The 57,671-nt window shown below is 49.6% G+C and carries 57 protein-coding genes (1 of these 57 running past the window's edge); 24 read left to right on the top strand and 33 right to left on the bottom strand.

Features of this window, described 5'->3' with window-relative positions; translation table 11 throughout:
* From nusB to JW984_11755, 3 genes are all read left to right on the top strand, one after another.
* Positions 1 to 283, top strand: the 3' portion of a protein-coding gene (gene nusB, locus JW984_11765) for a transcription antitermination factor NusB (GenBank protein MBN1573864.1). Its footprint begins 77 nt before the window's first position; 283 of the gene's 360 nt are visible here — the last part of the coding sequence; the start codon falls outside the window, past its left edge; the stop codon is at positions 281 to 283.
* Between the two features lie 119 nt (positions 284 to 402).
* Positions 403 to 1,170 (top strand): alpha/beta hydrolase, encoded by a 768-nt coding sequence (locus JW984_11760; protein ID MBN1573863.1) that lies wholly within the window; start codon positions 403 to 405, stop codon positions 1,168 to 1,170.
* 34 nt (positions 1,171 to 1,204) lie between these two features.
* On the top strand, positions 1,205 to 2,140 hold the full coding sequence (locus JW984_11755) for an alpha/beta fold hydrolase (GenBank protein ID MBN1573862.1): 936 nt from the start codon (positions 1,205 to 1,207) through the stop codon (positions 2,138 to 2,140).
* Positions 2,141 to 2,828: 688 nt separating this feature from the next.
* Here the strand turns inward: JW984_11755 and JW984_11750 are convergent.
* From JW984_11750 to JW984_11735, 4 genes are all read right to left on the bottom strand, one after another.
* Positions 2,829 to 3,068, bottom strand: a complete 240-nt coding sequence (locus JW984_11750; GenBank protein MBN1573861.1) for a hypothetical protein — start codon at positions 3,066 to 3,068, stop codon at positions 2,829 to 2,831.
* A 12-nt stretch (positions 3,069 to 3,080) separates the two neighbouring features.
* Entirely contained in the window at positions 3,081 to 3,581 is a 501-nt protein-coding gene (locus JW984_11745) for a flavin reductase (GenBank protein MBN1573860.1), read from the bottom strand.
* A gap of 158 nt (positions 3,582 to 3,739) precedes the next feature.
* Positions 3,740 to 4,516: a septal ring lytic transglycosylase RlpA family protein gene (locus tag JW984_11740; protein ID MBN1573859.1), complete on the bottom strand. Its 777-nt coding sequence runs from the start codon at positions 4,514 to 4,516 to the stop codon at positions 3,740 to 3,742.
* Positions 4,517 to 4,560: 44 nt separating this feature from the next.
* Positions 4,561 to 7,227 (bottom strand): 1-acyl-sn-glycerol-3-phosphate acyltransferase, encoded by a 2,667-nt coding sequence (locus tag JW984_11735; protein MBN1573858.1) that lies wholly within the window; start codon positions 7,225 to 7,227, stop codon positions 4,561 to 4,563.
* Between the two features lie 320 nt (positions 7,228 to 7,547).
* Here JW984_11735 and ilvD point away from each other — a divergent pair, with 320 nt between their 5' ends.
* Both ilvD and JW984_11725 read left to right on the top strand, forming a co-directional pair.
* Positions 7,548 to 9,209, top strand: a complete 1,662-nt coding sequence (ilvD, locus tag JW984_11730) for a dihydroxy-acid dehydratase (protein MBN1573857.1) — start codon at positions 7,548 to 7,550, stop codon at positions 9,207 to 9,209.
* 295 nt (positions 9,210 to 9,504) lie between these two features.
* On the top strand, positions 9,505 to 11,010 hold the full coding sequence (locus JW984_11725) for a hypothetical protein (protein MBN1573856.1): 1,506 nt from the start codon (positions 9,505 to 9,507) through the stop codon (positions 11,008 to 11,010).
* 313 nt (positions 11,011 to 11,323) lie between these two features.
* Here JW984_11725 and JW984_11720 read toward each other — a convergent pair whose 3' ends face one another.
* Both JW984_11720 and JW984_11715 read right to left on the bottom strand, forming a co-directional pair.
* The gene (locus JW984_11720; protein MBN1573855.1) at positions 11,324 to 12,991 is read right to left on the bottom strand and encodes an amidohydrolase family protein; all 1,668 of its coding nucleotides are present in this window, start codon (positions 12,989 to 12,991) and stop codon (positions 11,324 to 11,326) included.
* Positions 12,992 to 13,132: 141 nt separating this feature from the next.
* Entirely contained in the window at positions 13,133 to 14,806 is a 1,674-nt protein-coding gene (locus tag JW984_11715) for a M48 family metalloprotease (GenBank protein ID MBN1573854.1), read from the bottom strand.
* A 217-nt stretch (positions 14,807 to 15,023) separates the two neighbouring features.
* Here JW984_11715 and JW984_11710 point away from each other — a divergent pair, with 217 nt between their 5' ends.
* The 5 genes from JW984_11710 (at position 15,024) to JW984_11690 (ending at position 18,044) form a co-directional block, all read left to right on the top strand.
* Positions 15,024 to 15,542 (top strand): ribonuclease H-like domain-containing protein, encoded by a 519-nt coding sequence (locus JW984_11710; protein MBN1573853.1) that lies wholly within the window; start codon positions 15,024 to 15,026, stop codon positions 15,540 to 15,542.
* Positions 15,539 to 16,135, top strand: a complete 597-nt coding sequence (locus JW984_11705; GenBank protein MBN1573852.1) for a nitroreductase family protein — start codon at positions 15,539 to 15,541, stop codon at positions 16,133 to 16,135. Before JW984_11710 ends, JW984_11705 begins: the two co-directional genes overlap by 4 nt.
* A gap of 25 nt (positions 16,136 to 16,160) precedes the next feature.
* Positions 16,161 to 16,661: a nitroreductase family protein gene (locus tag JW984_11700; GenBank protein ID MBN1573851.1), complete on the top strand. Its 501-nt coding sequence runs from the start codon at positions 16,161 to 16,163 to the stop codon at positions 16,659 to 16,661.
* A 54-nt stretch (positions 16,662 to 16,715) separates the two neighbouring features.
* Complete coding sequence (locus JW984_11695) at positions 16,716 to 17,519, top strand: SAM-dependent chlorinase/fluorinase (GenBank protein ID MBN1573850.1); 804 nt, start codon at positions 16,716 to 16,718, stop codon at positions 17,517 to 17,519.
* 159 nt (positions 17,520 to 17,678) lie between these two features.
* Complete coding sequence (locus tag JW984_11690; protein ID MBN1573849.1) at positions 17,679 to 18,044, top strand: polymer-forming cytoskeletal protein; 366 nt, start codon at positions 17,679 to 17,681, stop codon at positions 18,042 to 18,044.
* Between the two features lie 266 nt (positions 18,045 to 18,310).
* On the opposite strand, the gene JW984_11685 is transcribed toward JW984_11690, so the two are convergent.
* Entirely contained in the window at positions 18,311 to 18,469 is a 159-nt protein-coding gene (locus tag JW984_11685; protein MBN1573848.1) for a hypothetical protein, read from the bottom strand.
* Between the two features lie 81 nt (positions 18,470 to 18,550).
* Here JW984_11685 and JW984_11680 point away from each other — a divergent pair, with 81 nt between their 5' ends.
* The 11 genes from JW984_11680 to JW984_11630 all read left to right on the top strand — a co-directional run bounded on the left by JW984_11680 (position 18,551) and on the right by JW984_11630 (position 29,419).
* The gene (locus JW984_11680) at positions 18,551 to 18,898 is read left to right on the top strand and encodes a hypothetical protein (protein MBN1573847.1); all 348 of its coding nucleotides are present in this window, start codon (positions 18,551 to 18,553) and stop codon (positions 18,896 to 18,898) included.
* 19 nt (positions 18,899 to 18,917) lie between these two features.
* Entirely contained in the window at positions 18,918 to 20,711 is a 1,794-nt protein-coding gene (iorA, locus tag JW984_11675; protein MBN1573846.1) for an indolepyruvate ferredoxin oxidoreductase subunit alpha, read from the top strand.
* Positions 20,712 to 20,979: 268 nt separating this feature from the next.
* Positions 20,980 to 21,570 (top strand): indolepyruvate oxidoreductase subunit beta, encoded by a 591-nt coding sequence (locus tag JW984_11670; protein ID MBN1573845.1) that lies wholly within the window; start codon positions 20,980 to 20,982, stop codon positions 21,568 to 21,570.
* 15 nt (positions 21,571 to 21,585) lie between these two features.
* Entirely contained in the window at positions 21,586 to 22,887 is a 1,302-nt protein-coding gene (locus JW984_11665) for a phenylacetate--CoA ligase (GenBank protein ID MBN1573844.1), read from the top strand.
* Between the two features lie 10 nt (positions 22,888 to 22,897).
* Positions 22,898 to 23,329, top strand: coding sequence for an ACT domain-containing protein (locus JW984_11660; protein ID MBN1573843.1), 432 nt, complete (start codon positions 22,898 to 22,900; stop codon positions 23,327 to 23,329).
* A gap of 31 nt (positions 23,330 to 23,360) precedes the next feature.
* Entirely contained in the window at positions 23,361 to 24,536 is a 1,176-nt protein-coding gene (locus JW984_11655; protein ID MBN1573842.1) for an ABC transporter substrate-binding protein, read from the top strand.
* Between the two features lie 74 nt (positions 24,537 to 24,610).
* Positions 24,611 to 25,495 (top strand): branched-chain amino acid ABC transporter permease, encoded by an 885-nt coding sequence (locus tag JW984_11650; protein ID MBN1573841.1) that lies wholly within the window; start codon positions 24,611 to 24,613, stop codon positions 25,493 to 25,495.
* A gap of 3 nt (positions 25,496 to 25,498) precedes the next feature.
* The gene (locus JW984_11645) at positions 25,499 to 26,599 is read left to right on the top strand and encodes a branched-chain amino acid ABC transporter permease (protein ID MBN1573840.1); all 1,101 of its coding nucleotides are present in this window, start codon (positions 25,499 to 25,501) and stop codon (positions 26,597 to 26,599) included.
* Positions 26,596 to 27,363, top strand: a complete 768-nt coding sequence (locus JW984_11640; protein ID MBN1573839.1) for an ABC transporter ATP-binding protein — start codon at positions 26,596 to 26,598, stop codon at positions 27,361 to 27,363. Before JW984_11645 ends, JW984_11640 begins: the two co-directional genes overlap by 4 nt.
* Entirely contained in the window at positions 27,347 to 28,090 is a 744-nt protein-coding gene (locus tag JW984_11635; protein ID MBN1573838.1) for an ABC transporter ATP-binding protein, read from the top strand. The genes JW984_11640 and JW984_11635 overlap by 17 nt, the downstream gene beginning before the upstream one ends.
* An 18-nt stretch (positions 28,091 to 28,108) precedes the next feature.
* Positions 28,109 to 29,419: an AMP-binding protein gene (locus JW984_11630; protein MBN1573837.1), complete on the top strand. Its 1,311-nt coding sequence runs from the start codon at positions 28,109 to 28,111 to the stop codon at positions 29,417 to 29,419.
* Between the two features lie 264 nt (positions 29,420 to 29,683).
* Here the strand turns inward: JW984_11630 and JW984_11625 are convergent, their stop codons facing one another.
* The 16 genes from JW984_11625 to JW984_11550 all read right to left on the bottom strand — a co-directional run bounded on the left by JW984_11625 (position 29,684) and on the right by JW984_11550 (position 43,832).
* A complete protein-coding gene (locus JW984_11625) occupies positions 29,684 to 29,965 on the bottom strand; it encodes a DUF3276 family protein (GenBank protein ID MBN1573836.1) in 282 nt (93 codons plus the stop codon).
* A 14-nt stretch (positions 29,966 to 29,979) separates the two neighbouring features.
* The gene (locus tag JW984_11620; protein MBN1573835.1) at positions 29,980 to 30,690 is read right to left on the bottom strand and encodes an ABC transporter ATP-binding protein; all 711 of its coding nucleotides are present in this window, start codon (positions 30,688 to 30,690) and stop codon (positions 29,980 to 29,982) included.
* Positions 30,691 to 30,692: 2 nt separating this feature from the next.
* On the bottom strand, positions 30,693 to 31,484 hold the full coding sequence (locus JW984_11615) for an ABC transporter ATP-binding protein (GenBank protein MBN1573834.1): 792 nt from the start codon (positions 31,482 to 31,484) through the stop codon (positions 30,693 to 30,695).
* Between the two features lie 43 nt (positions 31,485 to 31,527).
* The gene (locus JW984_11610) at positions 31,528 to 32,682 is read right to left on the bottom strand and encodes a branched-chain amino acid ABC transporter permease (protein MBN1573833.1); all 1,155 of its coding nucleotides are present in this window, start codon (positions 32,680 to 32,682) and stop codon (positions 31,528 to 31,530) included.
* A gap of 3 nt (positions 32,683 to 32,685) precedes the next feature.
* Complete coding sequence (locus JW984_11605; protein MBN1573832.1) at positions 32,686 to 33,621, bottom strand: branched-chain amino acid ABC transporter permease; 936 nt, start codon at positions 33,619 to 33,621, stop codon at positions 32,686 to 32,688.
* 83 nt (positions 33,622 to 33,704) lie between these two features.
* On the bottom strand, positions 33,705 to 34,895 hold the full coding sequence (locus JW984_11600) for an ABC transporter substrate-binding protein (GenBank protein ID MBN1573831.1): 1,191 nt from the start codon (positions 34,893 to 34,895) through the stop codon (positions 33,705 to 33,707).
* Between the two features lie 113 nt (positions 34,896 to 35,008).
* Complete coding sequence (der, locus tag JW984_11595) at positions 35,009 to 36,334, bottom strand: ribosome biogenesis GTPase Der (protein MBN1573830.1); 1,326 nt, start codon at positions 36,332 to 36,334, stop codon at positions 35,009 to 35,011.
* Positions 36,335 to 37,279 carry a GTPase Era gene (gene era / locus JW984_11590; GenBank protein ID MBN1573829.1) on the bottom strand — a complete coding sequence of 315 codons (945 nt, stop codon included), beginning with the start codon at positions 37,277 to 37,279 and terminating at the stop codon, positions 36,335 to 36,337.
* Positions 37,269 to 38,291 (bottom strand): radical SAM protein, encoded by a 1,023-nt coding sequence (locus tag JW984_11585; GenBank protein ID MBN1573828.1) that lies wholly within the window; start codon positions 38,289 to 38,291, stop codon positions 37,269 to 37,271. The genes era and JW984_11585 overlap by 11 nt, the downstream gene beginning before the upstream one ends.
* Complete coding sequence (gene rnc, locus JW984_11580) at positions 38,288 to 38,965, bottom strand: ribonuclease III (GenBank protein MBN1573827.1); 678 nt, start codon at positions 38,963 to 38,965, stop codon at positions 38,288 to 38,290. The genes JW984_11585 and rnc overlap by 4 nt, the downstream gene beginning before the upstream one ends.
* A complete protein-coding gene (gene mtaB, locus JW984_11575; protein ID MBN1573826.1) occupies positions 38,949 to 40,256 on the bottom strand; it encodes a tRNA (N(6)-L-threonylcarbamoyladenosine(37)-C(2))-methylthiotransferase MtaB in 1,308 nt (435 codons plus the stop codon). Before mtaB ends, rnc begins: the two co-directional genes overlap by 17 nt.
* Positions 40,253 to 41,320, bottom strand: a complete 1,068-nt coding sequence (mnmA, locus tag JW984_11570) for a tRNA 2-thiouridine(34) synthase MnmA (GenBank protein MBN1573825.1) — start codon at positions 41,318 to 41,320, stop codon at positions 40,253 to 40,255. Before mnmA ends, mtaB begins: the two co-directional genes overlap by 4 nt.
* Positions 41,321 to 41,359: 39 nt before the next feature.
* Positions 41,360 to 41,746: an iron-sulfur cluster assembly scaffold protein gene (locus tag JW984_11565; protein MBN1573824.1), complete on the bottom strand. Its 387-nt coding sequence runs from the start codon at positions 41,744 to 41,746 to the stop codon at positions 41,360 to 41,362.
* A 51-nt stretch (positions 41,747 to 41,797) separates the two neighbouring features.
* Positions 41,798 to 42,970: a cysteine desulfurase NifS gene (gene nifS / locus JW984_11560; protein MBN1573823.1), complete on the bottom strand. Its 1,173-nt coding sequence runs from the start codon at positions 42,968 to 42,970 to the stop codon at positions 41,798 to 41,800.
* On the bottom strand, positions 42,942 to 43,415 hold the full coding sequence (locus tag JW984_11555; GenBank protein ID MBN1573822.1) for an Rrf2 family transcriptional regulator: 474 nt from the start codon (positions 43,413 to 43,415) through the stop codon (positions 42,942 to 42,944). Before JW984_11555 ends, nifS begins: the two co-directional genes overlap by 29 nt.
* 6 nt (positions 43,416 to 43,421) lie before the next feature.
* On the bottom strand, positions 43,422 to 43,832 hold the full coding sequence (locus JW984_11550; GenBank protein MBN1573821.1) for a 4Fe-4S dicluster domain-containing protein: 411 nt from the start codon (positions 43,830 to 43,832) through the stop codon (positions 43,422 to 43,424).
* A gap of 191 nt (positions 43,833 to 44,023) precedes the next feature.
* On the opposite strand from JW984_11550, the gene JW984_11545 reads away from it, so the two are divergent.
* Positions 44,024 to 44,515, top strand: coding sequence for a hypothetical protein (locus tag JW984_11545; GenBank protein ID MBN1573820.1), 492 nt, complete (start codon positions 44,024 to 44,026; stop codon positions 44,513 to 44,515).
* A 115-nt stretch (positions 44,516 to 44,630) separates the two neighbouring features.
* Here the strand turns inward: JW984_11545 and JW984_11540 are convergent, their stop codons facing one another.
* The 9 genes from JW984_11540 to JW984_11500 form a co-directional block, all read right to left on the bottom strand.
* Complete coding sequence (locus JW984_11540) at positions 44,631 to 45,173, bottom strand: gamma carbonic anhydrase family protein (GenBank protein MBN1573819.1); 543 nt, start codon at positions 45,171 to 45,173, stop codon at positions 44,631 to 44,633.
* Entirely contained in the window at positions 45,170 to 46,087 is a 918-nt protein-coding gene (locus JW984_11535; protein ID MBN1573818.1) for a dihydroorotate dehydrogenase, read from the bottom strand. The genes JW984_11540 and JW984_11535 overlap by 4 nt, the downstream gene beginning before the upstream one ends.
* Positions 46,088 to 46,098: 11 nt before the next feature.
* Positions 46,099 to 46,875 (bottom strand): dihydroorotate dehydrogenase electron transfer subunit, encoded by a 777-nt coding sequence (locus JW984_11530; protein ID MBN1573817.1) that lies wholly within the window; start codon positions 46,873 to 46,875, stop codon positions 46,099 to 46,101.
* On the bottom strand, positions 46,850 to 49,108 hold the full coding sequence (locus JW984_11525) for a transglycosylase SLT domain-containing protein (GenBank protein ID MBN1573816.1): 2,259 nt from the start codon (positions 49,106 to 49,108) through the stop codon (positions 46,850 to 46,852). The genes JW984_11530 and JW984_11525 overlap by 26 nt, the downstream gene beginning before the upstream one ends.
* Positions 49,105 to 50,154: an endonuclease V gene (locus JW984_11520; protein MBN1573815.1), complete on the bottom strand. Its 1,050-nt coding sequence runs from the start codon at positions 50,152 to 50,154 to the stop codon at positions 49,105 to 49,107. The genes JW984_11525 and JW984_11520 overlap by 4 nt, the downstream gene beginning before the upstream one ends.
* 561 nt (positions 50,155 to 50,715) lie before the next feature.
* Positions 50,716 to 51,216 (bottom strand): bifunctional nuclease family protein, encoded by a 501-nt coding sequence (locus JW984_11515; GenBank protein ID MBN1573814.1) that lies wholly within the window; start codon positions 51,214 to 51,216, stop codon positions 50,716 to 50,718.
* Between the two features lie 20 nt (positions 51,217 to 51,236).
* Positions 51,237 to 52,601, bottom strand: coding sequence for a tRNA (N6-isopentenyl adenosine(37)-C2)-methylthiotransferase MiaB (gene miaB / locus JW984_11510; GenBank protein ID MBN1573813.1), 1,365 nt, complete (start codon positions 52,599 to 52,601; stop codon positions 51,237 to 51,239).
* A gap of 9 nt (positions 52,602 to 52,610) precedes the next feature.
* Positions 52,611 to 52,970, bottom strand: a complete 360-nt coding sequence (locus tag JW984_11505) for a hypothetical protein (GenBank protein ID MBN1573812.1) — start codon at positions 52,968 to 52,970, stop codon at positions 52,611 to 52,613.
* Positions 52,971 to 53,052: 82 nt separating this feature from the next.
* Positions 53,053 to 55,356: an RND family transporter gene (locus JW984_11500; protein MBN1573811.1), complete on the bottom strand. Its 2,304-nt coding sequence runs from the start codon at positions 55,354 to 55,356 to the stop codon at positions 53,053 to 53,055.
* A 187-nt stretch (positions 55,357 to 55,543) separates the two neighbouring features.
* Between JW984_11500 and JW984_11495 the strand changes: the two genes are divergently transcribed.
* A complete protein-coding gene (locus JW984_11495) occupies positions 55,544 to 56,479 on the top strand; it encodes a response regulator (GenBank protein MBN1573810.1) in 936 nt (311 codons plus the stop codon).
* A 362-nt stretch (positions 56,480 to 56,841) separates the two neighbouring features.
* A complete protein-coding gene (locus tag JW984_11490; protein ID MBN1573809.1) occupies positions 56,842 to 56,991 on the top strand; it encodes a GNAT family N-acetyltransferase in 150 nt (49 codons plus the stop codon).
* 366 nt (positions 56,992 to 57,357) lie between these two features.
* Here JW984_11490 and JW984_11485 read toward each other — a convergent pair whose 3' ends face one another.
* Positions 57,358 to 57,633 (bottom strand): integration host factor subunit beta, encoded by a 276-nt coding sequence (locus JW984_11485; protein MBN1573808.1) that lies wholly within the window; start codon positions 57,631 to 57,633, stop codon positions 57,358 to 57,360.
* Positions 57,634 to 57,671 lie beyond the last annotated feature (38 nt).

The raw sequence follows: 57,671 nt of genomic DNA, 5'->3' as shown, positions 1-57,671 counted from the left end.
AAGGGGCGTTTGCAAACATCGGAAGAGGATAGATAAAATAATCAACGAGACCTCCGAGAACTGGAAGCTCGACAGGATGGGAGTGGTGGACAGAAACATCCTCAGGTTTGCCATCTTCGAGCTGATGTTTGCGGACGACATCCCGTCCAGCGTTTCGATGAACGAGGCAATTGAGATCGCCAAGAGATACGGAACGGCTGACAGCCCTTCCTTCATAAACGGGATACTCGATAAAATCGCCTCTGTCGAGAAAAAGAGAGAAAAGACGGATTCAAAAGAGTGATCGGTTCAAAGCGTTTTATTTTGCCGTATCTGATTTCTGATAAGTTATCCTAAAGCCCATATGGCTATATATACAATGTTTTTAATGAGTACCAATTTTCTGTTAAAAGGATACATATTATGAAAGAGATGATGCCCAAAAAAAAGGTTTTTGAGACGCCGATCCTGTTCGTCCACGGGGCCTGGCACGGCGATTGGTGCTGGCAAAACTTCATGGAATATTTTTCAAAGGCGGGTTTTTCCTGCTATGCCCTCGAACTACCCGGCCACGGGGAGAGGAGGGAGGAGGCGGGGCTGAAGGGAAAGACGATGATGGACTACGTGAGGGAGATCGAGGCGACGAAAGGAAAAATCGGAAACCCAATTATTGTCGGTCACAGCATGGGGGGCTTTGCGACGATGAAGTACCTCGAACGAAACAAGGCCCCGGCGGCGGTGCTGGTTGCCCCGGCCACCTTTAGAAGACTCCCCACAATCACAATGATAAAGATGATCTTCCAGTATCCGATAGAGATGATCAGACTTACCCTCTTGATGCCGGTCAAGGTAAAGTCGGAAAAGATGTACAGGCATTTGTTCCTTTACAATGCCCCGAAAAAAGTATCTGAGGAGGGCTTTAAAAAGAGCGGTCCGGAGTCTTCCCTTGCCTTGTTGGGCCTGACCGTTCCCCTGGTATGGCTCAGGCCGAAGAGGGTCTCGTCTCCCGTTTTACTCCTTGCATCGGGGCACGACTACTTTTTCCCGCCGAGAAACGAGAGGAGGACCGCAAGGGCATATAAAGCCGATTTCAAACTCTACAAGGATATCGGCCACAACCTGATGACGGAAAACGGCTGGGAAGACGTGGCGGGAGATATTTTGGAATGGCTGAAGAAAAAGGTGAAATAGAGAACCGAATTTTTAATATTTTTAGGATAAAAAAATGAAGTTTGTCAAAAAAGCGGCGTTAGTCCTCCTTCTGATTATCGTTTTAGGTTTCGGGTACGCCATATGGTTCTTTTCGGGGGAGATCATAAGATTCGAGACAGCGACGATTGAGGAGAAGATCGCAGAGAAAAAATTTCACGACCTGGCCGACTATGGCGTTAAACCCGAGGAAATAGAGTTTACGACGCTCAAAGATCCGAAGGATGTGGACGGCGAAAAGCTAACGCTCAAGGGGTGGTTCATTCCAGGTAAGAGCAAAGAATCGCCCACATTTATCGTCCTTCACGGCCAGAACGACAACAGGATAGGCTCCCTAAAATATTCAGGGATGCTCGCAAGGGCTGGATACAACGTCCTCGCCTACGACCACAGGTACCACGGTCTCTCAGAGGGAGATTTTTGCACCTTTGGCTATTACGAGAGTCATGACGTCTCATCCGCGGTAGACTACCTTGAGAAGCGCGGCGACTGTAATCTCGAGCAGCTCGGCGTCTTAGGGGAGTCGATGGGGGCGGCGATAGCCATCATGGCCGCCGCAAACGACGACAGGATAAAGCTCCTGATCGAGGATTCGAGCTACCCGTCGCTTCCGATAATAGTTTCGGACTACGCAAAGGCCCTCTACGGCCTACCGAGGTTCCCGATAGTCGACTCCGCCCTCCTTTTGGCGGGAATAAGGGCGCATTTCAAGCCGAGTGAAGTCGCCCCAATCCTGGCGATAAAAGAGGTTGTTGTGCCCACGCTTATACTACACTGCGATGGAGACCTCAACATAAAGCCGGAATACTCGACCGAGATGTACGATGCCGCAGGTGCCGAAGACAAGGAGATATACTTCTTCTCCGGCTGTACCCACACGATGGGCTACGAAGACTACACCGATATGTACGAGGAGCTTGTCCTGTCGTTCATCAAGAAGCGCTGGCCCTAAAAAAACTTCGGCCCCTATTGTTTCTCTGTCATTTAGTCGGATGGGAAGCGGAAGAAACTTGATGAGGAGAGAAGCTTAATCTAAAAGTAAGGGTGATGATCGGGGTAAAAAATAGGGTGTTGGTGATGGTGGAAAATCAGGCGGTGGTCCAAATGGATTACTGAACCAACAGGTGGTGGATCAAATGTTTATAGGGGCCAAAGGGCGGCGGGTTAAACGGATTGCGTGATCAAAAGCTTGTGGACAAAATGGTTGTCGGGGCCAACAGGTTTCGGGCCGAGGGGATGTTTGAGGTTCGGCCGGGGGTGAGAAGGATTGGAAATCGCTGGGGGACAAACGTGGTGATTGAAGTATTTGTGTCTTTTAAATGATGCGGCACTTCTCTCTCTCTCTCTCTCTCTCTGTCGGGGAGCTGACATTGCAGAATTGACGCCGGTATGAGGCGGTGCAGCGTATATACTCAAGATTCATCCGGTGGAGCTGTAAGGCCGCCGGGACAACGGCTGGCTGGATAAGCGGATTGTGTGACCGGAAGCGGGTTTAAATGACGGTCGGCTTATTTTCTTGTGTTCCAACGAGCGGCGGGACGGGGCGATGTTCGGGAGTCTGCTTCGGAAAATGAGCGGTTGGGCCTGGTCAGAAGAATTCGACCAAAGCCGCAGAGTCAGGACGGCCGGATGGGCGGCCATTAATGAAGCCCGTATCGTTCCATTATCGCCCTGTTGAAGCGGGGCCTGTAGATAAGCTCGAAGGTCTCCTCCTTTCCCGGAAAGAGGGCAATCGCCTGATTCTTCACCCCCTCCACGAGCCTCTGGGCCCTCTCGATGGGGAGGTCGCCCTGAAGGATGATGCTTATGGTGAGGTCGACCAAGGTCCTCAGCCTGTTGATCTTCTTCTGCTCCTCCCTTATCTCCTCCTTTGAGATCATGCTTCGTCCTCCCTAAATATCCCCGATGTAGACCTTTTTGTAATCCAAAGTCGATGAGGGAGGCCCATCCCCTGTGATAACGACGTCTTCAACCTCCCCGATGAAGAGGGTGTGGTCACCGGCGTCCAGAGTCTCCACTAACTTCAGCTCGAAGGCACAAAGGTAGTCGTTGAAGAGAGGCGCCCCCGACCTTCCCGCAATCACGTTGTCGCCGGAAAAGAGGCTCTTTTGATCTCCGGCCTTTATTCTCTTGAGGTCTGTCTCCCTCCCCTTCTGAACCACCATCAGGCCGAAGTGCACGTCGCCGTCCTTTTTGGATACTTCGGACAATTCCATGAGGATATTGTGGATGAAGCGCACCTTCTTTATCCCAACCATTATCCTTGGCGGATTGTAGGATACCTGAGAGACCCAGGACGCCACCATTGCGCACTTCGTCTCGCCGTCGTCCACGGTGACGACGTAAAGACCGTAGGTCAGTGAAGACAGTCCCTTTTTTAGCTTTTCGTCCATATTAAACAAAACAGGTTTTTAAAGGCCCCGATCTTGAAATTAAAAGGGTGTTCTATTTATTAAATCCTACTTCAAACCCTACTTCAAGACCGAAAACCACCTTACAAAAGGTCGGCCCCTTTGACACGGCACGAATCAGATGGCAGCCCGCTCTCCCTCTACTTTATCTCGGTGATGAATCCCGAGTGTCCGGCCTCCGAGAGAACCTCGGCGCCCTTCTCCGCGTCTTCCTTGGTGGGGAATTTCCCCGCCCGAACGCGGTAATAGGTCGACTCCGTGGTGACGAACTCCTCGATCCATACGTTTTCGATGTAACCCTTTATCGTCTCCGAAAGCCTCTCGGCATTCTCCCTGCTGGAGAACGAGCCGACCTGAATAGTGAAGTAAACCTTGTACTCGCCGGTGTTGTTGAGTTTGGGCGTATCGTCCGTTGTGGATTCGGGGGCGGTTGCTGTCTCCAATTCCTCGGTGGCCTCCCCGGCAAGCACCTCGACCCTTACCTTGATCGTCCCCGAGTGGATCATGTCGATAACCTTCGCCGAGGCGTATGATAGATCTATGACCCTCTCCTTGGCGAACGGGCCCCGGTCGTTGATCCTCACCGTTACCGACTTGTTGTTTTCAAGATTGGTGACGATGCACTTGGTTCCCATGGGAAGGCTCTTGTGGGCGGCAGTAAGCTCGTACATGTCGAATATCTCGCCGCTGGCGGTCTTTTTCCCGTGGAATTTCGGCCCGTACCAGGAAGCCATCCCCTCGAAGGTATCGACCACCTCCGCTGGTGGGATCTTTTCGGTCGTAATCGACACCTTATCCTCAGACGGAGGTATGTAGGTGTTATGCCTGCTCTTGACCCCCATATTGAAAAGCGAGCAGCCGGAGACGGGAAACAGAAAAATTATCGTCCAGATAAGGAAAGGCTTAAAGTTATTCATGATACTCATTCCTCAGAATAAAATGAAAATAATTCAAAGCCAGTCTATTTTTCAATACGCTCGAGAAATTCATGCAGTTTTTTTGTGTAACCTTTTCGCGCAGACCCCAACGTGTAGAATCTCGTTTGCCTCTTTCCATCCACCTCACTTTTCATGGTAAGGATTTCCTCGTGGGTGAAGAGATTAAGGGCATTCTTGATATTTATGCGAGACAGAGATTCCGGCCTAGTTATCTCGCCTCTGGTGAACATCTTTTCGCCGACCTTGGTTATTCGATTTACAAGGTCTTTTTCGCTCCTCTTTTTTCCCTCCAGATAGTCCGGAAGTGTAACGAGTGTTACAAGGTACGATTCGAGGTAATTCCTTATCAATCCGGTAAAGATGTAGAGCTTTTTCTCCATCCCTTTGTTTATCTTGAATTGGCCGTTCTTTTCTACGATAATATCGCTTTCCTTGAGGTATTCGAGGACCTGATTTACCCTCTCTACGTCCGTAAGCTCCATATCGTATATAAAGTCGTACTTGAAGAGTTTCCTCAGGTATGTGTAGTCTTCGGTGATCTGCTTCTTGGAAGAGCCCGCCTCCTGACGGGAGAGAATGGAGACTGAGATAAAGGCGGGCGGAAGGAGGAAGTGAAGCGTGGAGTTTTTGTAAAACTCGAGGTTGAGACGCTTTTCGTCCGGCACGAAAAAGACCTGCTCATAATCCTCCTCTTCATCATCCTGGTCATGCCTTACTATCTCTATCAACTTCTCTTCTATAAATGTCGAAAGGGTATCTCTTATCGCCGCCCGTGGATTGTTCAGGGCTTTTGTAATCCGGGCGCCGGTAAATCTCAGATAATCCAGCATGAAGTAGACCGTATCAATAAGCTCCTCCCAAAGTAGGGCGCCCTTGATATGAGACATAAAGGCCGCCGAGACAAGCTGGGAAGTCAGCACAATACTGACCTCGTTTATCGAGTGTACTATCTTGTATGCAAGGTTGTACTGCAGTTTTCTGAGATCCGTCTTCGTGATCTCGTCCGGGTTGTATCCCGATGAGATAAAGAAATCCTTCAGCGAGATAGGATCGTTGAAGTTTATAAAGACCGTACCGTAGCGTTTTTTTAAGACGCTTCTGCTCTTTATCATGGTCAAAAGGTTTTCCTTTTCCTTGTTTCCGCCGGACATCTCTTTTATGTAGGATTTTTCCTCCATGACCTTGTCATACCCGATGGAGACTGGAATAAATGAGATGTCATCGATATCCCCGGAGAAGAAGGCGTCTATGATTATAGAAAGCAGGCCGAGCTTTGGCATGACGAGCTTTCCGGTCCTGGACCTTCCCCCCTCTATGAAGTACTCGATACTGTATCCTTCGGATAGGATGGTCTTGACGTATGTGGAAAAGACGATTGGATAGAGGGGATCGCCCTTGAATGTCCTCCTTATGAAAAATGCGCCGGAACGCCTGAAAATATGTCCCATCGGAAAAAAAGTAAGATTTACACCCGCCGCTATATGCGGTGGCGTGAGGTTGTTGTGAAAGAATATCTGAGAGAGTATAAGATAGTCCATGTGGCTTTTATGACAAGGCATTATCACAAGGGAAGATTTCTTTGCGGCCTCGCGAACCTTTTTCAAGCCCTCCATGTCCACCTCTGTTCCGCTGTAGATATTGTTCCAGACCCAGGTGACGACGATGTCGAAGAGATAGATGTAGGTCATGTTGTAATCGGCGGCGATCTCCTCGAGATAAGATATGGCCTTCTTTCTGAACTTCTCTTTGGGAACGCCCGTGACTTCGGAAAGCTCCTCAATCTGTCTTTTGAACCTCTCGTCCCAAAGCACCATCTCAAAAAGCTCCAGACGATCCTTCAGGGCCGGCCCCTTGATTATCCTCTCCTCGTTTTCGATGTTGTCCAACAGCGCTCTTCTTAGATCGAAAGAGAGCTCCCCGCTTATGGCCTCACCCCTTTCTTCCAAGAACTCCTTCAAATTTATCGGGTCGCCTAATTTGATAAAGGCCTTTCTGTAGTACCTGAAAAATACTATTATGCGGCGAAGCAGGCCAGGCTCTTCCTTGGGGCCAAACATAATGTTAGTCAGGGTTCTCTTCATACTCAGAGGTCTTTTGTGAAATATAATGATGTGTGGGACGATGTAAATCGTCTTTTCCATTACCTTTTGAGACCTGAGCAGATATACCACCGGGTCATCTACCTCCTTTAATGCAAATCTCTTCAAAAGCCCGGTGGGGTTGCGCAAGAAAAGGATCGAGGATTTCCCCTCTTCGGTCATTCTGCGGACGTAGTCGGTACGGTAGGGATTTGGCTGTTCCTGACGCTCGATGAATGCATAGAATTTTGAAAGAAGGATACGAAAGACCGATTTCAGGGGCTGGAACCAAATCATGTTGATGAAATTGCCGAAGATTGGGTAGGGCAGGCCCTCTGACTTATAGCGATGGTGGAAAAAGAGAAAATCGAGGGAGGACCTGTTCTTCTGGGCGTAGATTATCGTCCCCTTATTTGAAAGCTCCCTGATGGTTTTCAAGTCCTCATCAAGGATTGATACTTTATTCGCAAAACACTTAAATATTAGAGAAATTAGATAGCTGCTGCTCTCGCCGAAATAGGATGTATAATAATTAAGGCGGTTGCCAAGCAACATCATCATAAAGGAATTGAATTTCTCTCTGATGCTCTCTTTCTTTATTTTCTCTTTCATGACATCCTTAAAGAAAAAATTGGTTGTCTTTTAAGCAAAAAGTAGAAAAGATTGCAACATTACGCTAACACCAAAATGGTTGAAAGTCAAGGCCAATGGATGTTCCTGATTTTTTGAATAATGAGGGGGATTGAATCCTTAACGATTTGTAAAAAAAGCAAATTAAATTTATAATAACATTTAAGTTGAGAGACGGTCTGTATACTCCATGAAATAAATCAATGAAGTTCTTGAATTTTTGAAAAATTATATCAAAATATTTTTTCTTTACAAGACAAAAGAGATATTGTTATAATCTAAAAAATCCAAAGGAGTCAAAAATGAGAAGTGACAAGATGAAAAGGGGGCTGGAGAAGGCGCCTCACCGTTCGTTATTCAAGGCAATGGGTTATACGGACAGCGAGATAGCTCGTCCGATGGTTGGTGTAGTGAATTCCCATAACGAGATTATTCCCGGCCACATTCATCTTGACACGATAGCAGATGCGGTAAAGGCGGGCGTGAGGCTTGCGGGGGGAACACCGATAGAATTTCCCACAATCGGGGTATGCGACGGCATCGCGATGAACCACGAGGGTATGAAGTATTCACTGGCGAGCAGGGAGCTGATAGCCGACTCCATCGAGGTTATGGCTATGGCCCACCCCTTTGACGGGATGGTCATGGTCACAAACTGCGACAAGATAATCCCTGGGATGCTGATGGCGACGCTGAGGTTGAATATTCCAACAATTGTGGTCAGCGGCGGACCTATGATGGCAGGGATTTACAACGGAGTGGAAGTAGACTTGATAACCGTCTTCGAGGGTGTGGGGAGATTAAAGACGGGATCGATGTCTGAAGACGAGCTTGTCGGTCTCGAGAACAGCGCCTGCCCCGGATGCGGATCGTGCGCCGGCATGTTTACGGCAAACTCCATGAACTGCCTGACCGAGGCAATCGGGCTGGGCCTTCCGGGAAACGGCACGACCCCAGCAGTTAATGCCGCGAGGGTGAGGCTCGCAAAAGAGGCGGGAAGGAGCGTCATGAAGCTCATCGAGAAGAAGATTCTCCCAAGGGACATAGTAAACGAGAGATCGTTGATGAACGCCATAGCGGTTGACATGGCCTTGGGGTGCTCTACAAACACGGTTTTGCACCTCCCCGCGGTATCGAGGGAGGCCGGAATCGAGCTCAATCTCGACCTCTTCGACCAGATAAGCAGAAAGACCCCGCACCTCGTCCACCTGTCACCCGGAGGCCCACACCATCTACAGGACCTGTACAGGGCCGGGGGGATTCAGGCCGTGCTCTCCGTGCTTAATAGGGCCGGGATGATAGATGGCGACGTCATTACGGCAAACGGATTTACCGTTTCCCACAACATAGATGGAGTCGAGGTGGCGGATAAGAACGTGATACGGAATGTAAAAAATCCGTACAACAAGGAGGGGGGGATAGCGATCCTGAGGGGAAACCTGGCCCCGGACGGGGCCGTCGTAAAGCAGATCGCCGTGGATAAAAAGATGATGAAAAACACAGGTCCCGCAAGGGTGTTCGACTCAGAAGATGACGCCGCCAAGGCCATCCTGGACAAAAAGATCAAGAAGGGCGACGTAGTGGTCGTCAGATACGAGGGGCCGAAGGGCGGCCCCGGGATGAGGGAGATGCTCACCCCGACGTCGGTCATCGCCGGGATGGGGCTGGACAGGGACGTCGCCCTGATAACGGACGGCAGGTTTTCCGGCGGAACGAGGGGGGCAGCCATAGGGCACATTTCTCCCGAGGCGGCCGAGGGGGGAAACATAGCGCTCCTTCAGGAAGGCGACATCATAGAGATAGATATCCCAAAGAGGAAGTTGAACGTCAGGCTGACCGACGAGGAGCTGAACAAGAGGCGGGAGAAGTGGAAGCCCCCGGCTCCCAAGGTGACGACCGGCTACCTCGCCCGGTACGCCAAGATGGTTACATCGGCCTCGACCGGGGCGGTGTTCAAGGATTGAGGGGTCTGCCGCAAGTAGTGAAAAATTGTCGCCGGTGAACAGGCGGTTTTTATTAGATATTCTGGTGGTGAATTGCGTCATTTAGGAGAGCGGTTTTTGGTTCAGTTTCCTTTTTAATTTGAGCGACGAACGTTCACATTACTATTTTGATCATTCCATCCTACCGATTCAAGCTGGTCTCAATCTGCCCTCGTTCAATTTTGATACTGTTGTCTCGGCTTTAGTCCAATAACAATTTGCTATAACATATTGCCATAACAATTTGCCATAACGTTTTGATATTATGGGGGTTTTAATGAAAAAAGCGCTTCTGAATAAAAAATATTTTTTAATTTGGGCGGCGCTGTTTGTAATCGCCCTTGCCTCTATTCTCATCTTCTCCTGCACGGAGAGAGAGGGGGCCCTGCCCGAACCCCTCGAAACGGAGAGCGCCAACGGCCGGGAGCTCACAGGCGGCGGGGCGGCAGGGGGCGATTACGTAAAAACTACAGGCGATACGTCAAGGCTGGTACAGCCAACAGACATAGAATACCTGGGGGCCTTCAGGCTCCCGGACATCGTCGAGGGGGCCGATCCAGACCTCGCCTGGGAGTACGGCGGCGGCGCACTGACGTACCGGCCCACGGGCGACGCCTCAGGCCCCAAAGACGGCTTTCCAGGCTCGCTTTACGGCGTGGGCTTCGAGCCGTTGAGCCGGGTATCCGAGTTTGCTATCCCGGCCCCGGTAATATCCTCATTGAAAAATCCTGAAGAGCTGAACACGGCCGAGACCCTCCAGGGATTTTCGGACGTAGGCGGCGGCCACTTCGACGCCCTGACCGAGCTTCCCCGTGTGGGGCTTTGCTACCTCTCCATCCCGGAGACGGGGGAGAAGATCCACCTCTGCTGGGGACAGCACTTCCAAGACGAAGAGGGGGAGACGATCATTCCCTCCCACGCCTGGTTTGACCTGAACCTCAAATCCCCGAATACAATGGGCGCCTGGTGGATAGGAAACCAGTCCCTCTACAGCGTAGACAAATACATTTTCGAGATACCTAAGGAGTGGGCGGACAGATACGCCGGGGGGAGATACCTCGCCACCGGAAGATACAGGGACGGGGGCTGGTCCGGGAAGGGACCTTCGCTCTTCGCTTACGGCCCGTGGCTTTCGGGAAATCCCCCGGTAAACGGCGAGAGGCTGAAGGAAATACCGCTGATACTCTACTCCCACACGAGGGCCGACCCGTTTGACACGACGGATTTTCATTTAAACGGCTACCAGCACCCGGACGAGTGGGAGGGAGGCGCCTGGCTTAACACGGGGGACGGCAGGTCGGCGGTAATATTCGTAGGGACGAAGGGAACGGGAGAACGCTACTGGTACGGGTGGATGCACCCGGACGGCCCCGACAAGCCCTGCGTTGAGGACGAGATAACCGACATGGTGCTCTGCTTAAATGCCGACGGGACGCCCTGTCCCCCGGAGATCACCAAGGGGTGCTCCGGGCACAACGCCGACAGGGGTTGGTGGAGCACGGACTACAGCGCCCAGATCATCTTTTACGATCCGTCCGTTTTGGCTGAGGTGGCAGACGGCAAACTGGCACCCTATCAGCCTCAGCCCTACATCGTTTTGGATATTGACAAATATCTCTTCCTCCCCAATCCAACGGCCGATCCCTCGGTCACTGGGAAGGGCGCCCAGAGGAAGTACAGGATAGGCGGGACGGCCTACGACAGGGAGCGAGGCCACATTTACGTTATCGAGAGGTTCGCCGACGGAGTGAAGCCGGTGGTGCATGTCTTCAGAGTGAGGTGAGAGGAGGAGAGGACAAACACGCCCTCTAAGCTTGTAAGCGACCGGGCAATAAAACAGTAGATTGAATATTAAAATGCATCATCAATAGGAAGTTTGTCAATACCGCTTTTTATTGTTGGGAGGGGAAGTAGTTTTTGTTTTATGGGCGGGGATAAGAAATTGCGATGCAAAACGAATTAAATCCTTGCTAATCTCCATACCAAAGATACAAGGCCCACTCATTTAAAGCGGGCCTTTTCACATCACAAATCTCTTTCAAGACTGCCGAAGTCGACTATATTGATTGGCAGACACTGGAAACCGAACAACTTTTTCAGGAACAGCTCAGCGCCCGCCCGGGTGTTACTCCCTTTATATAGTTGCCGTTTTCGACGGTCAACACCCCGTTTGAAAATACCTTGTCGATTCCCAGGGGTTTTGAAGAACTGTTCTTCCGGGTTGTGGTGTCGGCGATCCTATCGGGGTCAAAGATCACAAGATCGGCGAAGTTTCCGGGCTTTATCGTTCCCCTGTCTTTGATCTTGAACCTCTCGGCGGATTTACCGGTCATTTTGTGTACGCATTCGGCCAGCGTCATCACACCCTTGTCCCTTGTGTATCTGCCGAGAAGTTTCGGGAATGCCCCGAAGGACGCCTGGTTTGGAACGCCGGTCGATCTCAGGATCGTGTCCGTTTCAAACATAACGAGTTCGTTGGACATCAGGCTCTCCAACATCTCCTCGTTTTCCTCGTCGCCCGTCAAGGCGTAAACGATCGCGAGGGTCTTTCCTTTGCTTTCTCTTACCAGCATGATAAAGACATCCACGGGGTCCATCCCCTCCATTTCCGCTATCTCCATGATGTTCAATCCGTTGTATTTTTCCCCTCCCTTGAAGGCGGAGTCCATCACCTGAATGTCGGAGTATTTCATGCCCACCAGCTTTATCGTCATGTTGAGCTCGAACCTCAGCTTCTTTATCGCCTTGGGGTCTTTCGAGTTCTTCTCAAAATCCTCGAGGAACCACGGGGGCAGGACGACATTTATGTAGCTGTTTCCTCCGAAAATGGGATACATGTCATACATCACGTCGAGTCCGTTCTTCCTCGCCTTTCTTACGATCTTTACCGCTTTTTTGGCCGTAGGCCAGGTTCTCTTCCCCGCGAAGACGAAATGGGAGATCTGAAGCCTTACACCTACCTTGGATGCTATTTTTATAATATGCTCAATCGCCTTGATGTTGTGGGCCTTCCCCCCCGGTATCAAGGCCGGTAGCAGGGGATATACGCTGGAGTATTTCGAGAGCGACTTTATGTGCACGGTCAAAATGCGATCCGCATCGGCGACGACCCCAGCAAGGGTTGTGAGCTCCTCGTCGGTTGAAAATATCCCCGGATGGTACTGAAGTCCGAACGACATGCCGAATGACCCCTCGTCGAAAGATTTTTTCGCTATCTTCACCATCCCCTTCAAGTCTTCGGGCGAAGGTTTCTTGACCTCGTCTCCGGTTGTCATAAGGTGCAGGGTGCCGTGACCGGTAAGCTGGGCGTTGTTAAAGAGGAGTTTTTTACCCGAGTTCAGGCAGTCGTTGTATTCAGAAATCCCCGTCCACTTGTAATCGATGGGGGTGTCGAGAAAGAACTCGGCGTATCTATTCAATTCGCCTTGGCTCTTTTTGTTGGTGGGGACCGGTGAAAAACCGCAGTTTCCGGTCACAACGGTCGTAACCCCTTGCTCCATCATGCAGTTTGCGAAATCCGTGTGGTTTTTCTGGGTAATTATCCAGTCGAAATGACTGTGGCAGTCGATAATGCCCGGGGATAGTGCCAGCCCCTTTAGATCAAAGGTTTCTTTTGCCTTCTTCTTGAGCAGATCCTTCGAATCGGTCGATGTGTCCGAGACAACTTCAACAATCCTATCTCCTTTTATAAGTATATGACCGGAGTAGGGCTCGGCACCCGTTCCATCCACTATCAGAGCATTCTTAATTAATAGATCAGACATGGTATAATCCTCCCTTTCAAAAGTATTAGAAAACAGCGTGAAGCATCGACGTCAATATTCAAGACAGCATATTTAGAATGTACTTGAAATGACAAGACTCGAGAATTTCCATTCTATCTAACGCACGGATTTCATGATCTGCTACCCCACCAGCGAGAAGACATAGGCAATTGTAATAACAACTGCGGCGATAAATCCGGCGGCTATTAAAATAAGCGGCAGGGCAATCGCCTTGAATCTGGTATAGCTGTTGTACTTGCGCTCATCGGTTAATATCGACTTCAGGTCGACCACCTGACTCACCTTTCTTCTGAACCATCCCAATGATTCCACACGGTGGTTTATTATCTTCTTGGAGGTTGAAATCCCGAAGTAGATATTTCCGAAAAGGGGTATTACCGATTCGTAGTTCAGGACGATAAGCCCCCCAGAGACGTCATGTATCGCGAGGTCTTCGCTGAATATGCTTCCGGCCCTCGCCTTGCCTATGACGATCCCGTTCAATACCACCGGCTTTCCTCTCAGGGGGCTTGCGTATGGATCGCACATGAGGTCAAAGACCGTGGTTTCCTCGGGCTTGGATATGGGTGGATACCTGTAGATCGCCTTCAGGAGCATCCCCATGCCGAATGTGACCAACATAATGGAAAACAGTTCCACCTTGAGGACGGTAAGTATAAGCCCGAAGAAGAGACCCATTATAGGGGCGAAGTATATCAAGACCTCGAGGAAGAACCTCCCGTAAAGCCTTCCCCTGTCCAGCTTGTGGCCCTCGAGGGTAACCTCGTCGAAGTTGAAGAGAGGGCTGATTCTCCTTTCGTCACACAGTTCCATCAGTCCCTTTATCCTCTTTCCGGTGAGGGGGTGGGTGGAGCCGAGCTGAACGATCTTCGACCAGGGGTTGTAGATGTCAAAGAGGAAGACCTTCGACACCCTCCTCGGATCGAATTCCACTATCTTCCTCGATTCGATGTCTTTTACCCCGGCCGCAACGCTCACGGCCGTGCCGACGTTGTCGGCGTTCTTGTAGTCCGTTATCCCCAGCGACCTGGTGCTGGCAAGAAGGCGCTTTGAGTTTAAGGTGTCGGGCTGCGTCGCGATTCCGTATGCGATCTTGACCAGTGCCGTGGCCAGGGTGTTCGGGTCGCCCGTCTCAACACCGGAGAAGTGATCGGCCAGGTACTCGCGTGTCCTTGAGAGGTAGAGGACGAAGTATGAACCTATCCACCAGAAAACAAGGGAGACAAGCCCTATAAGGGGGAAGGGGTTTTTACCCCTCGATCGAACCCTCGTGAATATGACGTAAACCTCATACAAAATCATAAGAAGCGTGTTGGCAATAGTCATCAAGATGAAATCGAGGTTTTTTATATGTCCCAGCTCGTGTCCGTATACGGCCGTTACCTCCTCAGGAGTCAGGTAATGAAAGAGTCCCTCCGACACGACGATCCTCGAGTTGCCGGGATACGAGCCGTAGCAGTACGCCGTGGGGTTGAGGTCGTCCACTATCCTCAACATCGGCACCTTTATCCCGTTTCGCTCGCACGCCTCCCTCAGGAACTTTGCCGTATGGGGACTCCTCATCTCCAGGTCTTCGATCTCGATAAACTTGAACTTGTAGAACCACTTGTGGATTTGATCTATTATCCAAGGGCTGATAAGCCAGGAGATGAAGCTGAAGACGACGGTCAAGAAAATCATTATCGGAGCGCCGATAAGCCCGGTAAAAAAGGTAACCAGAACGATTACAAAAAGAACGAAGGAGAGAAGAATGCCGAATGTGGCAAACGTTGCGAATATCAACCTTCCTTTCATGTAGTTTTCCTTTCTTAGAAATTCATCTAATTATATATTTTTTTACATTTTTGTCAAGAAGCCGCCGCCTATTTTGATTTATACGCTTAAAATTGTTATCCATTGTGAAATACCTTACGAATCTCCCTTATTTGCGCTTGTTTTATAGTCTCCTCTGTTCTATAATTGAAAATGAGATTTCTTATTTATTTGCCTGAAGGATTTAAGATTGAGTTCAATCAACGAAAGGGCGTATCTCGATATAGAAACTTCCTTTTACGGCCAGATTACCGTAATCGGGATTTTTATTGCCCCCGACAATTTCGTTCACTTAGTTGGCGATATGATCGAGGAATACACCATCATGAGGGCCCTCGACACCGCCGATGTGATAGTGACGTACAACGGCAGCCGCTTCGATATCCCGATTATAAAAAAGAGGTTGGGGCTCGATCTGAGGTCGTATTTCAAGTCCCACGACCTCATGTACGACTGTTGGAGACAGGGGCTTCACGGAGGGTTGAAGACGGTGGAGAAGAAGCTCGGCATAGGACGGGAGACGGAAGGTCTGTGCGGCAGGGACGCCCCGGTTCTCTGGGAAAGGTATATTAGAAGCGGTGACGAATCGGCCCTCGATCTCCTCCTGAGATACAACAGGGACGATGTGATGAACCTTCTCGTCCTGGAGGAGAGACTGAGGGGGCAAGAGACTGATGGGGAGACGGTCGGCCTTTTGAACGGGAGAGGCTCTCGATGACCGATAGAGGAGAGAAAACGAAATCCCCTAATGACCTTATGGATGTGATTAAGGTCAGGAGGAGCTATAGAAAATATGCCGGCGATCCGATACCGGGTGATAAGATAGGGTATTTGAAGGAGGTGGTTTTGGAGGGGGCTTCGGCCTTTGGGTTCAAAAGCCCCTTCTTTGTCTTCGTGACGAGGCCGGAAGGAAAAAAGCTCCTCAAAAGGGGGATATTCTCGGGCCTTATGGGGAAGGTGAATCCGTGGATCCTCACGACAAAGGCCTTTGGATTTGTCGTTTGCTGCGGTTATCCTGACAGCGCCGAAGTGTTGGAAGACAAGCATTTCTATCTCGCCGAGTGCTCGATCTTGATGGAGCTTTTGATGCTGGCTGCGGCGGAGGTCGGGGTAGGAACGTGCTGGATCGGCGGATTCGGCGAGGATGGAATAAAGAGGGCGCTCTCCATTCCTGATAACGCAAGGATCGTGGCGGTTACTCCACTGGGCTATCCCCCGGACAAGATAAAGGCTTCCTCCTTGGATTACATGGCGCGAAGTCTCGTCTCAAAGAGGAGAAAGCCCATGGAAAAGATCGTGACGATGATTTGAAGCCATATTATTACCTTAAAATATTATGATAGTGGGTGATCTGGTCAAGAATATCTGCGAGCCTTCGTCGTTTACGGATAAAGGGATAGAGGACGATATTTTAATGAAGGTGTTGGAGGCCGCAAGGCTCGCCCCTTCCGCGAACAACTCCCAGGTATGGCGGTTTTTCGTGGTGAAGGACCGCAGGGTTTTAAAGGCGCTTTTCGGGCTGTCAAAAAAGGCGTCTTTTGATTCGGCTCCGGTCATTATAGCCGCCTTTGCGGAGCCTTGGACGGTGGCAAGGAGGGGGAGAGAGCAACCCTTCTTCATGATAGACGTGCCGATCGACCTCTCCCACATTATACTTATGGCTAAAGAGCTCGGGATTTCCGCTTCAATCGAGTTCGAGTTTGACGAAACGAGGGTTGTCGAGCTGTTGAACCCACCCAAGAATTACCGGGCGGTGGCCCTTGTAGCCCTGGGTTACGCTGCCGATTTTCTCCCGAGGAAAAAGGTAGACCTTGAAGGTATGATCAGAGACGGATGATAAATGGATTACGCCCTCATTTGAAATATGACCGGCCATTTTAAATGGGAAACAATGCCATCGCCCGTTATTACACTGACCACAGACTTTGGATACAAGGATCCCTTTGTGGGGGTCATGAAGGGTGTTATCCTTAACATAAACCGCGATGCGGTGATAGTCGATCTCAATCACGGGGTCGCTCCTCAAGATTTGAGGGGAGGGGCCATCAGCATCCTCACAAGCTATCGCTTCTTTCCGGCGGGTACAATTCACGTCGTCGTTGTCGACCCTGGGGTTGGGACGATGAGACGACCCATTGCCGTGAAAACTGCCGACTATATTTTTGTTGGTCCTGACAACGGCGTCATCTCTTGGGCGATGACGGACAACGCCCCATATATAGTCAGAGAGATAAAGAACAGAGATTTCATGCTCGATGAGATTTCGTCGACGTTTCACGGCAGGGACATATTTTCGCCGACGGCTGCCCGCATAAGCCTGATGGGAGAATCGGGCGATTGGGAGATCATCGGCCCTAATGTGGCGGACCCGATTCTCATCCGATTCCCGGAGCCGAAAACCAAGGCCACCGAGATTATCGGTGAGATCGTTTACATCGACCGATTCGGAAATCTGATTACGAACATCCGCCCAAATATTGAGTCGGAGTATATCGAAGTAGTGATAGGCGATGCATACAGGATAAAAGTGGATGGATTATCCCGATCATATGAGGACGGCGATGGGCAAGGTCTTATACTGTTGGTCGGGAGTTCCGGCTTTCTGGAGATCGCAAAGAGGGGGGGGAGCGCGGAGAGGGTCGTGGGAGCCAAGATGGGTGAAAGGGTGAAGATTCTCTATGGAAGTGTAGGCTGAGGTTAGTCCTTGTTGACGGTCTGTATTTTTTACCTTGAATTGACGGATTGATCGCATGACCTAAAATATCGCGAAAAACATCTTGTTTTTGTTGTTGACAAAGGAAATGGAATTTGCTATATAAATACTTTATTTTTTTATAGAATTTCGGGGTGGAATATGGACAGGAAAGGTTCAGGGACCATAAATGCTCAAGATTTTGACTGCAGGATAGGAGAAGACACGGAGATAACGGGAAATATTACCGGGAACGAAAACATACTTATAAATGGTGAGATAACCGGAGATATTGACGTTAAGGCGTTGGTGTATGTAGGAGAGAACGGAAGGATAAAGGGAACGATCAAGGCGAATGACGTTGTAGTCGAGGGGAGAATAGAGGGGAGGCTCATAGTGCAAAATAAAATTGAGCTGACTGAAAGCGCTCATATCAACGCTGATATGGAGTGCGGAAAATTGGCGGTTACGGACGGTGCTTTCTACGAGGGGAAGGTCCATATGGAAGGGATAGAACAGATCAAGTAGAAATAGATGCGCTGTGGCATAAATTTCAAATTATCAACATACGGAATATAAGAATACAGAAAAATAAAGAATATAAATATTGCCGTATAAAATTTTTTTATTCATCAATGTAGGGGAGATATATATAGTTGTCCGCAAAAAGAAGGGTCTCAAGAAAAAAAACATTAAAAGAGCCAGATGAATTTATCACGTTATGGGAAAAAATATTCTATTTTTTAGAAGAGAATTCACGGGTATTTTACATCGCCGTTGTCGCACTAATTTCCCTATGCGTATGCGTAGTAGTTTTTTCGTTCTTCCATTTTAAACAACATAAAAAAGCAGAAATAGAAATAAGCCAGGCAATCGAAGACTACAGCCTCGCCAGGAGCGACGAGGACAAGCTCCTCGAAGTCCTCGATGATCTCAACTCCATTATCAAACATTATCCCTTATCCAATCAGAGAAAGTTTGCCTTTCTTTATCGCGGACACGTCCTTTACAACCTTGGGAGATACACCGAGGCCATGTCCGATTACAAGAAAGCCGAGAGAAAATTCAAAGGCCCAATGAAAAACGTGGTCATCGAGTCCATCGGCTTTACCCAAGAAAAATTGGAGGACTACGAAGAGGCGTCAAAGGCATATCTGAAAATCCTGAGCGATAAAAACGAGTCGAGCTATATAAACCTCATAAGGTCTCTCAGGGGTGAGGGGAAAGACGACGAAGCCGATAAATATTCGGAGAAATTTATGGAGCTCTTCCCCGATTCGTCGTACACGGAAATAGTTAAGGCCAAGATGGGCAAAGTTCCGGAAAAGACGGAAAACCTCAAAGAGGGAGAAGAGGAGGACGAAAAAGAGGGTGAAGAATAGTATGGCGGCTGAATCTGAAATGGTGTTGATGTCGGGTAACGAGGCGATAGCCCGGGGCGCCTACGAGAGCGGCGTTGTCTTTGCTTCCGCCTATCCGGGGACGCCTTCGACCGAAATACTCGAAAACATGAAGAACTACGATGGGGTCTACTCCGAGTGGTCGCCAAACGAAAAGGTCGCCCTGGAGGTGGGTGTGGGCGCCGCATATGCCGGAGCGAGGGCGCTGGTCGCCATGAAGCACGTGGGCGTCAATGTTGCCGCCGATCCCCTCTTTACCCTATCTTATACCGGAGTTAGGGGAGGGCTCGTCATAGTTTCGGCGGACGATCCGGAGCTCCACAGCTCCCAGAACGAGCAGGACAACAGGAACTACGCGAAGTTCGCAAAGATCCCGATGCTCGATCCGAGCGACAGTCAGGAGGCCAAGGACTTCGTTAGGCTCGCCTTCGATATATCGGAGAAGTTCGACACCCCCGTCTTCCTCAGAACCACAACGAGAATATCCCACTCGAAATCCCCCGTTAAAATTTCACCCGCAGACAGGGACAACGCCACAAAGGGTATAGCAGCGGTAAAGGACCCCGAGAAGCTCGTTATGCTTCCGAACAACGCCAGGAAGAGACACGTGGTGGTCGAAAAGCGCCTCGACGATCTGAGGGAGTTCGCAAACGATTTCACGGAAAACAGGATAGAGGAAGGGAAGGGGAAGACCGGGATAGTAACATCCGGTATATCGTATCAATACGCCAAGGAGCTGTTTCCCAATGCCCCCATCTTAAAGCTGGGGATGATCTACCCCCTTCCCGAGAAGATAATCAGGGAGTTCGTCAAGGACCTGGACGAGGTTGTGGTAATCGAGGAGCTCGATCCCTTCTTCGAGGAGCAGATTAAGGCGATGGGTATCGAGGCGAAGGGAAAGGAGTTCATACCGATATTGGGGGAGCTTAACCTCGATATAGTCGAATCGTCCGGGTTGATAGGGACTCAAGGCCCGAAGCTTAGGGAACCGGTCGAGATCGATCTCCCGAAGCTCCCGCCGAGGCCTCCCAACATGTGCCCCGGGTGTCCCCACAGAGGTGTCTTCTACGAATTATCAAAGAAGAAGGTGTTCGTAACGGGTGACATCGGGTGTTACACGCTGGCGTTTCTTCCGCCCTTGAGGTCAATCGACACTTGTCTCTGTATGGGGGCAAGCATAGGACATGCCATAGGGATGGACAAGGTCCTCTCGATGGCGGATCATGAAAAGGGCGAGGGGGGGGTGGTTGCGGTCATCGGCGATTCGACCTTCTTTCACTCCGGGATTACCGGCCTTATGGACGCGGCCTATAACAGGTCGGGGTCAACCATCATCATCCTCGACAACCGCACCACCGCCATGACGGGCGCCCAGGACAACCCAGGGACGGGAAGGACGCTTATGGGGGACGAGACAAACATCGTTGACGTCGAGGCACTGGCCAAGGCCCTCGGCATAAAGCGCTTATCCGTGATAGATCCCTACGACCTCGATAATACCTCCTTGGTCATATCGAATGAGCTTAAATCGAAGGAGACCTCCCTAATCATCTCCAGGGGGCCATGCGTCTTGCTTCGAGGGGCAAAGAGGGATAGTTGGAAACAACACACCATCGACGTCGATAAATGCACGGGGTGCAAGGCCTGCCTTAAGCTGGGATGCCCAGCCCTCGGTTGGGCGCCGGATGAGTTGAACTCCAAGGGGAAAGAGGGCAGGGCAGTCATAGATCGTTTGATATGTATAGGATGCGGTGTTTGCACCAATCTGTGCAAATTCGACGCTATTGTCACTTAAATAATATTTGCTTATTATAGATTTGTAAAAAATCTTTGAAGATTTTGTTGGACTATTTTCGATTATAATGTTATTTTAAGCGCTCATGTAGTTTTTTGGTGGTGAGGTTGCAAATGCATTGATGGTGGGGGTCGGTGGGCAGGGGTGCAGGGGTACAGGATGCTATTGTGATGGGAGATCGTGCGGTTTTAGACGGTGAGATTACAAATAGAGTGACGGCGGAAGTAGAGTTGGCAGGGTGCAATTATAATGGGAGCTCGTTAGGTTTTTGGGCGGCAAAGTTACAAATATATTGATGGCGGGAGTAGGGGGACAGGGCGTCATTATGGCATCCGATCTCCTCTCGGAAGTGCTCCTCAAGAGCGGTTTTGACGTGAAAAAGAGCGAGGTTCACGGAATGGCCCAGAGAGGGGGGAGTGTGGTCACCCACGTCAGGTTCGGCGATAAGGTCTTCTCTCCTCTGATAAAGAAGGAGAGCGCGGATATCCTCTTTTCGCTGGAACTTCTGGAAACCTTACGCTATATAGATTTTTTGAACAGAGATACCATAATTATCTTGAACGACTATCGCCTGAATCCCCCGTCTGTTTCTCTGGGCGTGGAGAAGTATCCCGAGGGGATATACGAATTGCTTGAACGCTCGTTTCCCAGGGTCTCCCTGATAAAGGGGCTCGAAATAGCGGAGAACCTCGGAAACGCGAAGGCTGTGGGCACAGTCGTCTTGGGGCACCTCTCAAACTACATAGACGTAACCGCCGATAAATGGATAGAGGTCATGAAGGATAGTTTGCCGAAAAAAATATTGGATATAAATTTGAAGGCCTTTGATGCAGGCAGGTCGGTGGAAAAGGTATCATAGACTGGAGGTCATCTTATGATATATAATAAAAAATTCGAGACACTTCCGAGAGTGGAGCTTGAAGCCCTTCAATTGAAAAGACTCCAGGATGTGGCCAAGAGGCTGTACGAGAGGGTGCCGTTCTCCAAGAAGGCGTTTGACGATGCCGGCATAAAACCGGATGACATTAAGGAATTAGGAGACCTCAAAAACCTACCTTTTACAAACAAATCGGATCTGAGAGACAACTATCCTTTCGGCCTCTTCACAGTGTCGATGGACGATATAGTCAGGATTCACGCCTCTTCGGGCACAACGGGAAAGCCCACGGTCGTCGGTTACACGAAAAACGATATAGATACATGGTCGGAGCTCATGGCCCGGACCCTGGCATCGGCCGGTGTAACCAAGGGGGACATTATACACAACGCCTACGGTTACGGGCTATTTACCGGCGGTCTCGGATTTCATTACGGGGCGGAGACCCTGGGGTCTTCGGTGATACCTATTTCGGGCGGCAATACGAAGAGACAGATAATGATCATGAAGGATTTCGGCCCGACGGTCTTGACGTGTACTCCTTCGTACGCCTTGCACCTTGCCGAGGTAGCAGAAGAAGTGGGCGTCGATTTCAAGGAGATGAAGCTCAAGATAGGCGTATTGGGAGCGGAGCCTTGGTCGAATAAGATGCGCTTAGAGATAGAGAAAAAGCTGAATATCGACGCCATTGACCTGTATGGCCTCTCAGAGATTATCGGGCCTGGCGTCTCCACGGAATGTTTGGAGGCTAAGGACGGACTGCACGTGTTCGAGGATCATTTTATTCCCGAAATAATCGACCCGAATACCGGGGAGACACTCCCCTACGGCGAAAAGGGGGAACTTGTCTTCACCACGATAACAAAGGAGGCCTTCCCTGTGATTCGCTATCGAACGAGGGACATCTCTTCCCTCAACCCGGAGCCTTGCAAGTGCGGCAGGACCCACGTGAGGATGGACAGGATAAGCGGCCGCACCGACGATATGCTTATAATTCGAGGGGTGAATGTCTTCCCCTCACAGATAGAGAGTGTCCTGCTTAACATCAAAGACGTGGAGCCTCATTACCAGTTGATCGTGGAGAGGGAAGGAGCCCTTGATATACTCGAGGTGAGGGTAGAGGTAAACGAGACCGTCTTCTCGGACGAGATAAAGGGATTGCAGAAGCTTGAGAGTGATATTGAAAAGGAGATCAAAGACCTCCTGGGCGTCAGCGTAACGATAAAGCTTGTGGAGCCGAAGACGATTCAGAGGAGCGAGGGGAAGGCCGTAAGGGTAATCGATAACCGTAAAATTTAGGGAGGTTCCCATGAAGGTTGAACAAATATCCGTCTTTTTGGAAAATAAATCGGGTAGACTGGCCGAGGTAACCAAGATATTGAGCGACGGCGGTGTAAACATCAGGGCCCTTTATTTGGCGGACGCCTCAGACTTTGGAGTTTTGAGGTTTATTGTAAATGATACAAAAAAGGCAAAGGAGGTATTACAGAAAAATAATTTTACCGTTGTCAAGACCGAAGTCATTGCCGTTGAGGTGCCCGACAGGCCGGGGGGGCTTGCGGAAATTCTCGAAATCTTGAAGAAAGATAATATTAATGTTGAATATATGTACGCTTTTGTGGAAAGATCGAGCGATAATGCTGTTATAGTCTTCAGGTTTGATGAGACAGATAAGGCAATAGATGTTTTGACTAAAAACAACATTACCGTACTTTCAGGTGAAAGAGTTTATTCACTTTAACTAACCAAGAATTCATTTAAGAGGTTTAAGTATGAAGCTAAGAAAAATTTTATTTTTGGGACTATTGCTGATGATTTCGGCGGGTCTCTTGGTGACTTCCTGCGAGAAGAAGCCCCCGCCGGAGCTGACCGCCGAGCCTTACGTGATAGGCGGTGTCTTCTCGGTAACGGGAAGTAACTCCTTTCTGGGAGAGCCTGAGAAAAAGTCGATGGAGCTTTACGCCGATATCGTCAACAAGGAAGGAGGGATAGACGGCCATCCAGTTGAGGTTGTCATCTACGATGACGAGGGTGATCCTACAAACTCCGTGACACTCGTAAAGAAGCTCATTGAAAAGGACAACGTCCTCGCGATCGTCGGGCCGAGCCTCTCGGGAAACACCCTGTCGGTAATCGACGTAATTGAAGAGAAGGAAGTTCCGCTGGTGTCATGCGCCGCGAGCATCAAGATTACCGATCCCGTCAAGAAGTGGGTTTTCAAGACTCCGCAGACGGACGTGATGGCCGTTCAGAAGATATACGAATACTTTAACGCCAACGGCATTAAGAAGATCGCAATAATAACGGTTTCGAATGGATACGGCGACAGCGGCAAAGAGCAGCTCAAGGCACAGGCGCCGGGCGCCGGCATTGAGATAGTTGCGGAAGAGTCTTTCGGCAGCGAAGATACTGATATGACCACTCAGCTTACGGTAATAAAGGGAACCGACGCCGAGGCGATCGTGTGCTGGGGCACAAACCCGGGGCCGGCGATCGTAGCCAAGAATATGGTACAACTCGATATAAAAACACCGCTCTTTCAGAGCCACGGGGTCGCGTCGCCCAAATTCTTGGAGATTGCCGGGGATGCCGCAAACGGGATAATCCTCCCCGCGGGAAAGATCATCGTTGCCGATCAGCTTCCGAAATCGGATCCGCAGCGTGATGTCCTTATGAACTACAAGGAGGTTTACGAGGAAACGTTCCCTGGATCTAAAGTATCCTCCTTCGGCGGACACGCCTGGGACGCAATGGCGATGATAACAGAGGCGTTGAAGACATCCGGAGCGGACAAGGCCAAGCTCAGGGATGAGATAGAGAAGACCACCAATTACATCGGCATCCACGGAATCTTTAACATGACCCCCGAAGACCACACAGGACTCAACATAGAGTCAGCCTTCGTCATGTTGAAGATTGAAAACGGCAACTGGGTAATAATAAAGTAAACTTGTCATCTAAATAGCAAAAAGAGGCTAAGCCTTTGTGTTTAGCCTCTTTTTGTATTCATCTTTTTTTATTTATGAGCATTTTTGACCAACTACTCCAGTTCCTAGTGAGCGGCGTGACCCAGGGGAGCATTTACGCGATCGTGGGACTGGGATTTACCATTATCTACAACTCCACCGAGATAATCAACTTCGCCCAGGGCGAGTTTGTTATGCTCGGGGCATTGTTTATGGTCACTTTTAATACCGCTTTGGGCTTTCCAATACCGTTATCATTCTTTTTATCCGTAATCGCTGTATTGATCGTAGGGATATTCATAGACCTTCTAATTATAAGGCCTGTAAGAAAACCCACCCACATATCTCTTATCATTATCACTATCGGAGCGTCTATATTCATCAAAGGAGTAGCGATGCTTGTGTGGAAAAAGGACTACCACGCGGCAACTCCTTTTTCCGGAGAGACGCCTATATCCATAGGGCCGGCGGCAATCACCCCTCAGGCACTATGGGTAATAGGAATTACATGTATCGTGCTCATACTTTTGCATATCTTTTTCGAATACACAGATACCGGAAAGGGGATGAGGGCAAGCGCCATCAACCCTAAGGCCGCGAGCCTTTTGGGGATAAATGTAAAGAGGATGGTACTGATCTCGTTCGCCCTTTCCGGCGCGCTTGGCGCCGTGGCCGGAATAATCATAGCCCCCATTACATTTGCGATCTACAATATGGGGACCATGCTCGGCCTCAAGGGCTTCTGCGGGGCGGTGATCGGAGGTCTTGGGAGCGTCCCCGGAGCCATAATCGGCGGTTTTGCCCTGGGCATCCTCGAATCCCTGGGCGCCGGCCTTATATCTTCCGCCTACAAGGACGCAATAGCGTTCGTCGTTCTGCTCATAGTCCTCTTTATGAGACCGACCGGAATTCTCGGCAAGGGCGAGATGAAAAGGGTTTAGGCTATGTCCGTCAAGCGTGATTATATATACATAGCGATCTTGATAGCCGTTGTTTCCTTGTTTCCCTTTTTCCTGACAAATGACTACTACCTGCACGTTCTGATTTTAATAGGTCTCCACACGATTATCGTGCTGGGTCTCAATATCCTCATGGGATATGCGGGGCAAATATCTCTGGGACACGCCGCCTTCTACGGTCTTGGGGCGTACACATCCGGGATACTCACGGCCCACTACAATTTTCATCCCGTTTTTGCGGCCCTGATTGCCCTTGTCTTTGTCGGCTCTGTCGCCTTTGTAGTGGGGATTCCGTCCCTGAAGCTCAGGGGTCACTATCTCGCCATGGCGACCCTCGGCTTCGGGATCATTGTCAGTATAATTTTTAACGAGATGAAGCTCCCAGCGAAGGGCACCGATTTGCCTATGGGCGGGCCGGAGGGAATCACCAATATACCGAAGCTATATTTCTTAAAGTTCAACTTCGGCCTCGACCACATCCTTCACCTGAAGCTGGGGGAATTGACGGGAATATCCCAGGTCGTGCCTAACCTGTATGCCTTTAATATCGTTTTTGATACGGACCTGAAATACTATTATGTGGTCTGGATATTTGCGGTCTTGATACTTATCGTAAGCAATAACATAATACACTCGAGGGTGGGGCGGGCCCTTCGGGCGCTTCACACATCTGAGACGGCGGCTTCTACGCTCGGGATAGACATTCAGAAATACAAGCTCTCAGCATTTGTATTGAGCGCCCTTTACGCCTCAATTGCCGGAAGCCTCTATGCCCACTTCATAGCGTCCGCCGGTCCAAGCTCGTTCGGCTTTCACAAGTCCATAATGCTCGTTGTGATGGTCGTCGTGGGGGGGATGGCAAGCATCTGGGGGTCGATCTTCGGCGCGGCGGTGATAACCATTCTACCGGAGTTCATTGATGTATTGAAAAATTTTGTGATAAAACTTCAGCCAGAGCTCTTCTACCTCTTCGAGGATTTTGATATAATCGTATACGGGCTTATATTAATGATAATTTTGATATTTATGCCGGAGGGCTTGACCAAAGGCATTGTCGATCGAGTAAAGGGCAGATTCTTTAAATGATCTTGAAAGTTATAAATCTCAGCATAAATTTCGGAGGCGTCAAGGCCCTGCAAAAGGTATCCTTCAGCGTCAGGGATGGGGAGGTAAAGGCTGTGATAGGTCCCAACGGCGCAGGGAAAACCACCCTCTTCAATCTTATTACAGGCATATTTCCGCCTACTAGCGGGAAGATATTATTAGATGACATCAGGATAGACGGCAGGAAATCAAATAAAATTGCCTCCATGGGAATTACCCGCACGTTTCAAAACCTCGAGATTTTCGACAACATGACGGTTCTGGAAAACGTAATGGTGGGAAGACACCTGAAATCAAGCTCAGGCTTTCTGGAATGCGCCTTCAGGGCACCCACGGCGGTGAAGGAAGAGCGGAAGATCGCCGAGACATCGCTTAAATACCTCGATTTTGTGGGATTGGAGCCGAGGGCAAACGATATATCAACATCTCTTCCTCTCGGCCATCAGCGTTATCTCGAGATTGCCAGGGCGCTTGCCTCGGAGCCGAGGTTGATCCTTCTCGACGAGCCGGCGGCGGGCCTCGACGAGAGGGAGACCGAAGACCTGCTGCAGCTAATCAGGAAAATCAGTGAGAACGGAATTACGGTCCTCCTTGTGGAGCACGATATGGGACTCACCATGGAGATCTCGGACGATATTATAGTTTTGGATCACGGGGAGCTGATAGCCGAGGGAACGCCGAGGGAGATACAATACAACAAGAACGTAATTGAGGCGTATCTGGGGGAAGATGTCGTTTTTACTTAAGATAAGAAACCTCTCCACCCACTACGGGAAGATCAGGGCGCTGGACGCCGTCTCCATGCACATTTGGGAGGGGGAGATAGTGTCACTGATAGGCGCCAACGGAGCCGGCAAGTCCACCCTCTTAAACAGCATCTCTGGGATTGTGGGCTTGTCTTCGGGGAGCATTGTCTTCAACGACAGGGAGATATCTAAGAGAAAACCGGAGGAGATCGTGAACCTGGGGATTTCCCAGGTGCCCGAGGGAAGACAGATATTCGACTCATTTACGGTCTACGACAATATAATGCTCGGGGCTTATCTCAGGCGAAAGAGTAAGGAGAAAAAGGAGATCCAGAAAAACCTGAGGGATATCTTCGATCTATTTCCAATCCTTGAAGAGAGGAAAAAACAGAGGGCGGGGACGCTCTCCGGAGGGGAGCAGCAGATGCTTGCCATAGCGAGGGGCCTTATGGCCAAGCCGAGGCTTCTCATGCTCGACGAGCCTTCCCTTGGCCTTGCCCCGAAGATCACGACGGAGATAATGAACGTAATAAAGGATCTCAAGAACAATAACCTGACCATCTTGCTTGTAGAGCAGAACGCCAGGGCCGCCCTCAAGATATCGGACAGGGGTTACGTTTTCGAGACCGGAAATGTCTTGCTGGAGGGCAGGGGGGAAGAGCTCCTCCTTGACGGTGACGTAAAGAGGGCGTACCTTGGGAGGGACTACAAAGAATTCTGGGAATGATATATTTCGGAGTGATATATGGGCATATATAATCGCCGCTACGAGACCCTATCCAAAGGGGAGATCGAGCAGATACAGATCGAGCGCCTGAAAAACACGGTGGAGAGGGTGTTCAAGAACGTCTCCTTCTACCAAAACAAGATGAAGACGAGGGACATAACACCCAAGGATATCGTTGAGCTGAAGGATATCGAAAAGTTGGGGTTCACGACGAGAGAGGATTTGAGCTACAATTACCCCTACGGATTGTTTGCGGTTCCCCTCAAGGATATAGTCAGGATAAACTCCACCTCCGGGATAACCGGAAAGCCGACCGTTGTGGGCTATACCAAGACCGACCTCGGATTGTGGGTGGAGCTCCTCTCGAGGCTCTACGTGGCGTCGGGGGTTACGGCAAACGATATAGTCCAGTTGTCTTTCGTTTACGGCCTTGCGAACTGGGGCAGGAGCATGAGGGTTGCGGCGGAGAATATCGAGGCTTCCGTGATCCCGATGAGCGCAATGAGCCATGAAAAGGAAGTCATGATAATGTCCGACTACAAGACAACGTGTATAGTATCTACTCCCTCAAGCCTGCTTCACGTTATCAAGCTGCTCCCGGAGATAGAGATCAAGCCGAAAGATTTTGCTCTGAAAAAGGGTATTCTCGTCTCCGAGTCGCTCTTGCCTGTGGACAGGGAAACCATCGAGAAGAAGCTTAAGATAAAGGTATCCACCGCATACGGCATTCCGGAGGCGATGGGTCCCGGAATTGCGTATGAGTGCGAAAAGGGGAGAATGCACATTGCCGAAGACCACTTTATAGTAGAGGTTATAGACCCGAAGACGGAAGAGGTCATGGGAAGAGGGGAGGAGGGCGAGCTGGTTGTGTCCACGATTACCACGAAGGCCTATCCGTTGATCAGGTTCAGGACGGGAGACATATCCACGATCCTGCCCGAGGATACTTGTCCGTGTGGAAGGAACCTGTTATCCATCGAGATACCGATGAAGAGGACCGACGATGTCCTCTCCGTTCGCGGCGTAAAGGTGTATCCATCACAGATTGAGAAAATTATTGCCGACAACCTGAAAGAGACTCCTCCCTTCGCCATAGTTCATCACAAGGTAAAGGAGCTTGACGAGATAGATATTTTTATTGTGGGCGTGGAGTCTCTATTTTCAGATGAAGTGAAAATCCTTGAGGCCATGATCTCTTCCATAAAGGATGATCTATTAGAGATACTTGGGATAAGGGCTGCGGTGAAGCTTGTCGAGCATATCACCATGGAGGAGATCAGAAAGAGCAACAAGGATGTCATTTTCTTTGATAACTTTGATAACAAATAGATCAATCCATTTATGAAATCAATTCTATAACATCTATATCATTCATTTTAAAAAAAAAGAGCGGTCTGTTTACATATATAACAAACCGCCCAATATCGTAAAATAGTCAAAGAGGGTTTACATATCGATTAATCAAATATTATATGCCCATACCATAAAATATGGTAGCGTCTGATAATTGATATTATGTAAACAAACGATTTTTCCTTTGATTATCCTCTTTTTCATCTATAAAATCTGCTGTTTTACTCCCTTTATGCGCTATCAATATTCGTCCGAGAAGTCATCATCCGACTCTCCTTCCCGAGAGTCTTCACCGCTCTTTATGAAGTCAACCACATCCATAAATGCCTCTTTGAAATTATCGATATCTTCCGGAAAGACCATTATCCTGAATCTATCCTGTTTCCCAAAATCCACCGACTTTGTCTCAGAAATAATGAGATACCTGTCGTTATTAACGTTCTCCTTGACGTCAAAGTAGTAGGTTCTCCTCCCTGCCTTTACCTTCTTGGTAAAGATCTCCTCTTTTCTTCTCTCTTCCACTTTCGTTCTCCTCTCTAATTTTCTCCTAAATAAGCCTTTTTAACGGCATCATTCTCCAAAAGGTTTTCTGATTTATCCTCCATAGCGATCCTGCCAGTTTCAAGGACGTAGCCCCTATTTGAGTTCTGAAGGGCCATCTTTGCGTTCTGCTCAACCAGCAATATCGTTGTCCCATTGACCTTGTTAATCTCACTTATTGTTTTAAAAATCTCCTTGACTATTAAGGGCGCAAGTCCAAGGGAGGGCTCGTCCAACAACAACAGCCTCGGATTGCTCATCAACGCCCTCGCTATCGCCAGCATCTGCTGTTCGCCACCTGAGAGGGTTCCTCCGAGTTGATTTTTTCGATCCTTCAGGATCGGGAAAATCCTAAAAAGGCGCTCGAAATCCGTCTTCAGCCTTGAATCCTTCTTCCTTAAATATGCTCCCATCCTTAGGTTTTCCATTACGGTAAGAAAGGGAAATATCCTCCTACCCTCAGGTACCTGAGAAAGCCCTTTGCTTACTATCATATCGGGAGGTGTCCTTTCGATGTTTATCCCTTCGAGGAGGATCTTCCCCTTTCTTGCGGGCGTGATGCCGCAAATGGTCATAAGGGTCGTCGACTTGCCCGCGCCGTTTGAACCTATCAGGGTGACTATCTCACCCTCACCTATTTTCATCGATATACCTTTTAAGGCCTCGATTTTTCCGTAATATGTATGTACGTCTATCAGTTGTAGCACTTTTAGTCTGTACCCAAATATGCCTTGATTACCGCGGGACTATTCTTTATCTCGATCGGATTTCCATCGGCGATCTTCTTACCGTATTCCAGGACAACGATTCGGTCTGAGATCTCCATTACCACCTTCATGTCATGCTCTATGATCAATACGGTGATCCCCATGTCCCTGATTCTTCTTATCAGATTCATGAGTTCGCCGGTCTCTTTCGGATTCATGCCCGCCGCCGGCTCATCCAAAAGGAGAAGCTTCGGCTCCGTCGCCAACGCCCTTGCGATCTCCAGACGTCTCTGAGCACCGTATGGAAGGTTTGAGGCGATCTCCATTATCGATCCCTCAAGTCCTACGAAGACTATATACTTTACGGCGCTTTTAAGTATATCCTTCTCCTCCAATTTCTGACTTCTCGTCCTGAGAACCGCCCCTGCGAAGTTCTTCTTAGATCGAGAATGTCTGCCTATCTTGACGTTGTTTAGAATTGTAAGGTTATTGAAGAGCCGTATATTCTGAAATGTCCTCGCAATACCGAGATAATTAATTGCATCCGGTTTCAACATCTTCTTTCTGGCAGAAATTACGCTCTGTTTCCCGTTCAGATTAAGCGAGATCTCGCCTTTCGTCGGTCTTGACAGGCCCGTCATGCAGTTGAATATTGTGGTCTTACCCGCCCCGTTGGGCCCTATCAGGGATAGTATCTCCCCCTCCTTTATTTCAAAGGATACATTGTTGACCGCAACGACGCCGCCGTATAATTTTGTTAATGATTTTACGCTTAAAATCTCTTCCCGTTCCATCACTATCTTTGCAATCTAAACCAATTGACCCTGACCAAATAATCTATCCTTTACCTGATTTGAACTTGTAAAAGCTCTCGTTCATGGCGTCTATTATCGATTTGTCCCTTGATCCCATTTCTCTCTTGACCCTCGAAAGCGGAATCAATCCTGCGGGCTTAAACCGCATCATCACGATTAATATCACACCAAACACTAAAAACCTCGCTTGAACAAGATCGGGCCACGGATCAAGTAACTCCCTTACGACCTCCGTAAGGGAGGTCAGAACAAGCGCCCCGAGAATAACTCCCGGTATGCTTCCCATTCCACCCAAAACCACCATGCAGAGTATCAGGATAGACTCCCAAAATTTAAAGCTTTCCGGGCTCGTGAACATAAACCAGAATGCGAAGACGGACCCAGCCAATCCGCCGAAGGATGCGCTGATGGCGAATGCTATTACCTTATATTTCATGATGTTTATTCCGCTGCACTCGGCGGCGATCTCGTCTTCCCTGATTGCGAACCATGCCCTGCCGAGCCTGGAGTCTTCAAGGCGATTCATGATTATTATTGTAATTATTACTATAGATAATAGAATGTAGAAAAAAGGTGCGTCGCCAACTAATGTAAAACGTATCGGCTCTGCGAAAAAGTGTTTGGTCAGAGGATACATAAAAGCCAAATTCATGACAGGCTTATGATCCATTATGATCCCCATCGGTCCTCTGGTGAGCCACATTTCATTTATAATAATCAACTCCACCAGGGACGCAAATCCGAACGTCACAATGGCAAAATAGTCCCCCGTCAGGCGCAGGGTCGGTACGCCCAAAAGAATACCCCAGAGGGCGCCGTTAAGGGCGGCAATCGGCAGGATAAACCAGAAACTCGACAAAAATCCCCAAGGTGGGCCAAGTGTCCCTAAATGATACGTCATGGTTGCCGCGGTGTATGCCCCGATCGCATAGAAGCCTACATACCCAAGGTCTAAAAGTCCCGTGAAGCCGGGTATTATGTTGAGTCCCAGGGCCAGCACCATATAAAGCATAACCGAGATAAAAGTATGTATTACGTACTTATTTGGGATGAAGACCGGTATGAAAAAGGCAAGCACAAACAGCACGACGTAGAAATATTTGACATTCTCTGAAAAAATAGCAGAAAATTTCTCTTTGTCTTTAAATGGACTGTATCTGGGTATCCTCTTTAACATTCTCTACACCTTCACAGTTTGTTTCCTGCCTAAAATTCCGGATGGCCTGAAAACAATCACGAGTATCATAACGGCGTAGGCAATTCCGTCCCTGTATGGAGAGGAGATGTAACCGGCCCCAAATGTCTCGGCGATTCCGAGGACAAAGCCTCCCAGCATAGCCCCCGGGACATTTCCTATTCCCCCGAGAACGGCCGCCGCAAACGCCTTTACGCCCGCGACATAGCCGATTGTGTGTTTAATGATGTTGTAATACAGTCCCGCAAGTATGCCCGCTACGGCTCCAAGAGACGATCCAACGGCAAAGGTAAAGGTAATCACGCGATTTACGTTTATGCCCATGAGGGAGGCGGTTGTTTTATCCTGTGCACATGCGCGCATTGCGGTCCCGATCTTGGTCCTTGTGATCAAAAGATGAAGACCCAGCATCAGAAAAACCGTAATAAAAAAAATGTTGTATTGCAAAAGGGATATGTTCGCATTGCCGTGTATCGTGATAATAGGGGATTGAAAAAAGTCGGGCAATGTTTGTTCGGGAAATGATTTGGGGATCCCCCCCCAAATAATCAGTGCCAAATTCTGCAGAAAAAGGGATGCCCCTATGGCCGTTATAAGGGCCGCAAGGCGTGGGGCGTTTCTTAAGGGGCGATATGCGACAAACTCAAGAAGTATCCCCAAAAGCATACAGGTGAAAATACTCAACAATACCGCAATCGGAAACGGTAGATGCAGCATGACATAAAACGTAAAGGCCATATATGCGCCCAGCATGTAAATCTCGCCGTGGGCGAAATTGATGAGCTCAATGATGCCGTATACCATGGTATAGCCAACCGCTATTAGGGCATAGATTCCGCCGATATTTATACCGTTTATCAGCTGCTCTATAGCATAGTCGATACCTAGTTTAAAATTGCCTATAAGTTGATCAAAGACCATTCCCATTCATCTTCCTTCTCATAAATTGGGGGAGGGCTCTGATTTAGCCCTCCCCCACCCTCGATGATATAAATCTAAAAGATCTAAAACATCTGTTTTTCGGCTGCTACAAACTCCCCCGCTTTAATAATGCTTACGTAGGCAGGTTTCAGGCAGTCGCCGTTTTCGTCAAAAAAGGTGACTCCGGTGATTCCCTTGTAACCCTTTTCTTCAGTGTTCATTCCGGCAAGGCATTCGCGAATCTTGGCGCGGTCGGCACCGCACTCCTCTATGGCCTTTGCGATTATGCCTACAGCGTCATAGCCGTTGGCGGCCATCCAGTCAGGAGTCATGCCGTCGTACTTTGCCTCGAAATCCTTTTTAAACTTCAGGGCCTCACCGCCGGCGGCTTCATATACGAAGGGAGAGCTTGCAATGAATCCTTCAGAGGCTTCCTTGCCCGCAATCTCGATAAGCTCAGGATTGTTGAGTCCGTCAGCCCCCATGAACTGAGAAGTGAGACCAAGCTTTTTAGCCTGATTTAAAATTAATCCGCCCTGCTGATAGTATCCGGCAATAAAAATGCCGTCCGGTGCAAGATGCTTGAACTTGGTGAGCTGCGGGGTGAAGTCAACCGTATCCTTCACGTAAGACTCGACTCCGACAACTTCAAGGCCTACCTCTTCCGCGCCCTTTTTAAACGCCTCCATAAGGCCGATGGCGTAATCGTTGTTCTCGTGGAACACGGCTACGGTATTGAGTCCCAGAACCTCCTTGGCATACTTGGCTATGAATTCGCCCTGGAAATCGTCCCTGTATACATCCCTGAACATCCACTCGCTCTTTTTACATACGTCCACATTGGTGGCCGTCGGCGATACGGCTGGCAGTCCCGCGTCTTTGTAGTAGGGAAGGGCCGCCAAGGTAGCGGAGCTGCATACGTGACCGATAACTGCCAAAATTTCTTTGTCGCTCGCAAATTTCTGGGCAATAGTCGCGGCCTCTTTCGGATCGCAGAGCTCATCGCCCACAACAAGTTCGAGCATCCTTCCGTTAATACCGCCTGCTTCGTTGATTTCCTCGATCTTCATCATTATGCCGTTTCTGATGATTTCGCCGTATGCTGCGGCGTCACCGGACATGGGCCCGGCAAAGCCGATCTTGATCGGACCGGTTGCCTCTTCGGGTCCGGTGGCCGGTTCCGGTTTTTTCTCGCAGGCCGCAAAAATAAGCGCGGACGATATTGCGAGGATCGAAATAAAAATCAGAAGTCTAAAATTCAACAGTTTCTTCATATTTTATCCTCCATTAAAGGGAAAAAACTGACCTCTTAATGACTAATTCTAATCAAAAAATGAAATTTGTCAAGGATTAATTCGTACAAATATATCATATATGTCTGGAGAAATCAATCTCTTTTTCTGAAGAAAACCTTTATGGGCGTTCCTGAAAAACCGTAGCGTTCTCGAAGACGATTTACTATATACCTCTCGTATGAAGGTTTTATCCCCTTCGGGTTATTGGTAAAAATGACAAACCTCGGGGGTGATTTCCCGACCTGTGTAATATAGTAAAGCTTCACTTCCCGGCCCCTGTGAAAGGGCGGTGAGTGCTCCTTTTTGACCGTTTCAAAAAATGAGTTCAACTCGGCCGTTACGATACGCTTTCCCCTCTCTTCAAAAACGGAATCCACGGCGGAAAATATTCTGTGAAGGTTCTTCCCGGTAACCGCGGAAATAAAAATCAGTGGGGCATAGGCGATCTGTTTCATGTCTTCAAGTATCGAAACTGCGTGCCTTCCCGCGGTCTCGTTGTCTTTCTCAATAAGGTCCCACTTGTTTACAAGGATGACCGCGCCCTTCCCCTTCTCGTGGACAAATCCCGCCACCCTCTTGTCCTGATCAGTCGCTCCCTCCAAAGCGTCCAGCATTATGAGGGCCACATCAGACCTGTCTATGCTCTTCAGCGATTCAACAACACTGAATCTCTCTACTATAAATGAGATCCTGCTCTTTCTCCTGATCCCCGCCGTATCGATAATTATATAAGGATTCCCGTCTTTGACTATCTTTGTATCAACGGAGTCTCTCGTGGTCCCCGGGACTTCGTCCACGAGAACCCTCTCATATCCCAAGAGCCTGTTGACAAGAGAGGACTTCCCCACGTTGGGCCTCCCCACCACGGCCACCCTTTTTATCCTTGGGTCTTGGTCTTCCGTTGCCTTTTCTGAAGTCAGGTGCTCGACAACATCATCCATTAACCCGCCTATCCCCAGCTTGTGCTGTGCCGAGACGGGATAGAGATTATCAACGCCCAGCCCGTAGAACTCGTAGAGGTCGCCTTCCTGTCTCGGGCCGTCTATCTTGTTTACAACCGGAAACACCGGTTTTCCCGATCTTCTCAGAATACCAAAGACATCACTGTCGTTGGGGTGGAGCCCCTCCCTGCCGTCCATAAGGAAAAGCACAACATCCGCTTCTTCCACGGCAAGCCTGGCCATCGTATCCACTCCCTTCTCGATAACCGTTTCTGTCTTGGGCAAAAGCCCCCCCGTGTCCATCAGGATATACACGCAATCATCCCAGGATGCCTCTGCGTATATCCTGTCCCTGGTGACCCCGGGGATGTCCTCTACGATGGCCCTTTTGCTCCCCAAAAGTCTGTTGAAGAGGGTCGATTTACCAACGTTCGGCCTTCCCACGATCGCAAGTATCTTTTTTCGCTGAGCTGTCATCTATCTGTACCCCATTTTCTTTATCCCGTCTTCCCTCTTCGACCAGTCCTTCAACACCTTTACCCTGACATCCAAAAAGACCTTTGTTTCAAAAAACAGCTCCAGGTCTTCCCTCGCCTTTGTCCCTATCTTTTTAATCATCGCTCCCCCCTTTCCTATCACGATCCCCTTTTGTGACTCCTTCTCCACATAGATTAAGGCGGAGATTGAAAGAAGTCCCCCGTCCTCTCTTTCGATATCCTCGGAAAATTGCTCGACGACGACGGCCGTCGAGTATGGTATCTCCTGCTTTGTAAGCTGAAATACCTTCTCCCTTATGATCTCTTCAGCTATGAACCGCTCGCTCTGATCGGTGAGGTCGTCATCGGGAAAGAGGTGCGGGGATTCGGGAAGAAGTCTTAGAATCTCCGATTTAAACTCAACTATCCCGTCCCCGCTAAGGGCGGAAATCGGAACGATGACATCGAAGATGGAAAGCGTGTCGACCCACTCCATTATGGGGAGAACCGCCGATTTTGAGATCGTGTCTATCTTGTTGATGAGGAGTATCCTGGGCGGCCCCTGACCCGAAAGGCCCTTGATCATCTCAACGTCGATCGGATGAAGAAGCTTGTCTTCCGATATGTCCTCGTCGTGTTCGAGCTTCCTCTCCAATTCCCTTGACACGTCTATCATCAGAACCAGTATGTCCGAGTCGACCGCGGCTTCTCTGGCGGTCCTGTTCATGAATTTATTGAGCGACTTTTCCCCCTTGTGTATGCCGGGGGTGTCGACAAAGATCATCTGGTTTTTGCCCTCCGTCAATATCCCCATGATCCTGTTTCGCGTCGTCTGGGGCTTGGGCGAGATGATGGACACCTTCTCGCTCAGGAGCCTGTTCATCAGCGTGGACTTTCCTACGTTCGTCCTCCCCATCAGGACTATGAAGCCGCACCTATATGCCATCGATTGCCACCTCTCCCTCTCTCAGTTTTTCATCCTGCATAACCTTTAGACCTTTAAGCTTGTATTCCCGTTTCAGGTTGATAATGTTAATCTTGTTGTTCCCGACGGCTGTCGATATGCGGCTCGGGTTTACCCTTATTGTAAGGGGATCGGGGATGAATCTCAATTCCCCAACCGCAGATGACATCCTGTCATACATGATAGATTCCAAAACCAATGCCCCGATGGATGGATGATACGGCCCCGAGATTACGCTCTCCTCGAGCTCCTTTGAAGGCTTCAGGCCAATCCTTATTATAGGGATCGACTCCCCGTCAAACAGTAGAACCAGCTTCTTCAGGATCGAAATCATGTCGTCAATGGAGGCGGGTTGATACTTGCCCGCCCTGTAAAGCCTCTCCAGCTCGGTTCCCTTTACGACCAAGGTCGGGTAGATCCTCACCCCATCGGGCTTTAACTCCGCCACCTTTCTGCCCGTGTATAGGACCGTCTCCTCGGTGTCCCCAGGAAGACCGGGCATCATCTGGGCTATCCAGGAAAGGGGATATTTGGAAATGAGCTCGACCGCCCTGATCGTGTCCTCGGCAGTGTGTCCCCTGTTTGCATTTTTCAAGATTTCATCCACCATTGACTGCACGCCGATCTCGACCGTCCTGACCCCATGAGACAAGAGATTTTCGAGCACCCTCTCGCTTATAGAGTCGGGGCGGGTGGAGAGTCTAAGGCAATCGACAAGCCCCTTTTCTATCAGGTCGAAGCCCGCCTTGAGAAGCTCATTTTGCCTCTTCATCGAAAGCGAGGTGAAGCTCCCCCCGAAATAGGCAAGCTCCACCTCATCTTCCCAATCCGGTCTCGTGTCGAGGTAGCCGTTTACGGTGTCGTATATCGTCTTTGCGTTTACCTTGTTCGATCTGAATCCGGTCACCTCTTTCTGATCGCAAAAGACACAAAGATGGGGGCACCCCGCATTCGGAATAAATATCGGTATGATAAATCTCTTGAGACGCTTCATTCTTCAATATCGAGGGCGGAGGATGCGGCGGCCATCTCCGCCTCCTTTTTGCTCCTCCCCTCCCCCCTTCCCTTTTCCACTCCGTCTATATAAACCGCTACGACAAATTTCCTCTTGTGATCAGGCCCCTCTTCCGATATCACCTCGTATTTCGGGAGGTCGCCCGATTCCTTCTGCACGATCTCTTGGAGCACCGACTTTGCGTTTTTGGGGTCGTGGTCGTCATCGACTATCAAGACGCTCTGAAACTCGCTTTTTACAAAAGATTCGCAAGCTTCGTATCCACCGTCCAAAAAGATGGCACCGACAAGGGACTCGTAGGCGCCGGAGAGTATCGAGGGTTTTGTCCTGCCGCCCTGAGAAGCCTCTCCCTTGCCCAAAACGATGTATTCCCCAAGACCAAGCGATTCGGCCTTCGCAAAAAGGGTCTGATCGTCCACCAAGCCCGACCTTACCTGTGTAAGCCACCCCTCGTCCCTATCGGGATAAAGCTCGAAGAGCGCCTTTGCGATCACAAGGTCAAGAATCGCGTCCCCGACGAACTCCAGCCTCTCGTTTCCAAAGACATCCTCCCCTTTCACATAAGAGCTGTGTGTGAGGGAAAGCCTCAGGAGGTCCTTGTCCCTGAAGGTGTATTTAATCATATCTTCCAGTTCTTTAAGCTCTTTCTCCATAAAGCCCGTCCCTTGAGACACTCTCTATTTTTACATCAAAAAAACGGTTTGTCTCCTCCGGTTTCCCCCGAAAGGAGACCTTCAGGTAGTTCTCCGATTTTCCAGTAAGGAGCCCGTCCAAACACCTCTCCCCGAGGACGGTGAGCATTTTTCCGACGGCCGACCCCATATATCTCGATCTCATCTCCGCGTCCAGCCCCTTCAGGCGCCTGACCCTCTCCCTCTTTATATCGCCCCTGACCTGCCCCCTCATCTTTGATGCGGGAGTCTTTGGCCTTAAGGAGTATGGAAAGACGTGAAGGTACGTTGCGGGAATCTCCCTTAGCGTCTTAATTGTGTTTTCAAACTGCTCCTCTCCCTCTCCCGGAAAACCGACCATCACGTCGACGCCGAGGGACGGGGCGATCCCGCCTCGGCTTTCCGAAAAAGCGCTCACGGCCTCGTTCACCCTCTCGATAAAATGGTCGGGGGTATAAGGCCTTCCCATCGCCTTCAGGATGGAATTGTCGCCGCTCTGGAGAGGGACGTGGAGATGCGGAGCGACCTTTTTCGACTCCGAGATTACCGATACGAGATCCGTCGTCAGATCAACAGGCTCGATGGAGCTCAGCCTTATCCTGATCGGCAAATCTTTCCTTACTATCGATTCGAGGAGGAAGGCCAGATTTACTCTCCCCCCCCCTCCCCTTTTCCCACCGTTGAGACCCGCCCCGTATCTGCCGAGGTTGATCCCCACAAGGACGATCTCCTTGTATCCCTTATCGACGAATCTCTCGATTCGATCGATGACCTCCCCCGTATCGACACTTCGCTCCCTCCCCCTGGCGTACGGCACGATGCAGTAGGTGCAGAAGGAGTCGCAGCCGTCCTGTATTTTCAAAAAGGCCCTCGTCCTCCCTTTGAATTCGGGGCCTGAATCGCTTTTTGCCGGGCTGCCGATAAGGGATGACACCGTATCGCAGATACTATCCACATCCCGTACCGGGTGTGCGGACGCCACCTCTCCCGCGGCCTCCATCTTCTCCGGGTGCACGGCGGCCCCGCATCCGATCACCATCACGGGCGTTCCCGGAATCTCCCTGTTCGCCCTCCTTATCGCCTGTCTTGATTGGTAATCGGCCTTCGACGTCACCGTGCATCCGTTTACGATGACGAGGTCTGAGGGATTGAGTCCGTGGTAAACCCGATAGCCCCTCTCAATCAATTTATCCGAGATCTCCACACTCTCCGTGTAGTTTACCTTGCACCCAAGCGTTACGATGGAGACCCTGTCCTTCACGCTTTTCTTCACGATATGAACCCACCCCCCAGGAGGGTGTCGTCTTTATAAATTGCGAGGATCTGTCCCGGAGCCGGCGCAAACCTGGGCTTGTCAAACCTTACCGTTACCCTGTCATGGTCTTCGATTATTGCAATGCCCAGCCCCGGAGACTGGTTGTATCGGATCATCCCGGAGACCCTGATCTGGTCATCTTTCGGCCTTATCCCCGACACCCAGCTGAAGTCCGTCGCCGTAACATCCCTCTCGAGCAAGGAATCCCTTTTCCCCACGACAACACTCCTTTCTTCTGCGTCTATCCTCATGACGTAGTAAGGTTCCTCGGAGGGTATCCCGATTCCCCTTCTCTGACCCACCGTGAAGTGATAGTAACCGTTGTGTTTTCCCAAAACCCTCCCCGAAGCGTCCACTATCTCCCCTCCCCCGTCGGCACCGCTTTTATCGATCTCCTTCTCAATGAAGTCCCTGTAGCTTTTATTTCCAATGTTGGAGATAAAACATATCTCCCTGCTCTCCAAAGGGATCGCCGGGAGCTTTATTTCCGATGAAATTTCCCTGACCCGGTCTTTTTTGAGCTCCCCCAGGGGAAAGATAACCCGGATCAGCTCTTCCTGGCCGAGCCGGGAGAGGAAGTAGGACTGATCCCTCTCCGTGTCGATCCCCTTCTTCAGCAGATACCCCCCTTGCGCTTCCACCGCCCTTGCGTAATGTCCGGTGGCGATGAATCTGAAACCTTCGTCTCTTGCAATGGATATGAGGTGGCCAAACTTGACGAACTTGTTGCAGAGTGCGCATGGAACAGGGGTCCTTCCCTTCAGGTACTCCTCAATAAAATATGAGACGACCCTTTTTTTAAATAGGTCGTGAATCCGAACCGTCTTGTGGGGAATGCCGATTGATTCTGCAACCCTCCCCGCTTGCTCCGCCGAGCGACCTCCTTTGCCCTCTCCCCCCTCGTCGAACATCTCGAACGTTACGCCCAAGAGGTCGTGCCCTTTCTCTTTAAGCAAATAAGCCGCCACCGATGAATCGACGCCGCCGCTCATGGCGACGATTGTCCTTATATTACCCTTCAATTTAATCGTAAAGCTCCCCTTCCCGCCGTACCATACGTTTTAATCCGCCGCTTTTTTTGACCCGTGATTGTTCCTGTAGTCCTCGATGGCCAGGCGAAGCGCGTCCTCGGCCATGTTCGAGCAGTGCATCTTTCTCTCTGGCAGCCCCCCGAGGTTATCCGCTACGTCGTTCTTGGTTACTGACAAGGCCTCGTCGAGCTTCTTGCCTAAGACGAGCTCCGTAAGCATGGAGGAGCTGGCCACCGCCGCCGCACAGCCGAAGGTCTTGAACTTGATGTCAGTGATCCTATCATCGACAACTTTAATATACAGCTCTATCGTATCGCCGCACTCAGGATTTCCCGCCCTGCCCACTCCGTCCGGATTTTCTATCTTGCCTACGTTAACCGGATTTTCAAAATATTCGATCACCTTCTTCGAGTACATCGCAAACTACCTGTTCAAATTAGTCTTAGATAACATGTTTTTGAATTTGTACTATTTAGCCCGTGACAAGGGAGACAGATCTCTCAACCTTTTAACTATTTTCGGGATCGTCTCAATAACATAGTCTATCTCTTCTTCGGTGTTTCCGCCGCCTAAGCTGAACCTTATCGTGCCCTGCCCTATTACCGGGTCCACACCCATCGCCTCGAGGACGTGGGAAAGAGAGATGTCGTCCGAGGCGCAGGCCGAGCCCGAAGAGACGCAGATGCCGTGAAGGTCGAGGTCTATCATGATCGACTCTCCCTCCACGTATGCGAAGCTCATATTAGACGTATTGGAAAGCCGATTGTCCAGGTCCCCGTTTATTTGAACATTGTCAATCCTCTCCAGAATCCCTGCCTCCAGCCTATCCCTCAGCCTTTTCAACATTTCGCCCTTTTTCTTCAGGCCGTTCTTTGCGATTTCGGCCGACGCCCCCAGCCCGACCACAGACGGCACGTTCACCGTCCCCGCCCTCATGTTAAACTCGTGGTGTCCACCGTGGATTATGGGGGTGGGCCTTGGATTCAGACCGCCGTTAACGTAGATTGCGCCTACCCCCTTGGGGGCGCCCATTTTGTGGCCGGCGATGGAGAGCATGTCGATCTTGTCCCTTTTTACGTCAACCGGGATTTTACCCACGGCCTGAACGGCGTCGGTGTGAAAAGCGATTCCGCGATCCCTGGCTATCTCCCCTATCGACGGAATGTCAAATAGAGTTCCCGTCTCGTTGTTGGCGTACATTATCGTTATAAGCCTGGTGTCTCCGATAATCGCCCTTTTGAGTTCATCGATATCGAGCCGGCCACTTTTGTCAACACCGAGGTAGGTTATATCAACGCCGTTGTCCTCGAGAAAACGGGTGGATTCGAGGACGGCCTTGTGCTCCACGGCGGACGTTATTACGTGCGACTTTTTCCCCTTCAATGATTGTATAAATCCCTTGATGGCGAAGTTGTCACTCTCCGATCCCCCGCTCGTAAAGATTACCTCGTTTGGTTCGGCGCCTATAAGCTCGGCGACCTTATCTCTCGCGTCCTCCACCGCTTCCATTGCATCCTGCCCCAGCGAGTGAACGCTCGAGGGGTTTCCGTATTCCACCGTGAAATACGGGAGCATCGCCTCCAGGACCTCGGGCAAAACGGGACCCGTGGCGTTATAATCCAAGTAAACCTTCTTTGTCATCCAGAATATCCCCCGTAACCCCTTTCTTCTTCGCCTCCTTGTAGAGGTCTTGAATCGTGACGGAATTCAAAAAGTCCTTGATCCTCGCTCCCAGCTCTGCCCAGAGCCACTGGGTTGTGCATTTGTGAGACCTTACGCAGCATGACTGTGCGTGAGCCCCGTCGTCAACACAGGCCACGGGGCTTATCGATTCCTCCACGACCTCGATAATCTCGCCGACCTTGATCTCCTCAGAGTTTCTGGCGAGGATGTAACCCCCGCCCGGACCCTTGATGCTCTTTACGATTTTCCCCTTTCTCATCTTAGAGAACAGCTGTTCAAGGTAGTTCAGCGAGATATCCTCCGCGTCGGATATCTCCTTTAGCGTAACTGGGCCGTCATCTCCGAGTATCATCAGCATAACCAGGGCCCTAACAGCGTATTGTCCTTTCGTTGTAAGTCTCATATCATTCTAAACAATCTGTATTTCCATGGCATGGGGAGGGCACACGGGGACGCACAGCTCGCACCCGCTGCACATGCCGGAATCAAAAGCCACCTCCATAGACACACGGTCTTTTATATGGAGCGATCCCGTGGGACAGATAGCGATGCAGGCACCGCAGTGGGTACAGCGTGCCTCGTCCCTTTTTATCTCCTGCTCGATCGGATCGATCGTAACGCCGTATTCCTTAAGGTACTCGATACCCCTCGTCATCTCGTCGTTGTCCCCATCCAGCTCCAGCACCATAAAGCTCTCCTGTTTGGGCAGCACGTCCGCCTTGTGGATATTTACGACAAGATCGTAGTTCTTTATCAAATGGTAGATAATAGGCTTGTCCCAGATCTCCTTCGAGAAGTGAAGCACTACCTCCTTTTTCATTGACTTCTCCAAAATAGATTTTTTCTTAATATATAGTACTTAACCTAAATTGTCAAGTATTTTTATTTTCAATGCTATTTTTTTTGTAAATTTTTTGAATTGGACGGTTTTAGAATAGCGTTTTTCTATGTATTGCTATATAATATCCAATATCCGATTTCATTTCCCTTTTAATGTCATGGAGGATTAGATTGAGAAAAGCTTACTTATTTGCCGGTATACTTTTTTTGAGTATATTCTTAATCATCGTAAGCGACATATCCGGGGAGACCATAACTAAAAAAACCATCACGATAAAGGTCCCTCCCGATCACGACAGCAACAAGGCCTTCAAGATGGAATTTACCGTACCTGAAAACATGACGGCCTTTGATCTGACCGTGTGGGGTGCGGAAAAAAGCTGGGGCATAGCCGCCGTCTCCGGCGAGAGCGGAGGTGAGATGGACGAGATATATAAATATTCACCCTCGTCCAATTCGTATGATGAACCTGTTCCGGACGCGGAGTCTACGGAAGAGATAGACAATTCTTTATCGACAACCGGCGGCGGCTTCGATGAATTCACAAGCGAAACCACTTCCCTTTCCAAGATTGTCCTCACTCCGGGAAGCTACGTAATCTGGACCTATGAAGGTGCAGGAAAGAGCATCGTGATAGAGTATTTCCTGGGGACGGGAAAGTAGGAGAGGATTTTATTTGCGGAACAAAAAAGACGGCTTCTTTTTGAAAGACGGTTGTCTGTCAATACAAGGTGGCTTCAGAGGCGTTTTAAGGATTAGCGGGGTCGATTACGTCTATTTAATCGCTTTCATCATACTTATTAATCGCCTCCATAACCTTGTCCGGGGGGAATGTCTCCAAACCCTTGAGATGTCTCCTGGATAGCTCGTAATATACAAGGGCGCCTTGTCTTATTCTTTCAGGGGGAACGGCCTTCCCCTCCTTTATCTTTCCGGGAATCCCTGTTACGAGGGACCCCTCCGGAACCACTGTTCCGGGGAGCACCACGCTTCCCGCCGCGATCACAGAATTGTCTCCTATCACGGCCCCGTCCAGAATTGTGGAGTTCATCCCAACGAGGACGTTGTTCCCTATCCTGCAGGCGTGGAGGACCGCCGAGTGACCCACGGTTACGTAGTCCCCCACCTCCGTTCCGTAAAAGGGCGTTGCGTGAATCACCGAATTGTCCTGAATGCTCGTGTACTCACCGACCGTAATGGAGTTGAAATCCGCCCTGATCGAGGCGCCCGGCCATACGCTCGAATTTTTGCCGATCTTCACATCGCCCAGCAGCACCGCAGAAGGGTGAATATACACATCTTCAAATAAACTCACTTTCAAATCTCCTCTTTTATGATCCCTCTGATCTCCTTCAGGTCAGAGATTCCATTTTTAGTACAGTAATCTTCTATTTCGTCGATCACATTCGATATGACCCCCGGGTCTACCAGGTTTGCGCTTCCCACCTGAACGGCCGCTGCCCCGGCCATGATGAACTCCAGGGCGTCCTTTCCGGATGTTATTCCGCCGATCCCGATGACCGGAATCTTAACCGCCCTCGCCGTTTCCCAGACGAACCTCAGTGCCACCGGCCTTATAGCGGGGCCCGAAAGTCCCGCCGTCACGTTCTTGAAATAGGGCCTTCGGGTTTCGACGTCAACGGCCATTCCCAAAAGGGTGTTTACGACGGAGACCGCCGCTGCCCCCGCCTCCTCCACCGCCTTGGCTATCGGTGCTATGTCGGTCACGTTGGGCGTCAATTTTGCGATCACAGGCTTTTGAGACGCCTCGACGACGGCGGAGGTTATCTCGGCCGAGATCTTCGGGTCCCTCCCGAAGGCTATTCCCCCCTCCTTGACGTTCGGGCAGGAGAGGTTGACCTCCAGAGCGTCCACCCGATCCTCGTTGAGAAAGGCGCCCGCTACATTAATGTAGCCGTCGATGTCGTCGCCGAAAATGTTTACTATAACACTCGTATCATATTTTTCAAGCTCCGGCAGGACTTCATCTATGAGCCTTTTCACGCCGATGTTCTGGAGGCCTATGGAGTTTAAGATCCCGGAAGGAGTCTCTATAATCCTCGGTTGGGGATTTCCCGACTTAGGCTTTGGAGATACCCCCTTTGTTATCAATGCGCCGATTTTTTCGAGGTCGATATAGTGAACAAGCTCGATGCCATAGCCCGCCGTCCCGGACGCGGCAAAGACCGGGTTTTTAAAATCGATCCCGAACATGTTTACTGAAAGGTCAACCATTGATTTGCCACCTAATCAATATCCTCAATATCCTTCCAGGAAAGCTCGTTGACGTCAAAGACCGGGCCGTCCTTGCATACGCGCTGATACTCCCCGCCGGCCCCCATGACAACGCACCCGAAGCAGAGTCCCGTTCCGCACCCCATCCTCTCCTCGTAGGAGACGTAGGAGGTAAAGCCCATTTCTCTGGAGAGTCTCTCAACCTCCCTCAACATCTTTAACGGCCCGCAGGCAAAGACCGTATCGCCGGGGGAGGCCTCCTCCTTCATGGCGGAAATGGAAGTCCCCATCTTTCCGAAGCTCCCGTCCTCCGTGGCGTAAGTCACGTCTATTCCAAGCTCCCTTTCGTCCTCGAAGACATACGATATATCGTCTTTGGTCTTGCCTCCCATGATGAGGCGCGCCGATCCGCCCTTCGCCTCCGCAACGGAGATCAGTGGGGCGACGCCGGCCCCCCCTGCCACAAGAAGCGACCTTCTCCCCTCCGGCAGATCGGGAAAGCCGTTTCCGAGGGGCCCAAGGATGTCAATTGCATCCCCCGCCTTCATTTGGGAGAGGAGTCTCGTTCCCCTCCCCACCGCTCGGTAGAGTATCTCAACGGCTTCCATACCCTTTCGGAATCGGTATATCGAAAAGGGCCTCCTCAGGAGGGGATCTGTCTCCCACCCTTCGCCCCTGACCATGACAAACTGCCCCGGCCTTCCCCTGAGAAGCGCCTCCGTAGCCGAGACGGCGAGTCTGAAGTAGCCCGGGGCGGCCTCCCTATTCGATAATATTTTCGCCTTCATACAGGGACCTGTATATACTGTAAAATTGCAGGATTCTCTTGACGTACGCCCTCGTCTCCGAGTAGGGAATGTTCTCTATGAACTCGTCCATCTCCATCTTAGGGTCGGCGTTTTTCTTCCACTTCCTTGCATTTCCGGGGCCGGCATTGTATCCGCAAAGGGCGAGGACCTTGTCGTCGCCGAACTCTCTCATAAGCCCCTTTAGGTAGTAAACGCCGAACTTGAGGTTCGTCCTGTGATCGAGGAGGTCCTTCACCTCGAAATCCTCATGGCTGATGCCCTCTGCTATCTCCCTTCCGGTGGCGGGCATGATCTGCATCAGTCCAACGGCCCCGGCCCAGGAGTAGACCCCCGGCTGGAAGAGGCTCTCTGCCCGCATTACGGAGTATATGAAGGCAGGCTCTATCTCGTTTTCCTTGCAGAGTTTTACCACCTCCCCCTTGTACGCCTCGGGGTACTTCATCTGCCAGTAAAGGTCGTTTTCTCCCGGTATATATTCATCCAGATAGTTTTTGAAATACCTGTTCGCTATCACAACAGGGGTGTAGTAATCCCCGGAATACCTGAGAAGCCTCGCCACCTCGATCAAAAGCTCCGGGTCTCCAACGCACCTTTCGACAATCAGATCCAGCTCCAGCGACGCCAGGTCGTTCATGTTCATCGACATCAGCTCCAGCGACTTCTTGAGGTGGGATGTTATCCTCTCGTCCGATGTAAACTTGGTGTAGCGCATGAGGCCCGGCGACCAGAAGTTCTGATCAAATTTGTCGCTCCTCGGCCTGATCGTCACGGAAATGCCCATGCCCTTGAGCCTCTCTATCGCCTGGTAGTTATAGTAGGTGTAGCTGTACTTATCGATCAGCGTCCGGTAGATAGCCATCGCCTCTTCTACTTTGAACTGCTCTTCAAGGGCCCTCGCCTTCCAGTAGAGATACTGGGGATACTCGCTCTTGCCCTTGTAGCTGTTTGTCATTCGATCAAAATAGGCTTCCGCGGCCTTGTAGTCCCCCTTGACGTAATATATCCACCCTATGTACCAGAGTACTTCTTTTATCCTCCCGCTGTGGGAATAGCTCTTCAGGTATTTCTTGTAATAGAGGAGCGCATTGTCGTAGTCCTTTATCTCTTCATACGTCCTGGCGGCGAGATAGAGGGCGTCGTCGGCAAGGGTATTTCTGGGGCCGGAGTTGTATATCTTGAGGTAGGCCGATATTGCAAGGCCGTCCTTGTCCATCTTGTCGTACGTCTTTGCCTGCCAGAAGAGGAGGAGGTTATACGGGAGCTTCGGGGGGAGGTCTTTGTTGTTCTTTACAAGGCTGTTTAGAATCTCGGACGCCTTTCTGTAGTCCCTCTTTCCGTAGTAACACTTGGCCCTGATAAACTCCAGCTCGCTTCTTGTCTTGAGCCTCTCCTTTGCGGTCCCTAAAAGCGCCGGCATCTCGGTTATGGCGTTAAGCGCGCTGTTGTAGCAGTTGGCATCGTATAGGGTGTCTATCCTCCTTTTCAGCTCACCCTCGGTTATGTTGGAAAGCCCGCCTATCTTCGTCAGGGCAATAAAGGCCATTCCTGCTGTTTCGTCGGCCGGATATTCCAGCCACACCGACTTGTAGATGAGCTTTGCCTCCTCCATTTTCCCCATCGAATCGAGGGTCTTCCCCTTTTTAAAGAGGACTATGGGGTACTGTTTCGATTTTTTGTTAGATTTGAGGAAGTCGTCGTAGATTTCAAGAGCCTTTTCGGGCTTGCCGATGCCGACCAGATAGTCGGCGATCTTTACGGTCATCTCTCTGTTCCAGACGCTGTCGGGATGTTCGTTTAGCAATCTCTCCCCAAGCTTCAAGGCCTGCTCGTAGCTTCCCGTGGTGGAATAGAGTATCGACAAGTTGTAGACAGCGTAGTCCTCCATCTCCCGATAATTTGCGAGACAATACTTGAGGTATATCTCGGCGGTGTCGAGCTTGCCCTGTTTCATAGCGGCCATAGCCGCCATGTACGCTATCTTGTTGGCTTGGGGCTCCTTCAGGGACGAGAGGTTCATCCCGTCGACTTCAATGAGGAGCGCGTCGTACTTCTTCTCCGACATGAGCGACAGGACGTACAGAAACTCATCGCCCGGCTGAAAGCGGGAGATCCTCTTTACGCAGGAGAACTGGAAGACAACAAAAAGGATCAAGGAGAGAAATATTAGAATGAAATATCTCGCCTTCTTCATAATCTCAAAAAATCCCTTCATTTTTCGCCCTCCTTGAACTCTCTCCTCAACCTGTTTGCAAGGTTGTGGGCCGCCCTTATCGGCTCCGGGAGCCTGTACTTCCCCACGGAGGAGAGGACCAGATCCACAGCTCCCTCGCGGCTTATGAGGTTTCCCGGTGAGACGAAGAGTGGCTTTACGCCTCTCTTCGTCCTTACCACGTAACCCAAAAGTTCGCCGTCTTGGGTGAGTTGCGTCTTGCTCCCCTTCTTAAGGCCGACCTCGCCGTATTTGCCAACGAGCCTTGTCTTTGCGCAGCCGACCGAGGGAATGCCCAAGACCACCCCCATGTGGGATGCGAGGCCGAATCTCCTCTGGTGTGCGATCCCCTGTCCGTCGAATATTACGGCCTGGGGTAGGATCTTCAGCTTCTCGAAGGCCCTGACTATGGCCGGCCCCTCCCTGAAAGAGAGGAGGCCCGGAATGTATGGAAAATCTATCTTCATGGAATGGTGGGCGGAATCGACGACCTCGAATGTATCTATGTCCATAACGACTACCGCGGCGAATATCTGGTCTTTTCCTTTCTTCGATTTGGTATCAAACGATACGTCCGCCCCGGCGACAAGCTTGACCTTTTTTAAGTCCCCCTCGAGAACGAGCTTCTTTTTAAGCTCCTCCTGAACCTGTTTCGCCTTCAGGTAGTCCATGTCCCATGGGTCTTTCTTTCTCGTCGAAACCTTGAAACCCCAGTATGAGCCAACAAGGGAGCCGACCGAATCCATAAAGATATCAAGCGGCTCGAAGAACCTCCCTTTGACGAAAAGCTGATGAATCTCGTCCGATACGCCGTAGAGTGAGGCGAGCAGGAAAGAGAGGAGAAGGTAGTTTTTAAAGCTGCCTCTTTCACGCCCCGATGCGAGGGCGGCAAACAGGAGCGCGGATAGAATGAGATACTCGAACAGGTGTATCAGCTTGTCAAAGCCGGGAGGGCCGGCCTTTATCCGGCTTCCCGGAATTGACGAGCCTATAAAAATAAGGATCGCGTATGCTATAACTGCGATCCAGAGGTATCTCTTTTTTGACACGCTTTTTTGTACGAAATAGAAAAAAAGTACTTTAAAAATGTCTCTAAGTTTTTATATCAAGATATTTGAAAATTTTCACCGTCCTTTAAGGACCGGCGGCAAATATCCGCCCCAAAATGTTCAGGGTTAAGAATTCTGGAAATCCTTACGCTCAACTCCCCAATGAAAGCCAATCACCCCCATCCACTCCTCACCATTCCTGTCCCTGCCTCCCTGTTATCTCCACCCCCCCCGCCATTTCCATTACCCCACCCCTCCCCCCCCCCATTATTCACACCACCTCCGCCATTCCCGTCACCCCACCATCTCAATCACTTACACCGTCCCTTTCATCCCCTGCACCCCATAATCCCCACCACTTGCACCGCCCCCTTCACCCTATGCACCCCAACATTCCCATCACTTAAGCCAACCCCGTCACCTCTTTCCCCCATCATCTTCTCCGTCCCTGTGATTCCCGACGCCTTATAATAAAATCCACCCACCCCCGCCTTTATTACCCCCTACTCCCACCCGCTGTTATTGCAACTCCCTGCCCCACCTCAATCCCCCAGGGCCAAATCACATCTTGTACTTGCCGAAGTCATCGGGATCGAGATTGTCGAGTATCTCCGCCCATTTCTTCTTCGCCTCTTCGCTGTGAAGGTCTTCCGGCCTTGTGAGGTCGATCTTCCTCGATTTCTCTATTACCGATTCCTCCATGAATATCTTCGCTTCGGTCCTCAGCGCTATCGCTATGGCGTCGCTCGGCCTTGAGTCTATCTCAAAGCCCTTACCCCCGGAGGATAGATATATCTTCGCGTAGTAGGTGTTGTCTTTGAGGTCGTTTACCACGATCTTTTCTATCTTGACGTCCAGTGTATTCATAACGTTCTTAAAAAGGTCGTGGGTCATGGGACGTGAAAACTTGATATCTTCAAGAACGGTTGCAATGGCGCTTGCTTCCAATAGCCCAATCCATATCGGGACCGTGCTTTTTTCCTCTTTGTCTTTGAGTATGACAATAGGAACGCTGGATACGGGATCGATTGCCAGACCGCTTATCTTCATTTCTTTTGCCATTTTTTTCTCCAATAAAAGGATTATGGCTGAATAACCTCCCCCCAGAGGGAGTTATTGAAAGCCTTTTTTATTTTCACAGGAACAACAGAGCCGATTGCGCTTTCCGTTCCCTTGAAGTTGACTATTTTGTTCTGGTCTGATCTTCCTGTTATCTCTTCGGGGTCTTTGATGCTCAGGCCCGTTGCCAAAACGTCGTATATGGAATCTATATTTTTTAAATTGGATTTCATGGTGAGCCTTTTCTGAAGATCCTGTACTACTTCAAGCCTCCTGGATTTTTCGTTTGGACTGACGTCGTCCTCGAGCCTTGCGGCGGCCGTTCCCGGCCTCTCGGAGTATTTGAAGGAAAATGCATTGTCGAACTCGACCTTCTCCATCACCGATAACGTCCCTTCAAAGTCGGAAACATCCTCGCCCGGAAAGCCGACGATTATATCGGTGGTGACGGCAAGGTCGCTCCTGACCGATCTTAGCCTCTCGATTTTATCGATATAGTCCTCGACCGTGTATCCCCTGTTCATCATTTTGATTATCTTGTTCGATCCGGACTGAACCGGAAGATGAATATGGGACGAGAGCGTCTCGATCTCCTTGAAACAGGAGATAAGATCGTCGGACATATCCTTTGGGTGCGACGTCACAAACCTGATCCTGTAGATGCCGTCGATCTTGGAAATTTTTCTTATAAGCTCCGGAAATCGGAGGCCGTTTTTAGGGTCGCTATAGGAGTTCACGTTCTGGCCCAGGAGCGTTATCTCTACAATACCTGTATCTATCAGGGATTTTATCTCGTCTGTGATGTCGGTTGACGGCCTCGACATCTCCCTTCCCCTGACATAGGGGACGATGCAGTAGGAGCAAAAGTTATTGCATCCCTGGATGACCGTGACAAAGGCCGTGTAATTATCGGGGTCTCTGGGGAACGGCTCAAATGGCTCAATACAATTGTTGTCGTGAAATTCGGTCTTCACTATCGGCTTTTTCCCGGATACGATCTCCGATATGATATTGGATATCGCCCCGACGTTTTTGGTGCCCAAAACGAGATCCACGTAGGGAAAGCGCCTTACGATCTCTTCCCCCTTCTGCTGGGCAACGCAGCCGGTCACCCCGATTACAAGACCCTCCTTTTTCTCCTTGAGTCTCCTGTACCTCCCGATCTCGCTGTAAGTCTTCTCCTCCGGCTTTTCCCTGACGCTGCACGTGTTGATAATGATGATGTCGGCGTCATGCGGGGAGTCAACCGCAGTAATGCCGTCCCGGGAGAGAAGCCCCCTCATCCGCTCGCTGTCGTGAACGTTCATTTGACACCCGAACGTCCTGAAATAAACGCTCCTTGGCCCCCTTTCGGTTTTCCCCCATTTATGTAGATCGTCGGCAGACATTTGATCTATTCAAAAATTTTCAAGGATATATTTACTTAAGAGTTTTATATCGTCCATCTCCTCGTCATCTATCTTCAGATTGCCTATGTATCCCATCTCCACCTCGTAGGCTATGTCCCCTATAATGATGGAATCCAAAAAGATGTCCGGTTTCAGGTGCTTGATGTCGTCCTTGGTCTTTACGGAGCCTAATAGCTTCGGCTCGTCCACATCCCCCGATGTCAGCTTGATAAACTTGTACGCAGGGACAAGCTTGTATTTCAGTCTGTTGCCGGTAAGGGTGGTGATAACATTATCCGAAAAAGATACCCTTCCATCTTTTACCCAGGCTTCAAGTTTCTCCTGCGGCAGAAATATCTTCTTTTTCACTTCGTTTCCCAATGACGACACCCAAATAAAACATGAAAAAGATCTGATCCGTCAGATTCATCAATATTATAGCATAATGAGTTTACTTATCAAGCATAAAACTTCCCCAGCCCCGAAACTTTGGTCGGGCAATCAGAAGGATTACCGGAAGCACGATCAGGTCTCCTATAAGGGCGCTGAACATGGTAAACGCTGTCAGTGATCCGAACCACTTGACCGGTACGAAGCTTGCGAACAGGAGAACGAAAAAACCGCTGCCCACAACCATGGTCGTAAATATTATCGGCTTGCCCGTGTTCATCAACGTGTTTTTGATGGCGCTCTCGACGTCTCTTCCCTCTCTTATCTCCCTGAAGTATCGTGTCATGAAGTGTATAGTGTCGTCAACGGCTATTCCTATGGCGACGCTCCCTATCATAATGGTTGACGTGTTGAGATGGATACCCATCCAGCCCATAAGACCCAGTGTTAAAAATATGGGGATCAGGTTCGGTATCATGCTCAACGACCCGAGGTAGAACGACCTAAACACCAAAGACATAACCAAAAAGATCGTAAAAAGGGCCAATAGTATGCTCTTTATTTGACCGTCGACCATTGACCTGTCCATGTTGTTGTAGAGGACGGTATCCCCTGTGACCCTCACCGTGAGGTCGTCCGTGAAGTTGTTTTCGCAGTAATCTTTTGTTTCATTGATAAACTTCCTCAACTCCTGGGAGCTCATGTGAATGAGCCTTGTGGTCACCGTTCCCTTCTCATAGGTGAAATCGACGAATCGATCGAAATCGTCCGGATCGCCGCTCATGGAGTAAAGGAGGAGGTATTGGGCGACGAGGTTTCTCGTCTCCGGGATTGTGTAATATTTCGGATCCCCGTCGTGCATAGCCTTGTTCATATCCTTCAGGAAGTCCAGGATCGATATCGTCTTTCTTACCTGAGGCTTCGATTCGAGGTATTTCTGGAGCTTCTCCATCTGATACAGCACACGGGGCTCCTTTATCACTCCCTCCTCGTTCCCCTCGATTACGACGTTAAGGGAGCTCGTCCCGGTGAGGTGCTCCTGTATGAAGAACGTGGATACATAAATATCGCTGTCCTTCTTGAAGTACTTTATGAAATCGGTTTCTATCTCTATTTTAAAGATCCCAAAAATCGAAAAGGCCGTTATCAAGATACACGTCAATACAACATGGACTTTCCTCTTCATCACGAAAAGTAAAAGGCCTTTGAGAACCCTTTCCGTCAACCCCGCCGTCTTTTTATCGACAACCTTGACCTTCGGCGCTTTGATGTAGAAGAGGATTATCGGTACGACGGTGAGGACTATTGCGAATGCGAAGACGACCCCTATAGCGGTAAAGAATCCGAAATCCTTGATCGGCGGGATTTTACTGATGCCGAGGGAAGAAAAACCGAAGGCCGTAGTTATTGTCGTCAGGGAACAGGGAAGCAGCATGTGAGTCAGGGTGGTCCTGAGGGATTTAAATTTATCCTCTATCATCAGGTTGTTCTCGTTGTAATGCGACAGGAGATGGATGGAATGGGCCACGGTCATGACGATCAAAAGGGGCTGCAGCATGGAAAGGACCACGGTTATGGGCCTTCCCGTTATCGCGATGAATCCCAGAGCCCACGTAAGGACTATAATTACCATAAACAGGGGCAGTACCGTACACTTAACGCTTCTGTAGGCTAAATAGAGTATCAGGGCCATGAGGAAAAAGGTCAAGGGCGTAAAGACCATCTGGTCCCTCTTCAGGAAGCTTCCCATATCCCTCTTGATGGGTGGCGTGCCGGCCACGTAAAAGTCGATGTTATCGGGCACAACCTCGTTAAGCATCTCTCTTACGTCCTCCACCATCTTTTCCTTGAGGCGCTCCTCAATTTTTTTCTCCGGAAGTATAGCGTATATTGCCGTCACTCGCTCTTTTTCATCGATAAGGTAGTTGAGGTGGAGGGGATTTTCATAAACCGCATCCATCAGGCGCTTCATCTCCTCTTCGGAAGTGGGGACGTGATTTATCAAATCGTTCACCTCCAAGAGGCCTTCGGAGCCGCGAATCTCCTTGACATTGGTGAGGCTTATGACCTCATCAATATATTTATACTTTTCGAGTTTTCTTGTTATTTTGTCAATCAAGGAGAGAAATTCCGAATCGAAAACGCTTTCCACCTCGAAGCCGATGATTATCAACTCGTCGCTCCCAAAGGTCTCCCTGAATTTCTCAAAGTAGATTTTGTCCGGATCGTCATCTACCACGAAACCCTCGACCGAGTTGTCTATCCTGAGATCTTTCAACTGAAAGGCGAAAAAGACAGTGACAATAAAGACAAAAATGAGAATCGGGATTCTCATTTTAATAATGAAATCTGTTACTCTGTTCATTGTTTATTGAATCGGATCCTTGATCTACTATAACCTGTTTGGCTGTCTTTCAAATCTCTATATACCTTATACAGTTTGGTATAAATACAATATTTCCCCCGGACTGTCAATGGAATATGATTGAAAATTTGCTTTTTAGACCGAAATGTGATAAATTTACTTTACTTAAATACGGATGTCGAATGCTATGGATGCCAAAGAAAACAAAGACAGAAAACTCGTCATGAAGGGCGTACTCTCCGTGCTCTCCCTTCCAGGGCTGATCCAGACGATAAACACAAGAAAAAAGGTTCAGATAGTTTTGAAGCCGGAGGCGCAAAAGAAGGGCTCCCTCTATTTTCAAGACGGTAAAATAATTTACGCCTCCGTCGGCGATGTTATATTCGGGAAGAAGGCCTTTTTCAGGATGATGGGCTGGATAGATATCCCCTTCGAGATGTTTGAGCTTGCAAACTTCTCGAAGGATATAGAGCCGAATATAGACATGGATACCAACGAGCTGATTCTGGACGGAACCCGACACTTGGACGAGACACATCAACTCGAAACGAAGCTCCCCCTTTATTACAAGATAAGACCAGGCGACACAAAGGGATTGGACCTGACTGATAATGAGAGGAAGATCCTTGAGATCATAGGCCCTCAGGACTTCGTGAAGAACATACTGAATAGAAGCAACAGCGATGACCTCTCAATCTATCGTCTTTTGGTACAGCTGTACGAAAAAAACGCAATATCATTGCTGCGCACAAAAATGCTTATCATAGACGACAACAGGTTTTTTGCGGACATCATAAATGATGTTGTGGATAAAATATTCAAGAACCTTTTTGTCACCCACGTCGTAGACACCGGTGAAAAGGGGATCGCGATTATAGAAGGCCCAAGCAAGCCCGACCTCATCCTGTCAGATCTAATAATGGAGGGCAAGGACGGCTTTGACGTAATTGAGTCGGCAAAAAAAAATAGTATCCCTATAATAATCTTGACTTCCGAGAGGAGAGATAAAGACAAGATCACGGCTACCGGCGCGGAATACATGCATAAATCGGTCCTGGGAACCGATGAATTTACAGACTTTTTTAAAAAGGTCCTTTTTAAAATATTAACCATAGACCATTAATCCCGCCCTAAAAATATCTCGGATTAACTTACTTTTATAAAGGATTTGCAGTCGATTTGTTTCCCGCAGCGAAAAGGCATCCAGCGCTTTAGTCCGCTTCATCAAATGATCGGAGGAAACGTTCCGTAATTTGCGCAATGAAAAATAACAAACTCCATTACCGCCTGATTAAAATCGGTGAAAAAGACTATGTCCATGATTTAGTACTTCGCGTATTTTACAGATTCGTTGCGTCATCCTACTCCAAAGACGGGATAAACGCGTTCACCAACATGCTCACACCTTCATTTTTGACCGAGGAAAGTAGAGACAGGTTCACCGTCGTTTCCTAATCCAAGAGCCGAATTGAAGGGACCCTGACAATGATTAACAGAAGCCATATCGCCCTCCTTTTCGTGGATTCCGAGTTTCAGGGAAACGGTATCGGCAGGGGCCTTATACGGTATGGGATTGATTTATCCCTAAAGAAATGTTCCTACCTGGATACTATTACTGTAAGCTCCTCCGCCTAACTCCACCTCTTTCTATTAATCTGTTGGATTTAAGGCGGTTGGAGAGGAAAATGATGAGGACGGGATGCGGTTTTTGCCTATGGGGAAAAAGTTGAGCGTATAGAAAGGCCCGTTTAAGCCCACATAAACCGACTCTCTTCGGAAATCATTCACTGCATCAAGCTAATATCTAATATCGCGGGATTTAGTTCGGGGGTGTTGTTGTTTTTTCCGACTCTTTTAGGATGTCTTTATTGTCGTATCTGAGAGAAGTTGACAACTTGCCACATGTCAATGTTTGTAACGGATATTTGAACTACATTTTAGACTGATATTTTCCGAGAGTGGTTAAAAAAGTAATCGGCAGGCTTTTTTGGATATTTGATTTTAACCGTCGACTCTGCTTTTGAGCTCCCTTCCCACCTTAAAGAAGGGCAGCTTTTTCTCCTTTACTTCAATGCTCTTGCCCGTCTTTGGATTCCTGCCCTTGTAGGCCTTATATCTCTTTACGACAAAACTTCCGAATCCCCTGATCTCGATCTTATCGTCATCTTTCAAAGCCTTGGTCATTTCATCGAAGACGTGATTGACTATACGCTCCGACTTTTTTAGAGTCAGCTCGGACTTTTTGGCGAGGATTTCTACAAGATCGGATTTATTCATTGAAGTTCTTTTTGGGGAACATACTTCTAATAATATAT

The sequence above is a fragment of the Candidatus Zymogenus saltonus genome, assembly GCA_016929395.1.
Classification (GTDB): domain Bacteria; phylum Desulfobacterota; class Zymogenia; order Zymogenales; family Zymogenaceae; genus Zymogenus; species Zymogenus saltonus.
The sequence above is the reverse complement of the archived record's forward strand: the minus strand, read 5'-3'. Positions and strand labels throughout refer to the sequence as shown.

Excerpts from the sequence above, each read along its gene's own strand:
- JW984_11615 (MBN1573834.1), bottom strand. The coding sequence starts at position 31,484 with ATGGAACGGGAAGAGATTTTAAGCGTAAAATCATTAACAAAATTATAC.
- JW984_11695 (MBN1573850.1), top strand. The coding sequence starts at position 16,716 with ATGCCATCGCCCGTTATTACACTGACCACAGACTTTGGATACAAGGAT.
- miaB (MBN1573813.1), bottom strand. The coding sequence starts at position 52,601 with ATGTCTGCCGACGATCTACATAAATGGGGGAAAACCGAAAGGGGGCCA.
- JW984_11655 (MBN1573842.1), top strand. The coding sequence starts at position 23,361 with ATGAAGCTAAGAAAAATTTTATTTTTGGGACTATTGCTGATGATTTCG.
- JW984_11585 (MBN1573828.1), bottom strand. The coding sequence starts at position 38,291 with ATGAAGCGTCTCAAGAGATTTATCATACCGATATTTATTCCGAATGCG.
- JW984_11610 (MBN1573833.1), bottom strand. The coding sequence starts at position 32,682 with ATGTTAAAGAGGATACCCAGATACAGTCCATTTAAAGACAAAGAGAAA.
- JW984_11705 (MBN1573852.1), top strand. The coding sequence starts at position 15,539 with ATGACCGATAGAGGAGAGAAAACGAAATCCCCTAATGACCTTATGGAT.
- nifS (MBN1573823.1), bottom strand. The coding sequence starts at position 42,970 with ATGACAAAGAAGGTTTACTTGGATTATAACGCCACGGGTCCCGTTTTG.
- JW984_11665 (MBN1573844.1), top strand. The coding sequence starts at position 21,586 with ATGATATATAATAAAAAATTCGAGACACTTCCGAGAGTGGAGCTTGAA.
- JW984_11630 (MBN1573837.1), top strand. The coding sequence starts at position 28,109 with ATGGGCATATATAATCGCCGCTACGAGACCCTATCCAAAGGGGAGATC.
- JW984_11515 (MBN1573814.1), bottom strand. The coding sequence starts at position 51,216 with ATGGCAAAAGAAATGAAGATAAGCGGTCTGGCAATCGATCCCGTATCC.
- JW984_11500 (MBN1573811.1), bottom strand. The coding sequence starts at position 55,356 with ATGAACAGAGTAACAGATTTCATTATTAAAATGAGAATCCCGATTCTC.
- JW984_11640 (MBN1573839.1), top strand. The coding sequence starts at position 26,596 with ATGATCTTGAAAGTTATAAATCTCAGCATAAATTTCGGAGGCGTCAAG.
- JW984_11485 (MBN1573808.1), bottom strand. The coding sequence starts at position 57,633 with ATGAATAAATCCGATCTTGTAGAAATCCTCGCCAAAAAGTCCGAGCTG.
- JW984_11760 (MBN1573863.1), top strand. The coding sequence starts at position 403 with ATGAAAGAGATGATGCCCAAAAAAAAGGTTTTTGAGACGCCGATCCTG.
- JW984_11690 (MBN1573849.1), top strand. The coding sequence starts at position 17,679 with ATGGACAGGAAAGGTTCAGGGACCATAAATGCTCAAGATTTTGACTGC.
- JW984_11745 (MBN1573860.1), bottom strand. The coding sequence starts at position 3,581 with ATGGACGAAAAGCTAAAAAAGGGACTGTCTTCACTGACCTACGGTCTT.
- JW984_11495 (MBN1573810.1), top strand. The coding sequence starts at position 55,544 with ATGGATGCCAAAGAAAACAAAGACAGAAAACTCGTCATGAAGGGCGTA.
- JW984_11535 (MBN1573818.1), bottom strand. The coding sequence starts at position 46,087 with ATGGTTGACCTTTCAGTAAACATGTTCGGGATCGATTTTAAAAACCCG.
- JW984_11645 (MBN1573840.1), top strand. The coding sequence starts at position 25,499 with ATGTCCGTCAAGCGTGATTATATATACATAGCGATCTTGATAGCCGTT.
- JW984_11555 (MBN1573822.1), bottom strand. The coding sequence starts at position 43,415 with ATGAGACTTACAACGAAAGGACAATACGCTGTTAGGGCCCTGGTTATG.
- JW984_11720 (MBN1573855.1), bottom strand. The coding sequence starts at position 12,991 with ATGTCTGATCTATTAATTAAGAATGCTCTGATAGTGGATGGAACGGGT.
- JW984_11605 (MBN1573832.1), bottom strand. The coding sequence starts at position 33,621 with ATGGTCTTTGATCAACTTATAGGCAATTTTAAACTAGGTATCGACTAT.
- JW984_11715 (MBN1573854.1), bottom strand. The coding sequence starts at position 14,806 with ATGAAAGGAAGGTTGATATTCGCAACGTTTGCCACATTCGGCATTCTT.
- JW984_11530 (MBN1573817.1), bottom strand. The coding sequence starts at position 46,875 with ATGAAGGCGAAAATATTATCGAATAGGGAGGCCGCCCCGGGCTACTTC.
- JW984_11565 (MBN1573824.1), bottom strand. The coding sequence starts at position 41,746 with ATGTACTCGAAGAAGGTGATCGAATATTTTGAAAATCCGGTTAACGTA.
- JW984_11700 (MBN1573851.1), top strand. The coding sequence starts at position 16,161 with ATGATAGTGGGTGATCTGGTCAAGAATATCTGCGAGCCTTCGTCGTTT.
- der (MBN1573830.1), bottom strand. The coding sequence starts at position 36,334 with ATGACAGCTCAGCGAAAAAAGATACTTGCGATCGTGGGAAGGCCGAAC.
- JW984_11600 (MBN1573831.1), bottom strand. The coding sequence starts at position 34,895 with ATGAAGAAACTGTTGAATTTTAGACTTCTGATTTTTATTTCGATCCTC.
- JW984_11755 (MBN1573862.1), top strand. The coding sequence starts at position 1,205 with ATGAAGTTTGTCAAAAAAGCGGCGTTAGTCCTCCTTCTGATTATCGTT.
- JW984_11525 (MBN1573816.1), bottom strand. The coding sequence starts at position 49,108 with ATGAAGGGATTTTTTGAGATTATGAAGAAGGCGAGATATTTCATTCTA.
- era (MBN1573829.1), bottom strand. The coding sequence starts at position 37,279 with ATGGCATATAGGTGCGGCTTCATAGTCCTGATGGGGAGGACGAACGTA.
- JW984_11740 (MBN1573859.1), bottom strand. The coding sequence starts at position 4,516 with ATGAATAACTTTAAGCCTTTCCTTATCTGGACGATAATTTTTCTGTTT.
- rnc (MBN1573827.1), bottom strand. The coding sequence starts at position 38,965 with ATGGAGAAAGAGCTTAAAGAACTGGAAGATATGATTAAATACACCTTC.
- JW984_11650 (MBN1573841.1), top strand. The coding sequence starts at position 24,611 with ATGAGCATTTTTGACCAACTACTCCAGTTCCTAGTGAGCGGCGTGACC.
- JW984_11490 (MBN1573809.1), top strand. The coding sequence starts at position 56,842 with ATGATTAACAGAAGCCATATCGCCCTCCTTTTCGTGGATTCCGAGTTT.
- JW984_11725 (MBN1573856.1), top strand. The coding sequence starts at position 9,505 with ATGAAAAAAGCGCTTCTGAATAAAAAATATTTTTTAATTTGGGCGGCG.
- JW984_11735 (MBN1573858.1), bottom strand. The coding sequence starts at position 7,227 with ATGAAAGAGAAAATAAAGAAAGAGAGCATCAGAGAGAAATTCAATTCC.
- JW984_11550 (MBN1573821.1), bottom strand. The coding sequence starts at position 43,832 with ATGAAAAAGGAGGTAGTGCTTCACTTCTCGAAGGAGATCTGGGACAAG.
- JW984_11660 (MBN1573843.1), top strand. The coding sequence starts at position 22,898 with ATGAAGGTTGAACAAATATCCGTCTTTTTGGAAAATAAATCGGGTAGA.
- JW984_11680 (MBN1573847.1), top strand. The coding sequence starts at position 18,551 with ATGTCCGATTACAAGAAAGCCGAGAGAAAATTCAAAGGCCCAATGAAA.
- ilvD (MBN1573857.1), top strand. The coding sequence starts at position 7,548 with ATGAGAAGTGACAAGATGAAAAGGGGGCTGGAGAAGGCGCCTCACCGT.
- JW984_11685 (MBN1573848.1), bottom strand. The coding sequence starts at position 18,469 with ATGTTTGATAATGGAGTTGAGATCATCGAGGACTTCGAGGAGCTTGTC.
- iorA (MBN1573846.1), top strand. The coding sequence starts at position 18,918 with ATGGTGTTGATGTCGGGTAACGAGGCGATAGCCCGGGGCGCCTACGAG.
- JW984_11750 (MBN1573861.1), bottom strand. The coding sequence starts at position 3,068 with ATGATCTCAAAGGAGGAGATAAGGGAGGAGCAGAAGAAGATCAACAGG.
- JW984_11635 (MBN1573838.1), top strand. The coding sequence starts at position 27,347 with ATGTCGTTTTTACTTAAGATAAGAAACCTCTCCACCCACTACGGGAAG.